The following is a 57218-nucleotide window of genomic DNA, read 5'->3' on the forward strand; positions in this document are numbered from 1 at the left end:
GATGGTACTGCAGGGGGGACCCTGTGGGAGAGTAGGACGCCGCCGAACAATCATTCAGAAAAGCCCCCGCCGGGTGAACCGGGCGGGGGCTTTTCTGTTGTAGGGTCAACGTGCATTGTCGTGACACAGGACAGGAGGCCTCGGGTGGAGGTCCAGGAGACGCGGGTCCAGACCGATCGCGTCCTCACCATCCCCAACCTGCTGAGCATGGGCCGGCTGGTCGGCGTTCCGGTTTTTCTCTGGCTCATTCTGTGGCCCGTCTTCGATGGGCCGAAGAACGACGGGTGGGCGCTGCTGATCCTGATGCTGAGCGGGATCAGTGACTACCTGGACGGAAAGCTCGCCAGGCGGTGGGGGCAGATCAGCCGGGTGGGGCAGTTGCTGGACCCGCTGGCCGACCGGCTCTATGTGCTGTCCACGCTCGTCGGATTGACCTGGCGTGAGTTCCTGCCGTGGTGGGTGACGGGGATTCTGCTGGCCCGCGAAGTCTTCATCGCCTCGCTGCTGCCCATTCTGAACCGGCACGGTTACGGGCCGCTCCAGACGAGTTTCCTCGGTAAGGCCGCGACCTTCAATCTGATGTACGCGTTTCCGCTTCTGCTGCTCGGCGGCATCGACAGCTGGATCGCGCGGCCGGCCGAGGTGGTGAGCTGGGCCTTCATCTGGTGGGGGACCACGTTGTACTGGTGGTCGGCGATTCTTTACGCGGTGCAGGTGCGGCAGATCATCAAGGCGGGCCCCGCGGGCTCGGCGTCCACAGCCTGAGACGTGATCTGAGAGAAGTCCCACGCCGCCCCGGTGCGTCGGACGATACCTTCCGGGTAGAGAACCCTCTGGAACGGTTTGATGGACCTGCAGGTCCACCACCGCGAAGGAGGACGCACCCGTAATGAAAGCCGTAGTAATGGCAGGGGGCGAGGGCACCCGACTCCGCCCGATGACCTCCAGCATGCCGAAGCCGCTGCTTCCGGTCGCGAATATGCCGATCATGGAGCACGTGCTTCGGCTGCTGAAGCGGCACGGCCTCTCCGACACCGTCGTCACCGTCCAGTTCCTGGCGTCACTCGTCAAGAACTACTTCGGTGACGGCGAGGAACTGGGCATGCACCTCACGTATGCCCATGAGGAGACGCCACTAGGCACTGCGGGGAGTGTCAAGAACGCCGAGGACGCGCTCAAGGACGACTCCTTTCTGGTGATCTCCGGTGACGCGCTGACCGACTTCAATCTCTCCGAATTGATCGACTTTCACCGCAGTAAGAACGCACTGGTCACGGTCTGTCTCACCAGGGTGCCGAATCCCCTGGAGTTCGGTATCACGATCACGGACGAGGACGGGCGGGTCGAGCGCTTCCTGGAGAAGCCGACCTGGGGCCAGGTCTTCTCCGACACGGTGAACACCGGTATCTACGTGATGGAGCCGGAGGTCTTCGACTACGTCGCGGCGGGTGAGTCCGTCGACTGGTCGAGTGACGTCTTCCCGCAGCTCCTGAAGGAGGGCAAGCGGGTCTACGGCTACGTCGCCGAGGGCTACTGGGAGGACGTGGGCACCCACGAGAGCTACGGCAAGGCCCAGGCGGACGTCCTGGAGGGCAAGGTCGAGGTCGAGCTCGACGGCTTCGAGATCTCGCCGGGCGTCTGGGTGGCCGAGGGGGCGGAGGTCGATCCGGAGGCGGTGCTGCGCGGGCCGCTGTACATCGGGGATTACGCCAAGGTCGAGGCCGGCGTGGAGATCCGCGAGCACACCGTGCTGGGCAGCAACGTGGTGGTCAAGCGCGGGGCCTTCCTGCACAAGGCGGTGGTGCACGACAACGTGTACATCGGGCCGCAGAGCAATCTGCGCGGCTGTGTGGTCGGCAAGAACACCGATGTGATGCGGGCCGCGCGGATCGAGGACGGCGCGGTGATCGGGGACGAGTGCCTGATCGGCGAGGAGTCGATCATCGGGGCCAATGTCCGGGTCTACCCGTTCAAGACCATCGAGGCTGGCGCCGTGGTCAACACCTCGGTGATCTGGGAGTCGCGCGGCCAGGAGCACCTGTTCGGCGTCCGCGGTGTGTCGGGCATCCTCAACGTCGAGATCACCCCGGAGCTCGCCGTGCGGCTGGCGGGTGCGTACGCCACGACACTGAAGAAGGGGGCCACCGTCACCATTGCGCGTGACCACTCGCGTGGTGCGCGTGCGCTCAAACGGGCGATGATTTCGGGGCTGCAGACCTCCGCGATCGACGTCCGCGACCTCGAGAACGTGCCGATGCCGGTGGCCCGGCAGCACACGGCGCGGGGGAGCGCGGGCGGGATCTTCCTGCGGACCACACCGGGGGTGCCGGACTCGCTGGACATCCTCTTCTTCGACGAGCGCGGGGCGGACCTCTCGCAGGCCGGGCAGCGCAAGCTCGACCGGGTCTACGCACGTCAGGAGTACCGGCGGGCGTTCCCGGGCGAGATCGGGGACCTGACCTTCCCGTCCAGCGTCTTCGACTCCTATGCGGGCAACCTGCTGCGGACGGTGGACACCACCGGGGTCCGGGAGGCCGGGCTGAAGGTGGTGGTGGACACCGCGCACGGCAGTGCGGGGCTCGTTCTGCCCAGCATCCTCGGCCGGCTCGGGGTGGAGGCGCTGACCGTCTCCAGCGGGCTGGACGAGGCGCGGCCGACCGAGGACGCGGAGACCCGGCGGACCGGGCTGGCCAGGCTCGGTGAGCTGGTGGCCTCCTCGCGGGCGGCCTTCGGCGTGCGGTTCGACCCGGTCGGCGAGCGGGTCGCGTTCGTGGACGAGCTCGGCCGGGTGATCGACGACGACCGGGCGCTGCTGGTGCTGCTGGACCTGGTCGCGGCGGAGCGGCGCAGCGGTCAGGTGGCGCTGCCGGTGACCACGACGCGGATCGCCGAGCAGGTCGCCGCGTACCACGGCACCCAGGTCATCTGGACCACGACCACGCCGGACGACCTGGCGAAGGCGGCCTCCGCCGAGGGCACGGTGTTCGGCGGGGACGGGCGCGGCGGCTTCGTGGTGCCCGAGTTCAGCGGGGTGCTGGACGGTGCCGCGGCCTTCGTCCGGCTGGTCGGCCTGGTGGCGCGGACCCAGCTCACGCTGAGCCAGATCGACGCGCGGATCCCGCAGGCGCACATCCGGCGCCGGGACATCGCGACGCCCTGGGCGGCGAAGGGCATGGTCATGCGCTCGGTGGTGGAGGCGGCCGGCAGCCGGCGGCTGGACACCACGGACGGGGTCCGGGTGGTCGAGGCGGACGGGCGCTGGACGCTGGTGCTGCCGGACCCGGCCGAGGCGGTCACCCACCTGTGGGCCGAGGGCCCGGACGACGAGGCCACCGACGCGCTGCTGGACGAGTGGGCGGCCGTGGTCGAGGGCGCGGGGCGGTGACGTCCTGAGCGGACTCGTCCTCTGATCGGATGAGGTCCTGAACGGCGGGGCGTGCGGTTCGATCCGCACGCCCCGTTGTCCGCTTTCACCTCATTCGGAATGGTCTGTCACTTTCCGTGGATGTGTGCGGCGTGTGTGCAGCTCAGGGGCCGTGCGCGGGGCCCTCCGCCGTCGTGGGACGATGGTCCGCATGCCAGCGACGCCGACGCCGAGTGCCCCGAACGGGCGGTACAACCGCCCGGACGCCTCGATGTCCCTGCTGACCAACGTGATGGACCACAGCCTGGACGAGGGGTACGCCGAGGCGGCCGCGGCCCGGGGCGGTGAGCACGACAGTCGGATACCCCGGACGATGCGGGGGCTGCTGACGCTGGGCATCGGACTGGCGCTGGTCGGAGCGGTGGTGACGGTCGGCGCGGTGAACGCGCACAAGGCGGAGCCGACGCTGGCCAAGGAGCGGGACGCGCTGATCCACCGGATCAACGACAGCAACGGCTCGGCGGACCACCTGCAGAAGGAGGTCCAGGACCTGCGGCGCAAGGTCGACGACACCCAGCAGCAGGCGCTGCCCTCGGGGGACGGCGGCGCGGCCGGTCTGACCGGCGAGGTCGGGCTGGGGGAGGTGACCGGACCGGGGGTGAAGCTGGTCCTGGAGGACGCCGCCGGCACGGGCGGCGGGGGCAACGTCGACCCGCGGGCCGGACAGGGCTTCTCCAACAGCGGCCGGCTGCGCGACCGGGACCTGCAACTGGTGGTGAACGGTCTGTGGGGATCCGGCGCGGAGGCCGTCTCGATCAACGGGCAGCGGCTGACCGCGCTGTCGGCGATCCGGGCCGCCGGTGAGGCGGTGCTGGTGGACAACCGGCCGCTCGTCCCGCCGTACAACATCCAGGCGATCGGCGACGGGCCCAAGCTCCTCACCGCCTTCGAGAAGGACATGGCCGGGCAGTACCTGCGGCTGCTGGAGGAGAAGTACGGCATCAAGTCGACGCTCTCCACGCAGAAGAGCCTGACGCTGTCGGCGGCGGTCGGCGTGTCGCTGCGGACCGCCCAGCCCGTCACGCCCGAGGCCTCGCCCACGGCGACCCCGTCGGCGACCGCGTCGAGTGGTCCGGGCGGGACTCCGTCGGGGAGTCCGGGAACCTCGGAGAGCCCGACCGCGTCCGTTTCACCGTCCGCGCCCGGCGCCGGGCCGACCGCGAAGCGGCGTCCGTCCGGCGGATCCACCAAGACCACCACAGGGACAGGAGCAGCTAGACCGTGATTGCCGTACTGGGTCTCGTGATCGGGGTGGTCGTCGGACTCTTCGTCCAACCCGAGGTGCCCGATGCCGTCGTGCCCTATCTGCCGATCGCGGTGGTGGCGGCGCTGGACGCGGTGTTCGGCGGCGTCCGGGCGATGCTGGACGGGATCTTCAACGACAAGGTCTTCATCGTCTCGTTCCTGTCGAACGTGGTGGTCGCCGCGCTGATCGTCTTCCTGGGTGACCAGTTGGGCGTCGGCTCGCAGCTGTCCACGGGCGTGGTCGTCGTCCTCGGCATCCGCATCTTCTCCAACGCGGCGGCGATCCGGCGCCATGTCTTCCGTGCCTGAGCCGGGCCGCGAGGCGGCGGCGAAGGAAGAGGAGAAGGCGGAGGCGCCGGCGGTCGGGGAGACCGCTGCGGAGCCGGTCGGGAAGGCGTCGGAGGAATCCGAGGAGTCGGCGGCGGAGGCCGTCGAGGGGGCCGGTGCCGAGGACAGGCGCGGCCCGGAGGAGTCCGCGGCGCCTGACGAGCCGGCTGAGGAGCCGGTTGAGGAGTCGGCCGGGGCGGCGGCTGGACCGGAGAAGTCTGACGCTGAGGCTGACCGTGAGACCGCGGTCGAGGAGCCGGCGCCGTCGGTGCGTCTGACGAAGCCGGTCGCGCCCGAGCCGGAGCCCGTACCCGCGCCCGCGCCCGTCGCGGCCGGTGCCGGTGGGCCGTCGGAACCCGAGGAGCCGGTGGCTGCCGAGGAACTGCCCGCCGAGGAGCCGCCCGTCGTGGACCGGAGCGCCGGTCGGCGGCGGTTGAAGGCGGCGGTCTGGCCGCCGCGGCTGTCGCGCGGGCAACTGGTGGTGGCGCTGCTGCTGTTCTCGCTCGGGCTCGGGCTGGCCATCCAGGTGCGTTCGACCAACGACCACCACAACCAGCTGCGCGGGGCCCGTCAGGAGGACCTGGTCCGGATCCTCGACGAACTGGACAGCCGTCAACAGCGTCTCCAGCAGGAGAAGGCCGAGCTCGAGCAGTCCCTGGGCAAGCTGGAGAACAGCTCCAACCAGGCCAAGGAAGCCCAGGAGCAGACCAGGAAGAAGATGACGGAACTGGGTGTGCTGGCCGGTACGGTCAAAGCCACAGGTCCGGGCATCGTCCTCACGGTCGATGACCCCCAAGGGCTGGTGAAGGCAGATATGCTGCTGGACACCCTGCAGGAACTTCGAGCGGCGGGGGCGGAGGCGATTCAGATCAACGATGTGCGCGTGGTGGTCAGCACCTACTTCACCGACCTGTCGGGCGGTGGGGTGCAGATCGACGGGAAGAAGGTCTCGCAGCCCTATCGGTTCACCGTCGTGGGGAACCCGCAGGACCTGACGCCCGCGCTGAACATTCCGGGAGGCGTCGTCCGCACCCTGGAGAGCCACCAGGCGCGCGCGACGATCACCCAGCAGCAGAAGGTGGTCGTCGACGCCCTCGTGGATCTGAAGACGCCGCAGTACGCCAAGCCGGCTTCGAAGTGACGGGGCGCTCGACGAACGGCCCGTCACGGGCGGGCGGCACCCGGTGCGGGGCGCCGCCGTCGCGTGGGAGAGACTGGTTCGCACCAGTACGCTCCGTAGCACCAACCGCAGCACCACACGTCGGAGTACCACTCCAGCAGGCCCGGGCCGCAACCGGGCCCGCAGCCTGTCCGAGGTTCTCACCCTGCCCCGCGGGCGGGTCTGTCACACGCAAGGGGATTCGCCCGTGAGTTTCTTCTCGAAGTTGTTCGGTCGTAACAAGGGCCGCGACGCGGCTGCCGTCGAGGCGCCCACCGCACGGCACCGCCGCTCGGAGGACGAGCCCGCGGTGCCGGGCATGCGCCCCGCCCCCGAGGCCGCGCCGTTCGCCGGACAGCAGCTGTACCAGGGCGGCGCCGCGCAGTACGCGGGGAATCCGGCGGGCTACGGCGCGTCGGTTGACCCCTCCGGCGACCCGCGCATAGGTTTCCCGTCAGGACCCTCAACCTCTGGTGGAGGGTTTGCTCCGGACCCGTACGCCGGGCACAACCCGTCGGGTGTGCCGCGCCAGGAGGCTGTGAACATGGCTGGCCCCACTCCGTGCCCCAGGTGCGGCAACCAGAACCCGGCCGCGGCCCGCTTCTGTTCCAACTGCGGTACGGCGCTGCGCGGCGGCCTGCTGCCGGAGGGGGCGGCGGAGACCACCTCGACGATCTCGATCTCGGGCCTGGAGTCCTACGACCCCTCCGCCACGACCGGCACCGGCACCACGCCGGCGCTGTCGGCCGAGGTGCTGTCGGCGATCGACGCGCTGCCGCCGGGCTCGGCGCTGCTGATCGTCCAGCGCGGTCCGAACTCGGGCAGCCGGTTCCTGCTGGACTCGGACGTCACCACGGCGGGTCGTCACCCGCAGGGTGACATCTTCCTGGACGACGTCACGGTCTCCCGGCGCCACGTGGAGTTCCGCCGCACCCCGGCCGGGTTCAGCGTCGCGGACGTGGGCAGCCTGAACGGCACCTACGTCAACCGGGAGCGGATCGACGAGGTGCCGCTGAACAACGGCGACGAGGTGCAGATCGGGAAGTACCGGCTGGTGTTCTTCGCCGGCCACAACCGGGGGTACTGAAAGCAACGTCGGTAGGAGCCCGAGTGAATACGAATACCCCTTCCTCTTCTCTCGGGGCGGCCAACCCCGCATCGTCGTCCGGTCCGCAGGCGGACCGCGGCGGTCGCGGGGTGGTCGCGGGCCCCAGGCAGCCGCTCCGCCCGGACCGGCCCGGCGGCCGGCGGCGCGGCGGTGACGAACTGCTGAGCATCGGCGCGGTGCTGGCCTACCTGCGCGACGACTTCCCCGAGGTGACCATCTCCAAGATCCGCTTCCTGGAGGCGGAGGGGCTGGTCGAGCCGCAGCGCACCCCCTCGGGGTACCGCAAGTTCAGTCCCGCCGACGTGGAGCGACTGGCCTACGTGCTGCGGATGCAGCGGGACCACTACCTGCCGCTGCGGGTGATCCGCGAGCACCTGGACGCGATCGAGCGCGGTGAGGCCCCGCCCGCGCTGCCGCCGGCCGCCGACGCCCGGCCCGGCCCGCTGGAGGAGGCCGACCGCGAGCTGGTGGCCTCCTCCGAGGTCCCGGCCGGGGTGCGGCTGGGGCGGGCCGAGCTGCTGGCCGCCGCCGAGGCGGGCGAGCCCGAGCTGGTCGAGTGGGAGGCGTACGGGCTGGTCGCGCCGGGCCCGGACGGCGGGTACGACGGCGAGGCGCTGCAGGTGGCCCGGCTGGTGGCCGAACTCGGCCGGTACGGGCTGGAGCCGCGGCACCTGAGGGCCATGAAGGCGGCGGCGGACCGCGAGATCGCTTTGGTGGAGCAGGTGGTGGCGCCGTTGCGGCGGCACCGGAACCCGCAGACCCGGGCGCACGCGGAGGCCACCGCGCGGGAGCTGGCGACGCTGTCGGTGCGGCTGCACGCGGCCATGGTCCAGGCCGGTCTGCGGGCCCGGGGGTAGTCCCCGAAGCGTCCTTCGCACGGCCGGTGCACCGCGCTGACCAGCGGCGTCGGCCCTGCGCTTTCATATCCGGGGTCGGAGCCATAGGGTTGCCTGTGTGAATGAGCTCGACGTCGTGGGTGTCCGAGTGGAGATGCCTTCCAACCAGCCGATCGTGCTGCTTCGGGAGGTCGGGGGAGATCGATACCTGCCGATCTGGATCGGCCCCGGCGAGGCGACCGCGATCGCCTTCGCCCAGCAGGGCATGACTCCGGTGCGCCCGCTGACGCACGACCTGTTCAAGGACGTCCTGGAAGCGCTCGGCCAGCAGCTCACCGAGGTCCGGATCACCGACCTGCGGGAGGGCGTGTTCTACGCCGAGCTGGTGTTCGCCGGCGGGGTCGAGGTGAGCGCCCGGCCGTCCGACGCGATAGCGCTGGCCCTGCGGACCGGTACGCCGATCTACGGGAGCGAGGAGGTGCTCGCGGAGGCGGGCATCGCGATCCCGGACGAGCAGGAGGACGAGGTCGAGAAGTTCCGCGAGTTCCTCGACCAGGTGTCGCCCGAGGACTTCGGCGGCAGCGGCCCGCAGTAGGGCGGACGGGGCTGGTCGGCCCTTTAGCGTGCCGTTTTGCCAAAAACCGTCCATCTACCCACACTAGGGGCACGAAAAACCACTCTCCTGAGTGATGTGGTTTGTCTGGCCCGGCGTGGCGATCGTTGACGGGTCATAGGGGACTGCCTACCGTCAGGAGTGGCTGTCCGGGTGACCGATGCCCGCAGTCGGTTGCCCGCAGCACGAGTGGACGGAGGTAGGCATGAGCAGCACCGGCGATGACGCGGCCGTGGGAGGCCTGTGCACCGTGCACGTGCCGCGCACCGCTCGCACCGTGTCGGACCGGCCCAGGACGGGCAGGTTCCCGGCCGTACAGCCGGGCCAGCCCGCGATCGAGCGGCTGGCCCCGACGTCCGAACTGGTCGGCTTCCGCGGTCCGACGGCCTGTGCGGCGGCCGGCATCACGTACCGCCAGTTGGACTACTGGGCCCGCACCGGACTGCTGGAGCCCAGCGTCCGCACCGCGTACCCGGCGACCAGTCAGCGGCTCTACAGCTTCCGCGACGTGCTGCTGCTCAAGATCGTGAAGCGGCTGCTCGACGCGGGCGTCTCGCTGCAGAACATCCGGGTGGCCGTCGCCCATCTGCAGGCGGCCGAGCAGGCCGACCTGGCCGGGCTGACGCTGATGTGTGACGGCGCGACGGTTTACGAGTGCACCACGCCGCAGCAGGTGGTCGATCTGCTGAAGAGCGGTCAGGGGGTGTTCGGCATCGCGGTGGGAGCGGTCTGGCAGGAGCTGGAGCTGACCCTCGGGCGGCTGCACGCGGAGCGGACCGACACCGGCGAGACGCTGGTCGGCGAGGATCCGGCGGACGAACTGGCGCAGCGGCGCAACCGGGCGGTCTGACCGGGAGCACTTCGACGGGGCCGTGGGCCGGGACGGGGAACCGTTCCGGGCCACGGCCTCGTCGTGTTGCCTGGACACGATCGAGGGAGGGGCACGTGGAGGTCGGCACCGGGATATCGGAGCTGCTGCGGCGTCGGGCCGGCGGGATGCGGGCGCGGCTGCGGGAGCGCCGGACGCAGCGCAGGGTCTTCCAGGTGGCGACGGTGCTGTGCTCGCTGGCGCTGGCGCCGAGCGCCTGGCTGTGGTTCGCGGCGGGGGACCGGGTGGGCACCGTGGAGAGCGCGCCCTCGGCGCCGGTGGCGGTGGTCTTCGGCGCCGGACTGGACCAGGGCAAGCCGTCGCCGTACCTGGAGCACCGGCTGGTGGCGGCGCTGGACCTGTACCGGACGGGCAAGGTGAAGGCCGTCCTGGTGACCGGGGACAACGGGCGGATCGAGTACGACGAGCCGGACGCGATGTACCGGTACCTGACCGAGCACGGGATCCCGGGGGACCGGGTGGTCCGGGACTACGCGGGCTTCGACACCTGGAACTCCTGCACCCGGGCGCACCGGATCTTCGGGGTGGACCGCGCGGTGCTGGTCAGCCAGGACTTCCACGTCCGCCGGGCGCTGGCGCTGTGCGAGGCGGCGGGGATCGACTCGTACGCGGTCGGCGTGCCGGAGCTGCACGACACCACCTGGCTGTACGGCGGGCTGCGGGAGGTCGCCGGGGCGGGCAAGGCGGCGGTCAACGCCTGGCTGCGGCCGGACCCGGTGTTCCTCGGGCCCAAGGAGGACGGCATCCCGAAGGCGCTGGCGGAGGCGGAGGAGCGGTAGCGGCGGGCCGGCGGGCGCGGGGCGTCGGCCGGGTTCGTACGCACTGTCGGACCCGTGCGCGATGATCGGCGGGTGCGATCTCTGCCGAGCATCATCCACCTCGACATGGACGCCTTCTTCGCGGCGGTGGAGCAGGCGTCCAAGCCGAGCCTGCGCGGGAAGCCGGTGATCGTCGGCGGGCTCGGCGGGCGCGGGGTGGTCTCCACGGCCTCGTACGAGGCGCGCCGGTTCGGGGTGCACTCGGCGATGCCGATGGCGCAGGCACGGCGGCTCTGCCCCAACGCGGCCTTCCTGTCCGGGCGTTTCGAGGCGTACCGGCAGAACAGCGAGATCGTGATGGGGCTGCTGCGCCAACTGTCGCCGCTGGTGCAGCCGCTGAGCCTGGACGAGGCCTTCGTCGACCTGGAGGCCGGTCCGTACGGCCCGGTGCTGTCGGAGGCGGACCACGAGACCGGGGAGCGGCTGGTGCTGGCCCTGGGGGAGGACCTGCGGGCGGACATCCAGCGGCTCACCGGGCTGACCGGCTCGGTGGGGGCGGCGGGTTCCAAGCTGATGGCGAAGATCGCCTCGGAGCAGGCCAAGCCGGACGGGCTGGTGCTGATCGAGCCGGGGCAGGAGCGGGCGGTGCTCGGCCCGATGCCGGTGCGGGCGCTGCCGGGGATCGGGCCGGCCACCGAGCAGGTGCTGCGGCGGGCCGGGCTGAGCACGGTGGCGGACCTCGCCGACGCGGGCGAGGCGGAGCTGGTCCAGCTGCTCGGGAGGGCGCACGGCGCCGGGGTCTTCCACATGTCGATAGGGCTGGACGAGCGGCCGGTGGTGGCCGATCAGGACGCCAAGTCGGTCTCGGTGGAGGACACCTACGAGGTGGACCTGGCCGACCGGGACCGGGTGCTGCGGGAGGTGGAGGCGCTGGCCGGGCGCTGCGTGCGGCGGCTGCGGGCGGCCGGGCGTTCGGGGCGGACGGTGGTGCTCAAGGTGCGGAGGTTCGACTTCTCGACGCTGACCCGCTCGGAGACCCTGGGCGGGCCCACCGACGACGAGGCGGTGATCACGGCGACGGCGCGGCGCCTCGCCGAGCAGGTGGACATCACCGGTGGGGTCCGGCTGCTCGGGGTGGGCGTGGCCCAACTGGCCGACTACACCCAGGAGGACCTGTTCGCGCAGGCGCTGCGGGAGGAGGCGGCCGAGCACGCCGAGGTGGTCGAGGCGGCGGTGGCCGAGGAGGAGCCGGAGGAGGTCGTGGTGCGGCGCTGGATGCCCGGACAGGACGTCCGGCACGCCGAGTTGGGGCCGGGCTGGGTGCAGGGCAGCGGGGTGGGGCGGGTGACCGTGCGGTTCGAGACGCCGTGGAGCGGGCCGGGGCGGGTGCGGACCTTCGCGGTGGACGATCCGGCGCTGGAGCCGGCCCGGCCGCTGCCGCTGCGCGAGCCCGAGCCCGACTCTGGGGACGGGGACCGGGACGGCGAAGGGGGCTGAGGCGGGCGGGGGGCCCGGGGCGGTGCCGGGAACGCGGAACGGCCCCACCCGGTAGGAAGTACCGGGTGGGGCCGCATACCGTGCCGGACCCCGGGCGGTCGTGATGCCCTCACGACCGAGCGGAGGCCGGGCCCGCGCGTCCTGTCCCTGAGCGCGCGGGCCGGACGCCTCGTCAGGCGTCGGTCTTGGCCAGCTGGGGGCTGGAGTCCTGCTGGGCCGCGCCGCCGGCGACCGTGGCGGTCGGCTTGGCGGTGCGGATCAGGAACGGGACGGCGCCGGCGATGATGCAGACGACGGCCGTGACCCAGAACGCGTGCTTGTAGGCGTCCAGGGTGGGCAGCAGGATCGGCATCTTGATCGGGAGCTTGATGGTGTCGCCGGTCAGGATGGCGGTCATCACGGCGGTGCCGATCGCGCCACCGACGGTGCGGAGCACGGAGTTCATGCCGTTGGCGATGCCGCTCTGCTCGACCGGGACGGCGCCGTTGATGAAGGCGGGCATCGCGGCGAAGGCGAGGCCGATGCCGAGGCCGAAGATCGCGGAGGCGGTGTAGATGTCGCCTTCGGCGCTGTGGCGCAGGGCCAGGTAGGCCATCGCGATCGCGCCGAGGACGCCACCGAGGACCAGCGGCAGGCGCGGGCCGCGGCGGGCGATCAGCAGGGCGCCGATCGGGGCGGCGACCATCGAGCCGATCGCGGACGGCAGCAGCATCACGCCGGCGTGCAGGACGCTCGCGGTGAAGCCGTAGTGGGCGAACTTCTCCGGGGTCTGGGCGAAGTTGCTGATGACCATGAACGAGCCGTACATGCCGAAGCCGATCAGCAGGCCGGCCAGGTTGGTGAAGGCGACGGCCGGGCGGCCCATCATCTTCAGGTCCACCAGCGGGTGGGCGACCTTGGTCTCGATGACGCCCCAGATCAGGGCGACCACCGCGGCGACGGCGAACAGGCCGAGGGTCTTGGTGGAGGTCCAGCCCCAGTGGTTGCCCTGGCTGACCGCGACCAGCAGGGCGGAGAGCCAGGCGGCCAGGGTGATCGCGCCGAGCGGGTCGGCGCCGCCCTCCTTGTCGGTCACCGGGTCGGTCGGGACCCGGAAGGCGACCAGGGCGACCGCGAGCAGGCCGAAGGCCAGGCCCATCCAGAAGATCGACTTGTAGTTCCAGTGCTCCAGCAGCAGGCCGGTCGCGACCAGGCCCAGGCCGGAGCCGACGCCCATCGAGGCGCTGATGGCGGCGACGCCGCCGGTCACCTTCTGCTTGGGCAGCTCGTCCCGGACGATGCTGATCGCCAGCGGCATCACGCCACCGCCGGCGCCCTGGAGGACGCGGGCGACGATCAGCCAGGTGAAGGAGTGGGTGCAGACCGCCAGCGCCGAACCGGCGACCAGGCCGGCCAGCGAGATCAGCAGCATGGGCTTGCGGCCCCGGAGGTCGCCGAAGCGGCCCAGCAGGGGAGTCAGCACGGCGGCGGACAGCAGGTTGGCGGTCATCAGCCAGGTGATGTTCGACCCGGAGACGTCCAGTTCCTTGGCCAGCGACGGCAGGATCGGGACGACCGCGGTCTGCACCACGCTGAAGGACAGCATCGCCAGGATGAGGGCCGGCAGGACCCGGGCGTTGCTCTGCTTCTCGGCCGCGGTGGTGGGCTGTGGTGCCTCACTCACGGTTGCTTCCTCCCGTACATAGTGAATGAACTCAAGTAACTGTGCGGGTGGATAGTTCATGATGTCAAATATCGAGTGGTTAAGGTTTGGCAAAGTGGGGAACTACGGCGCACGGCGAGGGCCCCGGACGTCGTGTCCGGGGCCCTCGCTTCGGGGCGGGCGGGGTGGGGTGGGGCGGTCAGACCAGCGGGCGCAGGGCGGCGGAGCGGGAGCCGTCGGCGACCTGGTTGAGCGGGGTGCCCGCCTCGACCGGGGAGCCGGGCGGGGTCTCGGCGGCGGCCGTGACGTCGTCGACCTCGACGTGCTCGCGGCGGAGCTCGTCCCGGACCACCTCCTCCTCCGTGTAGCGCTCGACCACCAGGCGGACCCGCTCGATCGGGGCGAGGTACTTGCGGACCACCGGCCGCTCCTCGCGGAGGGTGACCTCCTCGACCGCCTCGTCGATCTCCTTCTCGGTCAGCGAGGCCAGCTCGGCCTCGCTGACCGGCATCCGCTCCACCCGGACCCGCTCACGGACCACCGGGACGCGGCGCTCGACCTGCTCGCTGGTCACGTACTTGCGCAGCTTCGCGGTGCCCAGGACGTGCCACTCGGTGGTGATCTCCAGCCGCTCCTCGCGGCAGGTGATCTCGACCGGGCCGCTGGGGGCCGAGGAGGCGGCGGTGCCGTTCGGGGCCGGGGTGGTCGCGGCGGGCTGCGGCTTCGGCTCGACCGCGGGGGCGGCGAGCGGTGCGGTCGCGGTGCCGTTGGCGACCGGTGCGGGGGTGCTGAGGGTCCGCACGTGGGCCTCCGTGGCGGTGTCGGTGCTGGTGTGGGTGGCGGTCGTGGTGGTCATGGCGGTCGTCGTGGGGCCGGGGTCGGGGGAGTGGAAGGCGATCGGCTTGACGGTCCCGGCGCCCGCGGTGGTGCCGAAGTCGAGGTCGGGCCGGCCGTCCAGGGCGGGCTCCCCGGCGGCCGGACGGCCGTCCACGGGGGTGTCGAGGCCGTAGTAGCGGTAGAGCTGGAGCTCCTGGGCGGGCGACAGGTGTTGGCCCACGCCGAAGTCCGGCGAGTCCTTGACCAGCGACTTGTCGTAGGGCACCCGGAGCTCGTCGCCGGAGAACTCGCTCGTGGTGAGCGGGACGAAGGCGTCCCGGCCGAAGATGCCGGTCCGGACGGCCGCCCACTCCGGATGCCCGGTGGCGTCGTCCAGGTACACCTCGTCCACCGTGCCGATCTTGTCTCCGTTGCGGTCGACCGCCTTGTGGCCGATGAGGTCCCGGGGGTCGATGTCGGTCTGCACTCTTTCCTCCAAGCGCTGCGCCTGCGGAACTCCCGCAGGTGAGGCGGCCGGAGCACCCGTCCCGTCCGCCACTTCACACCAAAAGCCATGAATCGGACGGGCGCGACCGGGGTGCGCCGGACGGGCTCGGCACTGGGCCGTCCGGGGGACGCGCGTAGACCCCGGAGTGACCCGACGCACCCGTGATCGGAAGGCCTCCCGCTGGTACCCTGGGCCGCGACCGCCGAGCCCGCTCGGGAGAGTCCCCGACAGCGAAAACCGCTGGTCGGGGCGCCGAAGGAGCAACTCCTCCCCGGAATCTCTCAGGCATCCGTACCGTGCGGGATAGGTCACTCTGGAAAGCAGGGCAGGACCGCCGGCGCGGGAGCCGGCGATCACCACCCTCACCGACGGTGCAAGCCGACGAAGCGCCACAGCGCGACGTGCGGGCGAAGCTCTCAGGTCCCGATGACAGAGGGGGAGGCCTTTCGGGTCCGCCCGCCCAGACCGTCCGCTGTCCGCAGCGGCGCGGCCGACCGGCGTGCGCACCCCCGCCGGTCCGTGACCAGGAGGCCTCGACCACCATGAACGCCCAGCCGAACGCGGGACGCCCCACCAGCGCCTCGACCCTCACCGAGCTTGAGCTGGCCAGCCCCTTCGAGAACCGCCACATCGGCCCCGACGCCGCCGCGCAGGAGAAGATGCTGGCCTCCGTCGGCTACGGCTCGCTGGACGAGCTCGCCGCCACCGCCGTTCCCGAGGCGATCCGTTCCATCACCGCCCTGGACCTGCCCGGCGGCCGCAGCGAGGCCCAGGTCCTCGCCGAGCTGCGCGAGCTGGCCGGCCGCAACCAGGTGCTCCAGCCGATGATCGGCCTGGGCTACTACGGCACCTTCACCCCGCCGGTGATCCTGCGCAACGTCATGGAGAACCCGGCCTGGTACACCGCCTACACCCCGTACCAGCCGGAGATCTCGCAGGGCCGCCTGGAGGCGCTGCTCAACTTCCAGACCCTGGTCTCCGACCTGACCGGCCTGCCCACCTCCGGCTCCTCGCTGCTCGACGAGGGCACCGCGGCCGCCGAGGCGATGGCGCTGGCCCGCCGCGTCACCAAGGTCAAGGGCGGTGTCTTCCTGGTCGACGCCGAGACCCTGCCGCAGACCATCGCGGTGATCAACACCCGCGCGGTGCCGACCGGTGTCGAGGTCGTCGTCGCCGACCTGTCCGAGGGCATCCCCGCCGAGATCGCCGAGCGCGGCGTCTTCGGCGTGCTGCTCCAGTACCCGGGCGCCACCGGCGTGGTCCGCGACCTCACCCCGGTGATCGAGCAGGCGCACGGCCTGGGCGCGATCGTCGCCGTCGCCGCCGACCTGCTGGCGCTGACCCTGCTCAAGTCCCCCGGCTCGCTGGGCGCCGACATCGCCTGTGGCACCTCGCAGCGCTTCGGCGTCCCGATGGGCTTCGGCGGCCCGCACGCCGGCTACCTCTCGGTGCGCGCCGAGTACGCCCGCTCGCTGCCCGGCCGCCTGGTCGGCGTCTCCGTCGACGCCGACGGCAACCGCGCCTACCGCCTGGCCCTGCAGACCCGCGAGCAGCACATCCGCCGCGAGAAGGCCACCAGCAACATCTGCACCGCCCAGGTGCTGCTCGCCGTGATGGCCTCGATGTACGCCGTCTACCACGGCCCGGACGGCCTGGCCGACATCGCCCGCCGCACCCACCGCTACGCCGCCGCCCTCGCCGCGGGCCTGCGGGCCGGCGGCGTCGAGCTGCTGCACGGCGAGTTCTTCGACACCGTCACCGCCGTCGTCCCGGGCCGCGCCGCCGAGATCGCCGCCGCCGCCCGTGCCAACGGCATCAACGTGTTCCAGGACGGCGAGGACCGGATCTCGGTCTCCGCCGACGAGACCACCACCCGCGAGCACCTGGCCGGCGTCTGGGCCGCGTTCGGCGTCCCCGCGGTCGAGGTCGCCGAGGCCGCCGACGCGCTGCCCGCCGCGCTGCTGCGCGAGGACGAGTACCTGACCCACCCGGTCTTCCACAGCCACCGCTCGGAGACCGCCATGCTGCGCTACCTGCGCCGCCTGTCGGACCGGGACTACGCGCTGGACCGCGGCATGATCCCGCTGGGCTCCTGCACCATGAAGCTCAACGCCACCACCGAGATGGAGGCGGTGACCTGGCCCGAGTTCGGCCAGCTGCACCCCTTCGCGCCGGTCGACCAGGCCGCCGGCTACCTGACCCTGATCCGCCAGCTGGAGCAGCAGCTGGTCGAGGTCACCGGCTACGACGCCGTCTCGATCCAGCCGAACGCGGGCTCCCAGGGCGAGCTGGCCGGTCTGCTGGCCGTCCGCGCCTACCACCACGCCAACGGCGACACCCAGCGCGACGTCTGCCTGATCCCGTCCTCGGCGCACGGCACCAACGCCGCCTCCGCGGTGATGGCCGGCATGCGCGTGGTCGTGGTGAAGACCCTGGTCGACGGCGACGTGGACGTCGAGGACCTGAAGGCCAAGATCGAGCAGAACCGCGACAGCCTGTCGGTGCTGATGGTCACCTACCCGTCGACCCACGGCGTGTACGAGACCCAGATCACCGACATCTGTGCCCTGGTGCACGAGGCCGGCGGCCAGGTGTACGTCGACGGCGCCAACCTGAACGCCCTGGTCGGCCTGGCCAAGCCGGGCAAGTTCGGCGCGGACGTCTCGCACCTGAACCTGCACAAGACCTTCTGCATCCCGCACGGCGGCGGCGGCCCGGGCGTCGGCCCGGTCGCGGTGCGCGCCCACCTGGCGCCGTACCTGCCGAACCACCCGCTGCAGGAGGAGGCCGGCCCGGCCACCGGCGTCGGCCCGATCTCGGCCGCGCCGTGGGGCTCGGCGGCGATCCTGCCGATCTCCTGGGCGTACGTCCGGCTGATGGGCGGCGAGGGCCTCAAGCACGCGACCCAGGTCGCCGTGCTGAACGCCAACTACATCGCCAAGCGCCTGGCGCCGCACTTCCCGGTGCTCTACACCGGGCCGGGCGGGCTGGTCGCGCACGAGTGCATCATCGACCTGCGCCCGCTGACCAAGGAGACGGGCGTGACGGTGGACGACATCGCCAAGCGCCTGATCGACTACGGCTTCCACGCGCCGACGATGTCGTTCCCGGTGGCCGGCACGCTGATGATCGAGCCGACCGAGTCCGAGGACCTGCACGAGATCGACCGGTTCTGCGACGCGATGATCGAGATCCGGGGCGAGATCGACAAGGTCGGCTCGGGCGAGTGGGCGGCCGACGACAACCCGCTGCGCAACGCCCCGCACACCGCCGCCACGCTGGCCGGCGACTGGGCGCACGGCTACTCGCGGCAGGAGGCGGTCTTCCCGGCGGGCGTGAACCCGGCGGACAAGTACTGGCCGCCGGTGAGCCGGATCGACGGCGCGTACGGCGACCGCAACCTGGTCTGCTCCTGCCCGCCGCTGGACGAGTACGGGGTCTGATCGGCCGCGCAGGAATGAGGCAGGGCCCTGGCAGAACGATTCTGCTGGGGCCCTGCCCTTTGCGCTTTTGCGCTGACCGGTTGTCGGGTGGGCTGCCGGGTGGGCCCAGGCTGGGCGGGCTCGGACCGGGCGGGCTCAGGCCGCGTGGGCGACCGGGCGGTGCGGGGCGATCACCCGGCCGTCGGGCAGCAGCTCCCCGGTGTCCTCGAACATGACGACGCCGTTGCAGAGCAGGCTCCAGCCCTGCTCCGGGTGGCAGGCCACCGGCTCGGCGGCCTCGCGGTCCTCGGATTCGGCCGACGGGCACTCAGGACGGTGCTGGCACATACGTGTACCCTCGCTTCGCTCTGCGATCCTCCCCGTGGTGCGGTCACCGGAGGTCGAGCCGTCCCGGGACCGCCGTGGTGGTCGGATCCTGTCCGCGTGCCAGCCAAGTTTGACCGGCACTCAAGTGGGTAGGACAGGGGGTCCTTCCACGCTGGTTCCCAGTGTCGGCATCTGCGGACGTGCGCGCAGCCATTTGGTGACATGCGCCACAACTCCGGGGCAGAGATCACCCGTTCAGGTGGGGCCGGGGGAAAATCGCGCACCGGTGGGTCAGTCGCGGGATGGCCCGAAGGGGCCATGGTGGATGGCCCACCCGGGTGGTGGCCGTTCGGGTGAGGCCGACGGACGGGGCCGGGCACCACGAAGGGCCGCCGGGCGTGCTGCCCGGCGGCCGGTGCGGAGCGGTGTTCGCGCGGTGGCGGCGCGGCCTCAGGAGGAGCCGAGCAGCAGGGAGCCGGCCAGCGGCGCGCGGGCGAGCAGCGGGAGCAGCTCGGCGGCCGGGTAGGCGCGGTGCGCGGTGACGCCGAGCGGGGCCGGGGCCAGCGGGATCAGCAGGTCGGCGGACGGGCCGGCGTCGGGGCTGTGCAGCCAGAGCGCGGTGGCGTACTGGCCCGGGAAGGTGAGCAGCCGGGGCTGGCGGCGGGAGCGGGAGCTCTGGGCGAGCTGCCAGGCCTCGCGCAGCGCCCGGACGGTGGAGGAGAGGTACGGGCCGGCGGTGAAGTGGGAGAAGGTGTGGCCCTCCGGGCTCTGCACGACCTCGGCGGCGGCGGCGACTTCGGGGCCGTCCTTGATCAGGAAGCGCCAGCCGGTCCGCCGGGCGGCGGGCAGTTCGGGGCGCGGGCCGTCCAGGACGTGCACGGCGAGCGGGTGCGCGGGGAGCAGTGGACCGGTCGGGTGACGCAGCGCGGCGGCGGCGGGCTGGCGCAGCGCGGTCTCCGAGTCGAGCGCGCCCAGGACGGCGCGCAGGGCGCTCGGCGGGGGCTGGGGGGTCTGCAGGGTCATGGCGGGGTCCGCCTCTCCAAGCGAGATCGGCGTGCGAATGCGGCATACCGGCGCGGCTCGGTGCGTCCACGGTGACGGGGTCCGGCCTTGTCCGGTTGTGCAGGATCGCGTTGTGCAGGATCGCGGTGCCGGCGCGGTCGTCGCCGTCGACGAGGGCCTCGGAGCGGGATGGTCCGGCCGGAGCGCAGTGCGAACTCAGCGAATTCATCGAACAAATGCGCAGGGTGATCTGTTTATCACAGGCGGTGGTGCCGGGCAAGTCTGCAGATGGCCTGAATTCCCGTCAGATGCCTTGCAATGCAAGCCAGTACACGCATTCGGGTATCGATCTTCGAGGCGGGCATGATGCTGGCACGGTCGACCGGCCGGGTGTCTCAGGAGGAGGGGACCGTGGGCGAGAAGGTCGTGGCGACTCGGGCGGATCTGGCTGACCGGCAGCAGTACCGGCTCAAGCTCCAGGCCTGCCTCGACGCGCTCGGGCGGATGCTGCGCGAGGACCGCTTCGACCGCCCGCGGGCGGTCATGGGGCTGGAGATCGAGCTCAATCTGGCCGATGAACAGGGCCTGCCGGTCATGCGCAACGCCCAGGTGCTGAGCGCGATCGGCTCCAGCGACTTCCAGACCGAGCTGGGCCAGTTCAACATCGAGGTCAACATCGTGCCGCACCGGCTCTGCGGGCACGTCTTCGAGGAGCTGCGCGAGGAGATCGACACCGGACTGCGCTACGCCGACCGGCAGGCGGCCGAGGTGGGCGCCCGGATCGTCATGGTGGGCATCCTGCCGACCCTGGAGAACGACCACACCGGGCTGGACGCGATGAGCCACAACCAGCGCTACAGCCTGCTCAGCGACCAGATCCTGGCCGCCCGGGGGGAGGACATCGCGCTGGACATCGAGGGCGTCGAGCACCTCCAGCTGGAGTCGATCACCATGGTCGCCGAGGCCGCCGCGACCTCGCTGCAGCTGCACCTCCAGGTGACCCCGGAGCGGTTCTCCTCGGTCTGGAACGCCGCCCAGGCGATCTGCGGGCCGCAGCTCGCGCTCGGCGCCAACTCGCCCTTCCTGTTCGGGCGGGAGCTGTGGCGGGAGACCCGTCCGGTGCTCTTCCAGCAGGCCTGTGACACCCGTTCGGCGGAGCTCAAGGCCCAGGGCGTGCGCCCGATCACCTGGTTCGGCGAGCGCTGGGTGGACTCGGCGTACGACCTGTTCGAGGAGAACCTGCGCTACTTCCCGGCGCTGCTGCCGATCTGCGACGACGAGGACCCGGTCAAGGTGCTGGCCTCCGGCGGCGCGCCCCGGCTCGCCGAGATGAGGCTGCACAACGGCACCATCTACCGCTGGAACCGCCCGGTCTACGACGTCGCCGGCGGGGTCGCGCACCTGCGGGTGGAGAACCGGGCGCTGCCGGCCGGGCCGACGGTGGCCGACACACTGGCCAACGCCGCCTTCTACTACGGGCTGGTGCGGGTGCTCGCCGAGCAGCCCCGGCCGATCTGGACCCGGCTGCCGTTCGAGCGGGCGGACGAGAACTTCCAGCAGGGCGCCCGGTACGGCATCGACGCGGTGTTCCAGTGGCCGCGCCCGGGCCGGGCCGGCCGGGGCGGCGGGCTGCAGACGGTGTCGGCGGTCGACCTGGTCCTCAACGAGCTGCTGCCGATGGCCCATCAGGGACTGGACGAGTGGGGCGTGGAGCCCGCCGACCGGGACCGCTACCTGGGGATCATCGAGCAGCGCTGCCTGCGCCGCACCAACGGCGCCGCCTGGCAGAGCGCCACCTTCCACCGGCTGCGCGAGCAGTACGGGATGGACCGCCCGGCCGCGCTCGCCGCGATGACCAGGCGCTACGCCGAGCACATGCGCGGCGGCGAGCCGGTGCACACCTGGCCGGTCGGCTGAGGCGGGTGCCCCGGCCGCCCGCTGTGTCAGGATGATCGCTCCGGTCGTCGGCCGACGACCGGAGCGACCGTCCGTCCGCTGGAGCACCCGTGACGACCCGCCCGACCGCGCCGGAGACCGCGCAGCCCACCCGACGCCTGCTCGGTGCGGAACTGCTGGTCGTCCTCGGCCTCTCGCTCGGGGCCAGCGGGATCAGCGCGCTGATCAGCTTCGCGGGCTCGCTCACCGCACCGCTCCAGCTCGGCCAGCAGGTCGCCACCCTGAACGGCTCGCGCGCGCCCGGGCGGCCCTGGCTGGACCTGGTCTGGCAGCTGTACTACATCGGGCGCGGGCTGATGCCGGTGGTGCTGGTCGGCTACCTGCTGGTGCGCGAGGGCACCTCGCTGCGGGTGCTGGGCTTCGACCTGCGGGAGAAGCTGCGCGACCTGGGCCGGGGCGCGGCCGTCGCGGCCGCGATCGGCGGCTCCGGGCTGGCGCTGTACCTGCTCTCGCAGGCAGCCGGGTACAACCTGACGGTGGCGCCCTCCGGGCTGCCGGACGTGTGGTGGCGGGTGCCGGTGCTGGTGCTGTCGGCCTGGCAGAACGCGATCCTGGAAGAGGTCGTCGTCCTCGGCTACCTGCTGCGCCGGCTGGGGCAGCGGGGCTGGTCCTGGCCGGCGGCGCTGGCGGCCGGCTCGGTGCTGCGCGGCTCGTACCACCTGTACCAGGGGGTCGGCGGGCTGGTCGGCAACATGGTGATGGGGGCGGTGTTCTGCCTGCTGTACCGGCGCTGGGGGCGGGTGATGCCGCTGGTGGCGGCGCACGCGCTGATCGACACGGTGGCCTTCGTCGGGTACGCGCTGCTCGCCGGGCACGTCAGCTGGCTGCCGACCCCCTGACCGGTGACCCCGGCAGGGACTGGCTCCGTGGCGGGCGGGCGAGCAGCCGGTCGACGTGCCGGCGCTCCAGGCCCTGACCGGGGTCGATCGGCAGCAGCAGGCGGTCCCGGCGCCACAGCGAGCGGCGGACCAGCCGGGACGGTATGACGTCGTCCACCCAGGCGAACGGGCGGCCCTCGGCGTAGCGCAGCAGCGGGGCCCATTTGCGGGAGGAGAACAGCTGCATCAACGGGACGCGCGGGTCGCCGGGTTGGGGGACGTACCCGGTGAAGCGGACGAAGGGGAGCGGGTCCAGGCCGATCGCCGGGGAGATGTGGGTGTTGGCGTGCTCCTCCCAGGTGGTGGCCCAGACCAGCTCGTACGTCCCGGAGAGTTCGCGCAGCCAGGCGCCGTGCTTGGCGGCGAGCAGGACGGTGTAGCCGAGCAGGGTGTGGGAGTCGAATCCGGCGTCCGGATGCGGACAGACCGGGTTCAGCACCCCGTCGACGTCCAGGAACAGCAGTGGTTTCGGCACCGGTGGCCCCCCGAGTGGTTGGTGTCTCCTACCTGCTCGGACGAACCACCCGTACCGGTGGTTGCTTTCCGGCGGGCGCACGCGGGGCGCACAGGGCGCTCACGGCGCGGGTGCGGGCTCATTGGCGGGCACCGTTGCGTCCGGGGTGCTTCGCCGCGGGTCGCGCCGGGACAGCCGGCGGATCTGCGGGTCGATCAGGACCACGGCGCTCAGCAGCAGGCACAGCGCTGCGCAGGCCCAGAGCGCGCCGGACAGGCCGAGCGCGGCCGCCGCCGGGCCGGCCAGCGCGGTGCCGACCGGGGCCAGCGAGTAGGAGCCGAGCTCGTCGTAGGCGGCGACCCGGGAGAACATCTCCTCCGGGATCTCCTGCTGGAGCACGACCATCCAGTTGACGCCGAAGACCGTGACGCCGACGCCGGAGAGGAACATCGCGGCGATCAGCAGCGGCAGCGGCGCTCCGGCGGCCAGGGCCAGGGCGGGGGCGCCGAACAGGAACACGCCCCAGTTGCCGACCAGCAGGATCCGGCGGGGGCGCCAACGGGCCATCAGCAGGCCGGTGACGACCAGGCCGACGCCGTACGCGGACATCGCCCCGCCCCAGGCGCCCGCGCCGCCCAGGCGTTCGTCGGCCACCGTCGGCCCGTACACCGACTCGACCGTGTTGATGCAGGCGACCACCACGGCGAACTGCAGCACGATCACCCACAGCCAGCGGCGGGAGGCGAACTCCCGCCAGCCCTCGCGCAGATCGCGCAGCATGCCGCCGCCGGAGGGGGCGGGCGCGGCCTCGGCCTCCAGGAAGAAGCGCAGGGAGGCGGCGATCAGGAAGCAGAGGGCGTCCAGGGCGAGCACCCAGCCCGGGCCGACGGCGGCGGTGAGCGCCCCGCCGAGGGCGGCGCCGCCGATCTGGGAGGCGTTCTGGCCCATCCGGAAGACCGAGAAGGCGCGGGCGGCGTGCTCCTGGGGGACGGCCTGCATGATCATGCCGCCGGCCGCGGGGGAGTAGAGGGCGTAGCCGGCGCCGCCTGCGGCGGAGAGCAGCAGCAGCTGCCACAGCCGGACGTGCCCGGCCAGCACCAGGGCGGCCAGCACGGCCTGGGAGACGGCGCTGAACAGGTTGGCGGCGACCATCACGTGGTGGCGCGGCAGCCGGTCCGCGAGGGTGCCGCCGAGCAGCAGGAACAGGACGGTGGGCAGCAGCCGGGCGGCGGTGACGTACCCCACCTCGGTGGCTCCGCCGCCGTTGCCGAGGACGGCGAAGGCGGTCGCGATGGGGGCGCCGGCGTTGCCGAGGCCGCTGATCACGGTGGCGGCGGTCTGGATGCGGAAGTTGCGGCTCGCCCAGGCGAGGCGGCGGGGGAGTGGGGTGGGCACCCGGTGACTATGGCCGGAGTTCGTACAGGTGTCTATCCGGTTTTCGTACCTGTTCCGGTCGGTGGGGCGGAGCGTCAGCCGAGGTGGCCCCAGAGGAAGGTGAGGGTGCGGCGCCAGGCGATCCGGGCCTGGAGGGGGTCGTAGGTGCCGAGCAGGTTCTCGTCGTTCATGAAGGCGTGGCCGGCCGGGTAGAAGTGGATCTCGGGGCGGACGTCGGTGGCCTCGCCGATCCGGATCGCCGCCTCGTCCGCGGCGGCCATCGGGATCGAGCCGTCGAGTTCGCCGAAGTGGCCGAGGACGTGGGCGGTCAGGCCGCGGTAGTCGAAGTCCGGATCCGACGGGAGGCCGTAGAACGGGACCACGGCGGCCACCCCGTCGCCGGCCCGGGCCGCCAGCATCAGGGCGAAGCCGCCGCCCATGCAGAAGCCGACCGCGCCGACCGCGTCGCCGACCACGCCGTCCAGCGACAGCAGGAAGCCGACCGCGCCGGAGAGGTCCTCGACGGCCCGCTCGACCGGGAGTTCGCGCTTGAGCCGGGCCGCCTCGGCGCGGTCGTGGGTGGTGGCGCCGCCGAACAGGTCGGGCGCCAGGACGGTGAAGCCCTCGGCCGCGAAGCGGTCGGCCATGTCCGCGACGTGCGAGGTGAGCCCCCACCACTCCTGCACCACCACCAGGCCCGGGCCGATCCCCTGCGGGGGGCGGGCCAGGTACCCGTGCGCGGTGCGGCCGTTGCTCGGGAAGCTGACGTTCTGCCGGGAGCCGCCCTGGTCTGGCATGGCTTCCTCTCGGTGGGTCGGGCCGCGTGCGGCGGGGAGCGGGAGGGGGCCGGTCAGCCCATCTCCTCCAGGGCGCGGCCCTTGGTCTCCTTGATGCAGAAGGCCACGAACGGGATCGAGAGCAGCGCGAAGACCGCGTAGATGACGTACGTCGCGGAGAGGTTCCAGTCCGCGAGGTCCGGGAAGCTGACCGTGATCGCCCAGTTGGCGATCCACTGGGCCGAGGCCGCGACCGACAGGGCCAGCGCCCGGATCCGGTTGGGGAACATCTCGCCGAGCAGCACCCAGACCACCACGCCCCAGGAGAAGGCGAAGCAGAGCACGAACACGTGCGCGGCGACCAGGGCGACGGTGGCGTGGGTGTTGTCCAGGGTCGCGGTGTCGCCGGTGCCGTGCCGGTAGGAGAACGCCCAGGCGGCGGTGCCCAGTGCGGCGGCCATGCCGATCGAGCCGGCCAGGGCCAGCGGCTTGCGGCCGATCCGGTCCACCAGGGCCATCGCGATCACCGTGCCGATCACGTTGACGATCGAGGTGGAGAGGCTGATCAGCAGCGAGTTGGACTCGTTGATGCCGACCGACTGCCAGAGCAGGGAGGAGTAGTAGAAGATCACGTTGATGCCGACGAACTGCTGGAACACCGAGGCGCCGATGCCGATCCAGACGATCGGCAGCAGGCCGAAGCGGCCGCCGAGCAGGTCCTTGAGCCGGGGCTTGTGGGCGGATTCCAGCACCGCCCGGATCTCGGCGACCCGGGCGTCGAGGTCGACGTCCTCGCCCTCGACCTCGACCAGCACCTTGCGGGCCTGCGCCTCGCGGTGGTCGGCGATCAGGAAGCGCGGCGACTCCGGGATGGAGAGCGCCATCAGCCCGTACACCAGGGCCGGGATGGTCTCGACGCCGAGCATCCACTGCCAGGCCTGGATGCCGCCGAGGTGGCCGGTGGACTCGCCGCCGGCGGCCTGGTTGAGCGCGTAGTTGGCGAGCTGCGAGACGGTGATGCCGAGCACGATCGCCATCTGCTGGAAGGAGGCGAGCCGGCCGCGGTAGGCGGTCGGCGCGACCTCGGCGATGTAGGTGGGGGCGATCACCGAGGCGATGCCGATCGCGACGCCGCCGACCACGCGCCAGGTGGCGAGGGTCTCGATGTTCGGCGGGAACATCGAGCCGATGCCGCTGGCCGCGAACAGCACGGCGGCCAGCAGCATGGTGCGCACCCGGCCGAAGTGGTCGGCCAGCCGCCCGGCGACCACCGCGCCGCCGGCCGAGCCGAGCAGCGCGATGGCCACCACGAAGGCGGTGGTGCCGTGGCCGACCGCGAAGTGCTTCTGGATGCCCGTCACGGCGCCGTTGATCACGGCGCTGTCGTAGCCGAACAGGAAGCCGCCCATCGCGGCGGCCGCCGAAATGAAGATCACGTGCCCGAGGTGGGCCTCGCCGGAGGCCCGTTGGTGGTGGACTGTGGACACGTGCGCTCCCCGAGTGGACGGGCCCGCCCTGACGGCTGGGCAGGACTCGTCTCACATTCGAGCAGCGCGGCGGCCGACCTGCCCGAGTTGGGGACCGATCGGGTGAAACGGGGTCAGCCGGCGGCGCGCGCGGTGGCCGCGCGCCGCTGCTCGCGCCGTTCGTGGCGCCGCAGCAACTGGGTACGGGCGGCGGCGTCCTGGTCGCGGCGGAGCGCGGGGGCGTCCGCGCGGGCGGCGAGGCGCTCGGCGATCCCGTGCTGCGCCTCGGCCGGCTTCTTGTCGTCGTACTTGAACTTGGCGCGCACCTCCCGGACCGTCAGGCGGAGCCCGCGCAGGCCGGGCAGCAGCCGGCCGAACTCGTTGGCGCCGGGGACCACCCGGACCTCCGGGGTCTCCGGCTGGAAGTGCGCCAGCTGGCGGTTGAGGATCTCCGCCTTGCCCTCGGCGGACTCCACCACCTCGGCGGTGCAGTGGAAGTGGACCGAGGCGTAGTAGCTGGTGGGCGTGCCGGGCTCGCCGCGCCAGTGGCCGGGCGCGAAGGCGTAGCCGTCGGTGACCGCCAGGGTCACGTTCGGGTCGGTGCGGACGGCGGCCAGCAGCGGGTTGGGCGCGGCGAGGTGGAGCAGGATCTCGCCGCGCTCCGCGTCCAGCAGGAAGTGCGTCGGGACGAGCACCGGGCCCGCGTCGGGGCCGCCGTTGGCGGCGAGCAGGCCGAAGTCGCGGCCCTCGGCCAGCCAGGCGCGCCACTCCTCCTCGTCACCGCGGTCCCAGGACCGGATCAGCATCGGACGGCCCTCCTCAGCGGGGGTAGCGGCGCATGTGCGCGGGCAGCGGGACGGACGGGTCGTGCGGCTCGGGGGCGCCGTAGGTGGTGCTGACCGGGACGAGGCCGGACCAGTACGGCAGGTCGGCGTCGGCCGGGTCGTCGGCGGCGCCGTCCGAGCGGGACTTCGCCGAGACCTCGTCCAGCTCCAGCCGGACCACGGCGGTGGCGGCGAGCTCCTTGGGGTTGGCCGGGCGGATCTCGCCGGAGCGGCCGGGGACGACCTGGTCGACCAGGGCGGCCAGTGCGACGTCCAGCTCCTCGGGGTCGGTGACCTGGTACGCGGTGCCGTGGGCGACCACCGAGCGGAAGTTCACCGAGTGGTTGAACGCGGACTTGGTCAGCACCAGGGCGTCGACGTGGGTGACGGTGACGCAGACCTGCATGCCCTGCTCGTCGGCGGCGCCGCGCATCGGGCGGCTGCCGGTGGAGCCGTGGACGTAGAGCCGGCTGCCGACCCGGGCGAAGACCGTGGGCAGGACGACCGGGGCGCCGTCGACGACGAAGCCGAGGTGGCAGAGGTAGGCCTCGTCGAGGATGGCGTGGATCGCCTCCCGCTCCCAGGTGGCGCGGTCCTTGTAACGGGTGGGGGTGGTGCGGGGGGTGCGGGCGTAGACGGGGACCTCGGTGGTGGGGTCGGTCGCCTCGGCGGAGTCCGCAGCGGAGTCCGCAGCGGTTTCCGGGCGTGCTTCCGGACCGGCGCCCGGGTTCTCTTCCGGGTTCACTTCCGGCGTGGTCGACATGACAACCCCTATGTACTAGTGCATAATCTGGTTTGTGCTAGGAGACTATCCGCTCAAAGGGCGACGCGCCAGCGAAATCGCGGCCCACATCGAACAGGGCGTGAGCAGCGGCAAGCTCGCGCCCGGAACCGCGCTCCCCCCGCTGCGCGACCTCGCCGCCGAACTCGGCGTCAACCCCAACACCGTGGCCGCCGCCTACCGGCTGCTGCGCGACCGCGGCGTGATCGAGACGGCCGGCCGCAAGGGCAGCCGGATCCTGCCCCGGCCCGCGCTCACCACCCGCGACCAGATCCGCATCCCGGTCCCCGCCCGGGCCCGCGACCTGTCCACCGGCAACCCCGACCCGGAACTGCTGCCCGACCTCGCCCCGGCCCTCGCGGCCGCCGCCGAGGCCGCCCGGGCCGAGCCCGTGCTGTACGGGCACCCGCAGAACCACCCCGGCCTGCTCGAGCTCGCCCGCACCTCCTTCGAGGCCGACGGACTGCCCGGCGGCCCGATCGCGGTCGCCTCCGGCGCGCTGGACACCATCGAGCGCGCGCTCGGGGCCTGGCTGCGCCCCGGCGACGCGGTGGCGGTCGAGGACCCGGGCTGGGGCAGCCTGCTCGACCTGCTGCCCGCGATGGGGCTGCGGCCCGTGCCCGTCCGGCTGGACGACGAGGGGCTGCTGCCGGACGCGCTGGCCGCCGCGCTGGCCGACGGCGCCCGTGCGGTGGTGGTGACCAGCCGGGCGCAGAACCCGACCGGTGCGGCCGTCAGCGCGGCCCGGGCCGCGGCACTGCGGGCCGTCCTGGCCGAGCACCCCGGGGCGCTGCTGATCGAGGACGACCACGGGCACGGCATCGTCGACCAGCCGTACCACCCGCTGGTCGGCGCCGGGTCGCGGCACTGGGCGGTGGTGCGCTCGGCGGCCAAGGCGTACGGGCCGGACCTGCGGGTCTCGGTGATGGTCGGCGACGAGGAGACGGTCGGGCGGGTCGCCGGGCGGCTGCGGCTCGGCGCGGGCTGGGTCAGCCACCTGCTGCAGGGCACCGTCGCCGAGCTGTGGCGCGCCGACGCGGCGCCGGCCGCCGAGGTGGCCGCCGCCTACCGGGCGCGGCGCGACGCGCTGCTGGCGGAGCTGGCGGCGCGCGGCATCGAGGCGCACGGGGAGAGCGGGCTGAACGTCTGGGTGCCGGTGCCGGACGAGACCTCGGCGCTGGCGGCCCTGGTGCAGCGCGGCTGGGTGGCGGCGCCGGGGGCGCGGTACCGGATCCAGTCGCCGCCCGGGCTGCGGTTCACCGTCGCACGCCTCGACCGGGCGGGCGCAACGGGCCTGGCCAACGATCTGGCCGCGGTCCTGGGAACGGGCGGTGCCGGCACCAGGCTGGTCTGAACCCGTCGGTAACAAAGCGGGAAACCTGCTGCACGTACCTAGCGGTAACCGGCGCGGCCATGCCATCTTCCAAGCGCCACCGGCCGGCGGCCCACCCTCACGTACGCGTCTTCCCGTCCCCATACCGCGGGGAGACCGAGCCGCAGGAGTTTTCCGCCGTGCCCGAAAACAGTTCGAGCATCACCAGCAGCACCCCGCGACTCGCCAGACGGCTGCTCACCGCGGCCGCCGCCCTGCCGCTGACCCTGGCCGGCCTGGCCTTCGCCCCTCCCGCCTCGGCGGCGCCGGCCGTCCCGTCCGTCCCGGCCGCCGTGCCCAGCGGGCCGACCGCCAGCGTCACGCTCGGCGACAGCTACATCTCCGGCGAGGCCGGCCGCTGGAAGGGCAACTCGGCCGACTCCAGCGGGAACCGGACCGGCACCGACCGGGCCTGGACCGGCAGTTCGTACGACCCCTCGCTGGTCTACGGCCCGACGGCGGCGAGCGGCTGCGACCGCTCCGACGTCGCCGAGGTGCTCGGCGCCCAGGGCGTCGCGCAGCAGCAGATCAACCTGGCCTGCTCGGGCGCCGTCACCGGCAACATCTTCCGCGCCTCCAACGGCGGGCAGTCGCTGAAGGGCGAGGCCCCGCAGGCCGACCAACTCGCCACCGTGGCGGCCCGGAACAACGTCAAGCTGATCACGCTGTCGATCGGCGGCAACGACCTCGGCTTCTCCGGGATCATCTCCAACTGCGTGCAGGACTACCTGATCTGGAACTCGTACTGCCACGACTCGGCACAGTCCCAGATCGACTCCCAGCTGCCGACGGCGATGTCCGGGGTCGGCAAGGCGATCGACGAGATCCGCGCCGTCATGACCGGCGCCGGCTACGCGCAGTCCGACTACCGGCTGGTACTGCAGTCCTACCCCTCGCCGATCCCGCGCAGCGCCGAGATGCGCTACCCGGAGAGCGGCTGGAGCCGGTCCGACACCGGCGGCTGCCCGTTCTGGGACGGGGACGCCGACTGGGCGCGCGACTCGATGGTGCCGCAGATCTCCAAGGCGCTGGCGGGCGTCGCCGCCGCCAAGGGGGCGCAGTTCCTGGACCTCTCGAACATGCTCCAGGGCCATGAGGTGTGCTCCACCTCCGCGCAGCAGCCGACCGCGGGCTCCGGCCCGTCCGCGACCACAAGCGAGTGGGCGCGTTTCCTGGACGGCGGCTTCAACACCACCCAGGGCGTGCTGCAGGAGTCGATGCACCCCAACTACTACGGGCAGCAGGCGCTCGGCGCCTGCCTGAGCCGGCTGTGGGCCCGGCCGACCGGCAACTACGCGTGCAACAACACGGCCGGGCAGGACGCGAGCGGGATGTACCTGACGGCGGAGTGAGCCGGACGTGCCGCCGCCCCTCGCCCGCTGTTCGGTGGGCGAGGGGTGGCGGCACGAGGTCCGGGAGGCGACGACTTCGCGGGGTTCACGGCCAGGTCGGGGGCGGTCCGGGCCCCGGGGCGGACGGGCAGCGTCGCTACCGAGGAGTAATCGCCGCCGGGAGAGGTAAGTATCAACCTGATCAACTGAATTGACATGGCATTCGATCGAAGGGCTGTCCCGTTGGCGGGCGACGCATTGTCGGCCGCTGCCGCCATCGCCCGCCACCTTCGCGCCCAGGAGTGACCGCCATGCCCACTGCCCCGCAGCGCCCCGGCACCGACGGCGAGCGCCCCGTCGTGGTCCTCACCGACCACGGCTCCGACGAGGGCAGCAGCGCCGTTCTCGAAGCCGCGGTCGAACGGCTCACCGGCACGGCCCCGATGGCCGTCGACGCGCGCCGCTTCATGACCGGCGGCGCCGGCCGCGCCGAGATCCGCCACGGCCGCCTCACCCTGCGCCTCGCCGAGGACGGCCCCACCCTCACCCCCGAAGCGGTGATCGTCTACGAGATCCCGCCGGGCGACCGCCACCGCTTCGAGGACTTCCAACGCGTCCTCGCCCGCAGCGACACCGCCCGCCTGGGCGCCGCCGACAGCACCGCCTGGCGCAACGCCACCGACAAGAGCCGCACCGTCGAACGCTTCGCCCGGCACGGCATCCCGCACGCCCCGACCATCACCCTGCACGCGCCGGACCGGGCGGCGGCGCTCGACGCATTCCGCCGCCTGGGCGGCGACGTGTGGACCCGACCCGCCACCGGACTGGGCGGCAACGGCGTGTTCCACGCCACCACCACCGCCCAGCTCCTGGCCGCCCGCGAGCACTACGCCACCACCGGCCAGAAGTGGCAACTCTCCCGCGACGCACGCAACTTCGACGCCCGGGGCCGCCGCCACCAGCTGCGCGTCGTCGTGCTGGGCGAGCGCGTGCTGCGGGTCTGCGAGCACGTCCAGGAGGCGCTCGACGAGCCGTGCAACGAGGCGCGCGGCGCGCGCTCCACCGTGCTGCCGCCCGAGGAACTGCCGCGCGGGCTGGCAGAGTTGGCGGTGGGTGCGACCCGTGCGCTGGGACTGTCCTTCGGCGGCGTGGACCTCGCCGTCGAGGACGGCGGATGCGTCTTCGAGGTCAACGTCCACCCGGTGATCAGTGGGCCCGGGGCGCTGGAGGGCGTCGCCCTGCCCATGGTCCGGGCCCACCTGGCGGAGGGCTCGGCGCCCCGGCCGGACCACCGGGCGGCGCCGTAGCGGGGGTGCCGGTGTCGCCGGGGGGCGGTGGGGTTGTGGCTCAGCCCTTGGCGAGCAGGGACTGGGCGTGGGCCTGCACCTGATCCTTCGTCAGATAGGCGTCGGTGTACTCGAAGTCCTGCAGTCGGGCGGGCTGGCGGGCGAGGAAGCCGGTGCGGACGAAGTCGTCCCCGGCGGTCGCGTTGAGCAGCCAGTTCGCCCCCACCCGGAACTTGGCGGCATTGGTGCGCATCGCCATCAGGTGGTAGCCGCGGGCCACCAACTGGGCGGGAATGCCGCGCAGTTCGACACCCACCGGCTTGGACACCGCGTCCTTGCCGCCGAGGTCGACCACCAGGCCGAGGTCCTTGTGGTAGTACGGCTCCAGCGGCTGGCCGCGCAGCGAGGCGATCACGTTGTCGGCCACCGCGCGGCCCTGGCGGGCCGAGTGCTGGGCGGTCGGCGGGCAGACCGCGCCGTCGCCCTTGGCCAGGTCGGGGACGGCGGCCGCGTCGCCGAGTGCGAACACGCCCTCGAACTGCGGCACCCGCATCTCCGCCGTCACCGCCAGCCGGCCGCGGACCGTCTCCGCGTCCAGAGTGCCGATCAGCGGGCTGGCGGCCACCCCGGCGGTCCAGATCAGCGTCCGGCAGGGGATCACCCGGCCGTCGGTGAACTTGACCGTCTCGGCGCCCACTTCGGCCACCGAGACGCCCAGCGACACCTCGATGCCGCGGTCGCGCAGCACCTCCAGGGCCGCCGTGCCGAGGGCGTCGCCGAGTTCGGGCATCAGCTTGGGGGCGATGTCGATCAGGTGCCACTTGATCTGGCGGGCGTCCAGCCGCGGGTAGCGGCGGGCGGCGGCGGTGGTGAGGCGCTGCAGGCAGGCGGCCGTCTCGGTGCCCGCGTAGCCGCCGCCGACCACCACGAACTGCAGGCGGGACTCGCGCTCCCGCTGGTCCACGGTGGCCGAGGCGAGGTCGAGTTGGGCGATCACGTGGTCGCGGACGTAGGCCGCCTCGGCCAGCGTCTTCATGCCGCGGGCGTAGTCGGTCAGGCCGGGGATGTCGAAGGTGCGGGTGACGCTGCCGGGGGCGAGCACCAGGACGTCGTACTTCAGCGCGACCACCTCATCGGTGATCTTGCGGACCACGCACACCCGCGAGGCCGGGTCGACGCCGATGGCGCCGCCGGGGACGATGTGGGTGCGGCGCAGGCTCCGGCGCAGGGAGACCGCCACCGACTGGGGGGTGAGGACGCCGGCCGCGACGTGGGGGAGGAGGGGGAGGTAGAGCTGGTAGCTGAACGGTGTGACCAGCGTGATCTCGGCCTCCGACGGCGAGAGCTTGCGTTCGAGGCGGCGGGCGCACTCCAGGCCTGCGAAGCCGCCGCCCACGATCAGGATCCGAGGTCGTTCCATCGCTCATCCCTTTGCCGTACAAGTCGTACCGGAAGGCCCCCATTACTGTCCGCCACACTCGCACGGAGCAGCGGGGGCTGCCACCGGGGTGGGGCGGAGGGGGGAGGAGGGGAGAAAGGGAGGGGGGAGAAAAGCAGGGGGGAGAAAGGCAGGGGACAGGTCGGGGTGCGGGGGCCGGGCCGGTGGGGCACCGATAGGCTGTCGGGCGTGCTCCCCGAGGTGACGGCGGTCCGGTATGTGACGCCACTGCGAGAAGGCGGCTCGATGCCGGGCCTGGTCGAGGCCGACGACCGGCGGCTGTACGCGCTGAAATGGGTCGGTGCGGCGCAGGGCCGGAAGGCGCTGGTCGCGGAGGTGCTGGCCGGGGAGTTGGGGCGGCGGCTCGGGCTGCCGGTGCCGGAGCTGGTGACGATCGACCTGGACCCGGTGCTCGCGCGCAGCGAGCCGGACCACCAGGTCCAGGACCAGATGCGGGCCAGCGGCGGGACCAACCTCGGGATGGCCTTCGTCAGCGGCGCGCTGAACTTCGACCCGCTCTGCTTCGAGGTCGACCCCGAACTGGCCGGGCAGGTGCTCTGGTTCGACGCGCTGATCGGCAACGTCGACCGGTCCTGGCGCAACCCCAACCTGCTGGTGGCGACCGGCGGGCTGCGGCTGATCGACCACGGCGCGAGCCTGATCTTCCACCACAACTGGGCCGGCGCCGCCGGCTGGGTGCGTCGCCCGTACGACGCGTCCGACCACGCGCTGCTGCGCGCCCGGCCGGACGTGGCGGCGGCGGACAAGACGCTCGCGCCGCTCGCGGAGGCGGCGGTCGAGGCGGCGGTGGCGCAGATCCCCGAGGTGTGGCTGGTGGACGAGTTCGGCTTCGACTCGCCCGAGGACGTGCGCGCCGCGTACCGCGCCCAGCTGACCGAGCGACTGGCCGGTCCGCGGGACTGGCTGCCGGAGGTGTCCGCATGACCGAGCCGCTGTCGGCCGCACTGCCGGCCGTCGTGGAGCTCCACGACTACGAGTACGCCGTGATCCGGGCGGTGCCGCGGGTCGAGCGGGGTGAGTGCGTGAACGTCGGGGTGCTGCTGTACTGCCGGCAGAGTGCCCACCTGGCGGCGCGGACCCACCTGGACCAGGCCCGGCTGCTGGCGCTGGACCCGGTGGCGGACGTGCAGGGGGTGCGTCGGGCGCTGCAGGGGATCGAGGCGGTCTGCCTGGGCGGGCCGCAGGCCGGTCCGGCGGCCTCGGACAGCCCCGGGCAGCGGTTCCGGTGGCTGACGGCGCCGCGCAGCGCGGTCGTCCAGCCGGGGCCGGTGCACACCGGGCTGACCGCGGACCCGGAGGTCGAGCTGCGGCGGCTGTTCGACCAGCTGGTGCTCTGATCCTGCCGGGCCGGCCGTACTGTTCAGCGGGCCGTTCGGCGGTACTGTGAGGCGGCTCGCCGACGGTTGCCGTGGTCAAAGCTTGAGTTACTGAAGCACTCGGCCGTACGCTGACCCCATGGGTTCGACCTCGACGACGACCGTACCGACCAACGCCGAGCTGATGGAGGCGTTGGCCGCCGTCGGCGCCGCGTACTTCCAGGACTTCGCGGCGGCCGCGGCCCGGCACGGGCTGTCCTCCTCCCAGGCCAAGGCGCTGGGCTCGGTGCAGGAGCCGGTGCCGATGCGGGCGCTGGCCGGGCGGCTGGGCTGCGACGCGTCGAACGTGACCGGGATCGTGGACCGGCTGGAGTCCCTGGGCCTGGCCAACCGGGAGGCGGCGGCCGGTGACCGCCGGGTGAAGATCGTGGTGATCACGGCCGAGGGCCGGGAGATCCTGAACCGCATCCGCGGCGAGATGGCCCGCACCCACCAGGCCTTCTCGGCGATGACCGACGAGCAGCGGATCGCCCTGCACTCGATCTGCGGGCAGGTCCTGCCGGTGCTGGCCGGCCGGTCCGGCGGCTCGCTGCAGTAGCGCCTGCCCGGACCGGCCGTTCGCCGCTGTGCTCAGAGCGCCCCGGCGAGGTCCGGCGGCAGCGGCCGGTGGTGCAGCAGGGTGAGCGTGCGGGTGGCGCGGGTGAGCGCGACGTAGAGGTCCCGCGGGGCCAGTGCGGCCGGTTCGACCACTACGACGTGGTCGAACTCCAGGCCCTTGGCCGCCGTGACCGTCAGCGCGCCCAGCGCCTCGGCCGTCCGGTCCGCCGCGATCACGCCCGAGGTGCCGACGGCCGCGGGCAGGCGGGCGAGCGCGGCGGCGAAGTCGCCGTCCGGTACGGGAACGGCGCGGGGCGGTTCGCTGCCCGGGCGGACGGACTCCGGCGGCCGCTGTCCGGGGGCGGCGGTGCGCAGTACGGCGGCGGCGAGGGCCATGATCGGCGCGGGCGTGCGGTAGTTGACGGTGAGCTGCTCCTCGCGCCAGCGGCCGGGCACGAGCGGGTCGAGCACCTGGGCCCAACTGCGGGCGCCGGCCGCGGATCCGGTCTGGGCGAGGTCGCCGACGACGGTGAGCGAGTTGGTCGGGACGCGCCGCAGCACGGTGCGCCAGGCCATCGCGGAGAGCTCCTGCGCCTCGTCCACCACGACGTGGCCGTACGCCCAGGTGCGGTCGGCGCCGGCGCGTTCGGCGGTCGAGCGGTACGGGCCCTCGGTCCGGAACCGGTCGGCCAGTGCGGCGGCGTCCAGCAGGACGTCGTCGGTCTGCCCGGTGATGGTCAACACGACTTGGGCGAAGGCGAGTTCGTCCGGGTCCTCGGCCTCGTCGCGGTCGGTCGCGCGGAGGTCGCCGAGGAGTTCGGCGGCCTCGTCGAGCAGCGGGACGTCCTCGGCCGTCCAGGGCGAGCCGGGCGGGCGGAGCAGTGCGCGGGCGTGCTCGGGGGTGAGGGCGGGGGCGAGTCCGGCGAGCAACTCCCGGTCGGTGAAGAGCCGTTCGAGCAGCTGCTGGGGGGTGAGGGCGGGCCAGAGCGGGTCGAGCGCGGCGCGGACGTCCGCCCGGTCCCACAGCTCGCGCGGGGCGTAGTGCGCCTCCTCCTCGTCGTACGGGCGGCCGAGGGAGAGCGCCTGGGCGATGGCCAGGGCGTCCAGCAGGGTGCGCAGGTAGTGGGTGCGGGCCCGGTTGTGGGGTGCCCGCAGGCCGCGGGCGGCGTCCCGGGCCTGGGCGCAGGCGCGGGCGGAGACCCGCAGCCCGTCGCCCAGGTCGATGCCCTCGGCGGGGGCCGACTGGTGGGCGGCGACGGCGCGCCGGAGTACCTCGGCCATCCACGGGCCGCCCTTGGCGACGGCCGCGGCGGGGGTGTCGGTGCCGGTCGCGGTGACGCCGGGGAAGAGCTCGCCGACCGTGCGCAGTACCACCTCGGTCTCGCCGAGGGCGGGCAGCACCTCCTCGATGTAGCGCAGGAAGCCCGCGGTGGGGCCGACCACCAGCACGCCGCGGCGCTCCAGCGCGGCGCGGTGGGTGAACAGCAGGTAGGCGGCGCGGTGCAGGGCGGCGAGGGTCTTGCCCGTCCCGGGCCCGCCCTGGACGACCAGGGCGCCGGGCAGCGGGGAGCGGATCACCCGGTCCTGTTCGGCCTGGATGGTGGCGACGGCGGTGCCCATCCGGCCGGTGCGGTCGCGGGCGAGGGCGGCGAGCAGGGCGGCCTCGCCGACCAGGGCGCGGCGGCCGGACTCGTCGATCCGGGCGAGGTCGAGCGCCTCGTCGTCCAGGCCGGTGACGGTGCGGCCCTCGGTGTGCAGGTGGCGGCGGCGGACCACGGTGCCGGGGTGGGCGGGGGTCGCGGTGTAGAACGGGCGGGCGGCGGGGGTGCGCCAGTCGAGCAGCAGCGGTTCGTACGCCTCGTCGGTCAGTCCGGTGCGGCCGATGTAGTGGACGGTGCCGTCGCGTTCGTCGAGCCGGCCGAAGCAGAGGCCGCGCTCCACCGCGTCGAGCCGGGCGGCCGTCCGGGCGGCCTCGCGGGCGCGGACCTCGCGTTCCAGCCGGGCCTGGTGGGTGCCGCCGGCGGCCGCGCCGTCGTGGGCGTGGTCGCGGGTGTGGCGGGCGTGCTCCCGGGCGGTGTCCAGGTGCGCGTAGAGCCGGTCGAGACCGGCCTGTTCGCTGTGCAGGGCCTGGGCGAGGGCGGGGTCGGGGGCCCCGCTGGGTGCTGGTGTTCCGTTCATCGGTGTGGTATCCTTGCGGCGAGGAGTTTGTAGGGCTTCATCCGATGGTCGTTCAACCGGCCCAGCCTACCCCATCCGCCGACGTTCGGCGTGACCTCGGCTGTTAGGCTTGCGAAGCGTGAGCGCGAAGCCCCAGATCCCCAATGTCCTGGCCTCCCGGTACGCCTCGGCGACCCTGGCCCAGCTGTGGTCCCCCGAGCACAAGGTGGTCCTCGAGCGCCACCTGTGGCTCGCCGTCCTGAAGGCCCAGCAGGACCTCGGTGTCGAGGTGCCCGCGACCGCCGTCGCCGACTACGAGCGGGTGGTCGACCAGGTCGACCTCGGCTCGATCGCCGCCCGTGAGCGGATCACCCGCCACGACGTGAAGGCCCGGATCGAGGAGTTCAGCGAGCTCGCCGGCCACGAGCAGATCCACAAGGGAATGACCTCCCGGGACCTGACCGAGAACGTCGAGCAGCTGCAGATCCGCCAGTCCCTGGAGCACGTCCGGGACCGTACGGTCGCCGTGCTGGTCCGCCTGGCCGACCTGGCCGCCCAGCACTCCGAGCTGGTCATGGCCGGCCGCTCCCACAACGTGGCCGCGCAGGCCACCACCCTGGGCAAGCGCTTCGCGTCGATCGCCGACGAGCTGCTGGTCGCCTTCCGCCGCCTGGAGGAGCTGATCGCCCGCTACCCGCTGCGCGGGATCAAGGGCCCGGTCGGCACCGCCCAGGACATGCTGGACCTGCTCGGCGGCGACACCGAGAAGCTGGCCGAGCTGGAGCGCCGGGTCGCCGGCCACCTCGGCTTCGACAACGTGCTGACCAGCGTCGGCCAGGTCTACCCGCGCTCGCTGGACTTCGAGGTGCTCACCGCCCTCGTCCAGCTGGCCGCCGCGCCGTCCAGCCTGGCCAAGACCATCCGCCTGATGGCCGGCCACGAGCTGGTGACGGAGGGCTTCAAGGAGGGCCAGGTCGGCTCCTCCGCGATGCCGCACAAGATGAACACCCGCTCCTGCGAGCGCGTCAACGGCCTGGCCGTCATCCTGCGCGGCTACGCGTCGATGACCGGCGAGCTGGCCGGCGACCAGTGGAACGAGGGCGACGTCTCCTGCTCGGTGGTGCGCCGGGTCGCGCTGCCGGACGCCTTCTTCGCCTTCGACGGCCTGCTGGAGACCTTCCTCACCGTCCTGGACGAGTTCGGCGCCTTCCCGGCCGTGGTCGAGGCCGAGCTGGACCGCTACCTGCCGTTCCTGGCCACCACCAAGGTGCTGATGGGCGCGGTGCGCGCGGGCGTCGGCCGGGAGACCGGCCACGAGGTCATCAAGGAGCACGCCGTCGCCTCCGCGCTGGCGATGCGCGCCGGTGCCCGGGAGAACGAGCTGCTGGACCGGCTCGCCGCCGACGAGCGGATCCCGCTGGACCGGGCCGCGCTGGACGCGCTGCTGGCCGACCGGCTGTCCTTCACCGGTGCGGCCGGGGCGCAGGTCGCCGAGGTCGTCCGCCAGGTGGAGGCCGTCGCGGCGGCGTACCCGGCGGCGGCCAAGTACACCCCCGGCGACATCCTCTAAGAGAGCAGTATTCTCTGACGAGGAGTCAGTTGTCCGACGAGGGCCCTGCCGCCGTTCCGGTGGCGGGGCCCTCGTGCGTGCGGGGGCGGCCCGGGTCGAGCGGCGGGGTGGTGGTGGCGCAGGGCCAGTCGCAGTTCGGCTCGGCCACCGGGTGCTCCTCCTCGGGCGCGAGCACGTTGCCCCGGACGGTGGTGAAGGCGATCAGCCCGCCGGCGGTCAGCAGGCCGGCGCAGATCAGCATCGCGGTGTGGAAGGCGGAGTCCACCGCGGACGGCACCCGGTAGGCGTTGCCGCTCAGTCCGGCCAGCGCCGGCAGGGCGGCCACCGCGAGCAGGCCGGCCGCGCGGGCGGCGGCGTTGTTGACGCCGCTGGCGATGCCCGCGTGCCGCACCTCGACGGCGGCCAGCACGGTCGCGGTCAGCGGCGCGACCAGCAGGGTCATCCCGGAGCCCATCACGGCGACCGCGGGCAGCACGTCCGCCCAGTAGGAGGAGCCGGGGCCGGTGCGCAGCATCAGCAGCACCCCGGCGGCGCACAGCAGCGGGCCGACGGTCAGCGGCAGGCGCGGGCCGATCCGCTTGCCGAGGCGCCCGGCGCGCGCGGACAGGGTCAGCATCAGCACCGTGATCGGCACCAGTGCGAAGCCGGAGACCAGCGGGGAGAAGCCCGAGACGATCTGCAGCTGCACCACCAGCAGGAAGAACACCCCGCTGAACGCCGCGTAGACACAGAGGGTGACCAGGTTCACGGCGGTGAACAGCCGGGAGGAGAACAGTCCGAGCGGCAGCATCGGGTCGGGCGCGCGCCGCTCGACGGCCACGAAGGCGGCGGCCAGCAGCAGGCCGATCGCGCCGGTGACCCAGACGACGGGGGACAGCCCCTCCCCGGCGGCGGTGAGCGCGTAGGTGATCGCGCCGAGGGCGAGGGCGGCGAGCAGGGCGCCGGGCACGTCGAAGCGGCCGGTGGCGGACTCGTCCCGGCTCTCCGGGACGTAGCGGGAGGTCACCGCGATCACGGCGGCAGCCAGCGGCAGGTTCAGCAGGAAGATCCAGCGCCAGCCGGGGCCGTCCACCAGCCAGCCGCCGAGGAAGGGGCCGACGGCCGCCGACACCCCGCCCAGGCCGGACCAGAGGCCGACCGCCGCCGAGCGGTCGTCCGGGTGGAAGACCGCCTGGAGCATGGCGAGCGAGCCCGGGGTGAGCAGCGCCCCGCCGATGCCCTGGACGGCGCGGGCGGCGATCAGCACGTGGATGGTCGGGGCGGCGGCGCAGGCCGCGGAGGCGACGGCGAACCAGACCACGCCGATCAGGAAGACCCGGCGCCGTCCGTAGCGGTCGCCGAGGGCGCCGCCGAGCAGGATCAGGCCGGCCAGGGTGAGCAGATAGGCGTTCAGGGTCCATTGCAGGGAGGCGAGGGAGGCGCCGAGGTCGGCGCCGATCCGGGGCAGGGCGACGTTCACCACCGTGCCGTCGAGCATCGCCATGCTGGAGCCGAGCACCGTTGCGAGGAGTACCCAGCGACCCTGTGCGGTGCCGAGGCGCAGGGTGCCGGCTTGAGAGGTGGCCACGGGCCGAATCCTGCGCCCGCCGGGGTGTACGTGACAAGGGTCACCGGGTGGTGTGTCGGCCGGTGGCGGTGCGTGAGCGAAGGGTCGCGCAGGGGTGGCCCGGTCGGCGCAGCGTCGTGGATCAGTGGCTCCGGGTGAATGGATTGTGCACGTACGGTACAGCGGATCATTCGGAGGGTGACGGTGGCGGCGGGGTTGGTTGCGGATTCAAGAGATCGACATTGCTTCACCTGAACGGATGAGTTTTAGTTCAGCGACCGCCCGGCCAGCCCGGGCGGATCCACCGGGTGGAACGCCGAGTCCTGCCGCTGCCCGGTGGCTCGCACTGAACTCTGTACGGCAGGAGCGGGGGACCCACAGGTAAGTCGCCGGACCGGAGTTCGCGCCTTTTCAGGGCACGGACGACCAGGACCGGCTTGGGGTGAAGCCGCGCATGCGGCCGGGCAACTCCAGCCCGAACCCGACAGCTCACCTCGCAGGCGTCGGAGAGGAAAATTCCATGCCTGCACAGGCTCGTCGTATCGCCCTGCCCCGTGCCGCCCGCATCGGCATCGCCACCGCCGTCACCGGCGTCTCGTTCGTCCTGCCGCTCGTGACCGCGATGAGCGCCCAGGCGGACACCGCCCCGGCGGCCGCCGCCGCCCCGGCCGCCCCGGCCGCTTCGCAGGCCGCCGCTCCGGCCGCCGCCCAGGGGAGCTACCGCGTCGTCAGCGGTGACACCCTGTCGCAGATCGCCGACACCAAGCACGTCGAGGGCGGCTGGCACGCGCTGTACGAGCAGAACCGCTCGGTGGTCGGTGCCGACCCGAACCTGATCTTCCCCGGTCAGCAGCTGGCCCTCGCGGGCCACGCCGCTGACGCCGCGAAGCCCGCGGCCCCGGCCGCCGCCCCGGCCCCGGCGAAGCCGGCCAAGCCGGTCAAGCCCGCCGCCGCGGACTCCCAGGTGCAGGTCCAGACCGAGGCTGCCAAGCCGGGTGCTCAGCTGCAGACCCAGGTCCAGACCGCCGCCCCGGCCCAGGCCGTCACCGCCGCCCCGGTCGCCGCCACCTCCGGCTACCTCGCCCCGGTCGCCAACCCCGTGCTGGGCGAGGCCTACGGCGTGGCCGGCTCGATGTGGGCCTCCGGCCACCACACCGGCCAGGACTTCGTCGCCTCCACCGGCACCCCGCTGCGCGCCGTCGCCAACGGCGTGGTGGTGAAGGCCGGTTACGACGGCGCCTACGGCAACGAGGTCGAGATCCAGCTCGGCGACGGCAAGTACGCCCAGTACGCGCACCTGTCCTCGATCGGCGTGAGCGTTGGTCAGACCGTCACCGCCGGCCAGCAGCTCGGCCTCTCCGGTGCGACCGGCAACGTGACCGGCCCGCACCTGCACTTCGAGATCCGTACCGGTCCGGAGTACGGCTCGGACATCGACCCGGTCGCCTACCTGCGGGCGCACGGCGTCGCGCTCTGACCCACCCGGTCCTTCCGCAGGACCTTCTGAACCACCGCTGATGCGGGGCGAATCGACCGCCCGGGATGGTCATGTCGGGTGACCGCTCGACCGGGTGATCGCCGCACCAGTGGACCTGGGCGCGGGACACGCCCATGGCCGGCCCGGCCGTGCGAGACACCTCTCTCTCGCGCGGCCGGGCCGGCTGCTTCCGTTTCCCGGCCCGGGTGTTCCCGGCTCGGGGTGTTCTCGGCGTTCTTCGTGTTCTCGGTGTTCTCGGCGTTCGAGGTGTCGAACGCGGCGTCAACCCCGGGCGCGGACCGGCTGGTTGCGGCTGTTTGCGGGCCGTCCGCGATGTGCCGATCCTGGCGGCAGTCAGCGCCCGGCCGGTCCGGCGGGCGGGAGCGCCCGGGTGGACGAGGAGGCCGGATGGCCGTGCGGAGCGGGGACGTGGTCGGGGAACGGGCCCGGTCGGGCGGGGTCGACCGGCTGAAGCCGGACTCGGTCGGCCTGGTGGGCGTGGTGTTCATGGCGGTCGCCAGTGCCGCCCCGATCACCGCCATGACGGGGAACCTGCCGATCATCGTCGGGCAGGGCAACGGGGTCGGCGCGCCGGCCGCGTACGTCCTGGTGACCGTGGTGCTCACCGTGTTCTCGGTCGGGTACGTGGCGATGGCCCGGCACCTCACGGCGGCCGGGGCGTTCTACGGGTACATCTCGCACGGGCTGGGCCGGGTGGTCGGGATGGGCTCGGGGCTGCTCGCGGTGCTGGCGTACATCGTCTTCGAGGCCTCGGTCGTCGGCTTCTTCGCGTACTCGCTGCGGGGACTGGTCCGTTCGCAGCTGGGCGTGGACCTCGGCTGGGGCTGGTACGCGCTGGCCGGGGTGGCGGTGATCGGGGTGATGGCCTGGTTCGACCTGCACCTGACGACGAAGGTGCTCGGGGTGGCGCTGGTGCTGGAGGTCGGGGTGCTGGGCGCGGTCTCGCTGGCCGTGCTGGCCTCCGGCGGCGGTCCGGAGGGCATCGTCGGCGAGGCGGTGAACCCGCTGAACGCGCTGAACGGGGTGGGGGGTTCGGGCACGGCCGGGGCCGGGCTGGGACTGTTCTTCGCGTTCTGCTCCTGGGTGGGCTTCGAGTCGACCGCGATGTACGGGGAGGAGTCGCGCGATCCCAAGCGGGTGGTGCCGCGGGCGACCATGGTGTCGGTGATCGGGATCGGGCTGTTCTACGTCTTCGTGTCCTGGATGATCCTGTCCGGCAACGGCGTTGAGCACGCGATCGCGGTGGCGGGCGGGGCGGTGCCGGGCAAGGACGGGAACAGCCTGTTCTTCGACCCGCTGGGGGAGCACCTCGGCGCCTGGGCGGTGACGCTGTTCCAATGGCTGGTCGTCACCGGCTCGTTCGCCTGCGCGATGGCCTTCCACCAGTGCGCCGCACGGTACTTGTACGCGATCGGGCGGGAGGGGCTGCTGCACCCGGCGCTCGGGCGGACCCACCCGCGGCACGGTTCGCCGTACGTGGCCTCGGTCGTGCAGTCGGGGATCGCGGCCGGGCTGGTGCTGGCGTTCCTGGCGGCGGGGATGGACCCGTACGTCCATCTGTTCACGCTGCTGGCCCTGTTGGGGACGATGGCGATCCTGGTCGTGCAGACGCTCTGCTCCTTCGCGGTGGTGGGGTACTTCCATGTGCAGGGCCGGCACCCGGAGACCGCGCACTGGTGCCGGACGCTGGTCGCGCCGCTGGTCGGCGGGGTGGCGATGGGCGCGGTGGTGGCCCTGCTGGTGGCCAACCGGGGGACGGCCGCCGGGGCGGCGGCGGGCACCCTGCTGTTCGCGCTGATGCCGTACCTGGTGATCGGGGTGTTCCTGGGGGGCATCGGGACGGCCCTGGTACTGCGCCGGCGGCGGCCGGAGCTGTACGCGCGGATGGGGCGGATCGTGCTGGAGGAGGCGGCGGAGCGGTGAGCGGCCGGCCCTCTCTCGGGGGACAGCTCCGGTGGTCGGTTCCGGCGGTCAGTTCCGGTGGGCCGGGAGGCCGTGTTCGGCGGCGGTGAGCAGGTCGTGCATCCGGTGGCCGAAGTCCTCGGTGTCGCGGGCGGGTTCGGGGAAGACCAGGCGGACGTCGCGGTGGCCGTGGGAGTGGTCCAGGCGCAGCACCAGGCCGTGGCGGTCCAGGGCGAGCGGGCGGACGTCCGGGTGGTGGGCGAGCAGGACCGGGTCGAGCAGCCGGGTGAGCAGGCCGAGGGCGTCGGCGTGGTCGTCGGCCAGGTGGGTGAGCAGGGCGGCCTCGTGGCGGGCCAGCGGGTCGGGGGTGGCGAGGGCGAGGTCGGTGGCGGTGAGCGCGCCGGTGCTGTACGGGGTGGCGAGGACGGCGTGGGCGACGTCGACCCGCAGGTGGACGCTGAGGCCGTCGTCGGCGAGGTGGGCCAGGTGCAGCCGGCCGGCCAGGGTGAGCCGGGCGCGGACGCGGTCGCGGACCGCGACGGGGGAGACGTCGGTGACGTCGAGCACGACGGCCAGTCCGTCGGTGGCGCCGGCGGCGGCCGCGATGAGCGGGGCGTCCAGCGGGACGCGCAGGCGCAGCCGGGAGCCGTGGACGGAGACCGGGGTGTCCAGTTCGTGGTGCTCGCCGAGGGCGCGGACGGTGAGCGAGGAGGTCGCGCTGAGCAGGCTGTGGACCCGGTCGGCGGTGGTGGGCTCGGGCACCTCGGCGTCGCTCATGGACGGGCCTCCTTCTAGTTAGGTGAGCCTAACCTAATGTTCGTCGGGAGGCGTGGCAAGTGGGCGGCGGGCTGTGCCGAGGTGCGTCGAGGTGCGCCGAGGTGCGCCGAGGGCCCGGATGCGGGGTGGCGTCCGGGCCCTCGGGGTGCGGTGGGGCTGGGGTCAGGCGATGACGGCCTGGGCGTCGATCTCCACCAGCATCGGCTCCTGGGGCAGCTCGACGAAGATCGTGGTGCGGCAGGGCTTCACCCCGCCGGGCTTGATGTTCTCCTCGATGAACTCGGCGTAGACCTCGTTCATCAGCGGGAAGTCGGCCCGCTTGGTGAGGTAGACGCGGAACATCACCACGTCCTCGACGGTGGCGCCGCCGGCCTCGACGATGGCCTTGACGTTCTCCAGGGTGCGGCGGGTCTGGGCCTTCACGTCGCCGTGGTGGAGGTACTCGCCGGTCGCCGGGTCCTGCGGGCCCTGGCCGGAGACCTGGAGGATCGGGCCCTTGCGGACGCCCTGGGAGAACATCCAGGCGGGGGCGGGGGCGCCGTCGGTGCGGATCTCGGTCTTGTCGGAGGACATCGGGCTTCGGGCTCCTTGCATTCGGTGACGGTCAGTCAGTTGTGGTCGGGGCGGCCGCAGTCGGCCGAGACGGCGCGGGCGGTGGCGAGCAGCTGGGGGAGGAGGTCCAGCACCTGTTCGTACGGGAGGACGACGTCCGGGACGGAGATGGAGGCAGCGGCGACCACTCGGCCGCTGGCGTCCCGGATCGGGGCGGCGACGCAGTTGATGAAGGCCTCGTGCTCGGCGTGGTCCTGCGCCCAGCCCTGGGCCGCGACCTTCTCCAGCTCGGCGAGCAGCGCCTCGGGCGTGGTGAGGGTGCGTTCGGTGTGCGGGGTGAAGTCGATCCCGGCCACCACCCGGCGGCGCTCGGGCAGCGGGAGGTCGGCCAGCAGGACCTTGGAGACGGCCGCGCTGTGCAGGGCCGCGCGCAGGCCGATCCGGGAGTACATCCTGACCGGGTGGCGGGAGTCGAACTTGTCGATGTAGACCACCTCGCCGCCCTCGTAGGCCGCCAGGTGGACGGTCTGGCCGGTGGCGGCGTTCAGCTCGGCGAGGTGCGGGGCGGCGATCCGGCGCACCCCGCGCTGCTCCAGGGCGAGGCCGGAGAGGGCGAACAGGCCCGCCCCGAGGTGGTAGCGGTAGGCCGCGTCGCGGTAGACGAAGCGTTCCTCCTCCAGGCTCTGGAGCAGCCGGAGCACGGTGGTCTTGTGCACGCCGAGGACCTCGGCCAGCTGGTCCAGGGAGCGCTCGCCCTCGCCGAGCTGGGCGAGGATGCGCAGGGCGCGGGTGACGGTCTGGCTCATCGGGCTGGGACTCCGGTCGGGTGGCGGGGGTCGGTGCTCATCGTGCCCGGGCCCGATCGGGTCGGGTCCCGGCCTCCGCCGGTGCCTGGGCTCCGGTCCGCGTCCGGGTCCAGGGCCGGGCGGCGGGCAGGGCCGGGGAGGCGATGCCCCCGGCGGTGACCCGGGTGGCGGCCCAGTCGGCGGGGGAGGCGTCGAGCAGGGCGGTCAGCACCGGGGCGGGCGGCAGCTCGGCCTGGTCGCCGTGGGCGGTCAGCGCGCAGGCCGCGCTCAGGTGGCCGAGCCGCAGCCGGCGGCGCTGGTCCAGGGCGTGCAGGGTGCCGGCCAGGTAGCCGGCCGCGAAGGCGTCGCCCGCGCCGGTGGCCTCCACCACCTCGACGGTCAGGGCCGGTTCGGCGACGGCCGAGCCGTCCCGCTCCAGCGCGGTGACCACCCGGGCGGCGTCCTTGACCACCACGGTGGCGGGCGAGGGGAAGCGGCGGCGCAGTGCGGCGGGCTCGCCGGTGCCGAAGGCGGCCTGGGCCTCGTCGGCGCCGAGCAGCAGCAGGTCGGCGGCGTCCAGCAGCGGCGGCAGCACGGCCGGGTCGCGGTCCCGCCAGAGCGCGGGGCGCCAGTTGAGGTCGAAGCTGACCAGCCGCCCGGGGCGGCGGTCGGCGAGCAGGGCGCGCAGCAGGGCCAGGCAGTCGTCGGAGAGTGCCGCGGTGATGCCGGACAGGTGCAGCAGCCGGGCGCCGGCCAGCAGGCGGTCGGCGGTCGGGTCGGCGAGCAGGGCCGGGGAGAGCGCGGCGGCCGCGGAGCCGCGCCGGTGGTAGTGCAGCCGGCTGCGGCCCGGGCCGAGGTCGTGCCGGTGGCCGGTGGTGCCGCCGACCTCCTTGAGGTACAGGCCGGTCGGGCGGTGCGGGTCGACGGTGACGCCGGAGACGTCCACGCCGCGGGCGGCGACCTCGGCGAGCAGGCGGCGGCCGAAGCCGTCGTCGCCGACCCGGCTGATCCAGGCGGTCGGCACACCGAGCGCGGCCAGCGCCCCGGCCACGTTGGACTCGGCGCCGCCGACGGACAGCCGGAAGGTGTCCACGGCCTCCAGCGGGCCGGGGTGGTCGGGCAGCAGGACGGCCATCGACTCGCCCACGCACACGGCCGTCGGGGGCGGACCGGGGCGGTTCGGCCCCGGGGTGTCCTGTGGCGGCATCTGCTGGGCTCCTCGTCTGCGGCCGGTCCGTGGCGCGCGGGCCGACCGGGGGTGACCGGCAGTCGGTCGGGGTCGACCGGCGGCCGGTTCCGTTGACCGTGATCCGGCGCCGATGCTAGAACCGTGGTGCCAACATGTGCAACCCTCGTTGCACATGTTGCAACCTGATGGATGGAGGACATGGTGGAGCAGACGTTCGCGAGCAGTGCCGACGGACCCGGCATCGCCGAGGGAGCGGTGGCCGCGCTGGCCGACGAGGTCCTCGACTGGCGGTTCAAGGCCGCCCCGCCGGAGAGTTGGGGGCGCACCACCCGCGACTGGCTCGCCACCGGCCCGACCCTCTCCTCCCTCAGCACCCCGCTGCTCACCCTCGACGGCGCCGCGCTCGACCACAACGTCCGCACCATGGCCGACTGGTGCGCCAAGGCGGGCGTCGCGCTCGCCCCGCACGGCAAGACCACCATGGCGCCCGAGCTGTGGCAGGCCCAACTCGCCGCCGGCAGCCACGGGATCACCCTCGCGAACCTGCCCCAGGTGCGGGTCGCCCGCGCCTTCGGCGTCCAGCGGATCCTGCTCGCCAACACCCTGCTCGACCCGGCCGGACTGGCCTGGCTCGCCGCCGAGCTGACCGCCGACCCGGGCTTCGCCTTCCTCTGCTGGACCGACTCCACCGACGGCGTACGGCTGATGGACGAGGCGCTGCGCGCCGCCGGGGCCGAGCGGCCGGTCGAGGTGCTGGTCGAACTCGGCGGCCCGGGCGGACGCACCGGCGTCCGCGGCGTGGACGCCGCCGTCGAGGTCGCCGCCGCCGTGCTGCGCGCGCCCACCCTGCGGCTCGCCGGCGTCGGCGGGTACGAGGGCGCCCTCGCGCACGACGCCACCGCCGAGGGGCTGGCCACCGTCCGCGGCTACCTGGCGGCGCTCGGCGAGCTGCACGGCCGGCTCGCCGGGGCCTACCCGGACGGCGCGCCGCCGGTGGTCTCGGCCGGCGGCAGCGCCTACTTCGACCTGGTGGTCGAGGAGTTGGCCGCCCTGCCGGAGGCGCTGGTGGTGCTCCGCTCGGGCGCGTACATCGCCCACGACGACGGGTTCTACCGGGGCATCTCACCGCTCGCCCGCGGCGGCGGGGAGGCCCCGTTCCGCGGCGCGCTGCACGGCTGGGCCCGGGTCGCCTCCCGGCCCGAGCCGCAGCTGGCGCTGCTGGACGCGGGCAAGCGCGACCTGCCCTTCGACGAGGGCCTGCCCGAGCCGCAACTGGTGCGCGGCGGCGCCGCGTTGACCGGTACGACGGCCCGGATCACCGCGCTCAACGACCAGCACGCCTTCCTCCGCGACGCGGGCGACCTCGCGCCGATCGGCGCGGTGCTGCGGCTCGGCGTCTCGCACCCGTGCACGGCCTTCGACAAGTGGACGGCGCTCCCGGTGCTGGACTCCGCGGACGCGGCCGAGCCGAAGGTCACCGGGCTGGTCAGGACCTTCTTCTGATGACGGTGGGGGAGAGAGCGACCGCCTTCAAGGAGGCGACGGTCTTCAAGGAGGCGACCGTCTTCAAGGGGGCGACGGTCGTCGACGGGACGGGCGCCGACCGCTACCGGGCGGACGTGCGGATCGCCGACGGCCTGATCGCCGAGATCGGCGCGGGCCTCGGCGGGCCGTCCGAGGTGGACGCCGACGGACTGGTGCTCGCCCCCGGCTTCATCGACATGCACGCCCACTCCGACCTCGCCCTGCTGCTCGAACCCGAGCACCCGGCCAAGGTCACCCAGGGCGTCACCTGCGAGGTCCTCGGCCAGGACGGCCTGTCCTACGCCCCGGTGGACGACACCACCCTGCCCGAGCTGCGCCGCCAACTGGCGGGCTGGAACGGCGACCCGGCGGACTTCGACTGGGACTGGCGCGACGTCGCCGGCTACCTGGACCGGATCGACCGCACCCGCGTCGCCGTCAACGCCTGCTACCTGGTCCCGCACGGCTCGCTGCGGATGCTCGCCATGGGCTGGGACGACCGCCCGCCCACCCCGGCCGAACTCGACCGGATGCGACAGGTGTTGGCGCAGAGCCTGCTGCACGGGGCGGTCGGCATGTCGAGCGGCCTCAGCTACACCCCCGGGATGTACGCGGACACCGCCGAGCTGGTCGAGCTGTGCACCGTGGTCGCGGCCTACGGAGGCTTCCACGCGCCGCACCAACGCTCGTACGGGCGCGGCGCGTTGGAGGGCTACGCGGAGATGGTGGAGATCGCCCGGCGGTCCGGCTGCGCACTGCACCTGACCCACGCCACGATGAACTTCGACGTCAACCGGGGCCGGGCCGGCGAGTTCCTGGAGCTGGTCGACCGGGCGCTCGCGGACGGCGTCGACCTCACCCTGGACAGCTACCCCTACCTGCCCGGGTCCACCACCCTGGCCGCCCTGCTGCCGAGTTGGGCCACCGAGGGCGGACCGGACGCGACCCTGGCACGGCTCGCCGACCCGGGCGACCGCGAGCGGATCCGGCACGCGATGGAGGAGCAGGGCAGCGACGGCTGCCACGGCGTGGTCGCCGACTGGTCGACCGTCCAGGTCTCCGGCGTCCGCTCGGCGCAACTGGCGGGGGCGGTCGGCCGGACGGTCGCCGAACTCGCCGCCGAGCGGGGGACCGGCGGGACGGAGGTCTTCCTCGATCTGCTGCGCCGGGACGAGTTGGCCACCACCATCCTCCAGCACGTCGGGCACGAGGAGAACGTCCGGGCGGTGATGCGCCACCGCGCCCACACCGCGGGCAGCGACGGGCTGCTCGTCGGGGCCCGGCCGCACCCGCGGGCCTGGGGCACCTTCCCGCGCTACCTCGGCCACTACGGAAGGGAGTTGGGCGTGCTCACGCTGGAACAGGCGATCACCCGGATGACCGGTCGGCCGGCCGCGCGGCTCGGGCTGGACCGGCGCGGCCGGATCGCCCCCGGGTACCACGCCGACCTGGTGCTCCTCGACCCCGAGCGGGTCCGGGACGCCGCCACCTTCGAGCAACCCCGGCTGCCCGCCGAGGGGATCCAGTACGTGTACGTCAACGGCACCGCCGTCGTCCGGCAGGGTCGCACCACCGGCGCCCGCCCCGGGCGCGCCCTGCGCCGCACCGATCGAGGGACGCAGGCCCGATGAACGCAGGCGCGAGGAGCGCAGAGCTGATGAACGCTGTGAACGGACTCTCCGAGTTGCGGAACGACCCGGTGATCGCGGTGGTCCGCGCGCCCCGGATCCCGGACGCCGCCGCGCTGTGCGCCGCTCTCGCGGAGGGTGGCATCAACTTCACCGAATTCACCTACACCACACCGGATGTGACGGACCATCTGGAACGGGCCTCGGCGGCCGGGTGGCGGGTCGGGGTGGGGACGGTGCTGACCGCCGAGCAGGCCGGGCGCGGGATCGACGCGGGGGCGTCCTTCCTGGTCACCCCAGGCTGCCGGCCCGAGGTCGCGGAGGCCGGGCGGGCCCGCGGGGTGCCGGTGGTGCTGGGGGCGCTGACCCCGACCGAGGTGGCCCGGGCGGTCGACCTGGGCGCCGCCGCCGTGAAGATCTTCCCGGCCCGGTCGTTCGGCCCCGGTTACTTCAAGGACCTGCGCGGCCCGTACCCGGACGTGCCGCTGGTGGCCTCCGGCGGGGTGAACGCGGGCAACGCGGCCGAGTTCCTGGCGCAGGGGGCGCTCGCGGTGTGCGCGGGGACGGACGTCGTCCCGCCGGCGGCGGTGGAGGCGGGGGACTGGGCGGAGATCACCCGCCGGGCCCGGGCGTTCACCCGGGCCTGCGCGGCGGGGGCGTAGCGGCTTCTGCAGAGCGGGGTCCGCGCGGAGCGGCTCCGGCGCGGGTCCGGTGAAGGTGCGGGGCGGGCTGTCGGGACGGCCGGGATTGGACGAGAATCGGTGGCACCCGGCTCGCCCCCGGCCCCTCGGCTCTCGGGCCCACGCGGCCCCCGGACCCGGCAGGAGGACCCACCCCATGACCTCGACCCGCCCCGGCCCCGACTGGTTGGCCGACGCCGTCCTCTACCAGATCTACCCGCAGACCTTCGCGGACTCCGACGGCGACGGCATCGGCGACTTCGCCGGCATCACCGAGCACCTCGACCACCTCGCCTGGCTGGGCGTGGACACGGTCTGGCTCAACCCCTGCTTCGCCTCGCCGTTCCGCGACGCCGGGTACGACGTCACCGACTACCTCACCCCCGCCCCGCGTTACGGCCGCACCGAGGACCTGGTCGCGCTGGTCGAGGCCGCGCGCGGCAAGGGCATCCGGATCCTGCTGGACCTGGTCGCCGGGCACACCTCCGACCGCCACCCCTGGTTCCTGGCCTCCGCCGAGGACCCGTCCGACCAGCGCTACATCTGGTCGGACCGGCCGGTGGACGGCTTCGTCGCCTCGCCCGGGAGCCGCCCGGGCTGGTACCGGCCGAACTTCTTCGACTGTCAGCCCGCCCTCAACTTCGGCTACGCGCGCGGCATTTCGACGGAGCCCTGGCGCCAGCCGGTGGACGCCGAGGGCCCGCGCGCCAACCGGGCGGCGCTGCGCGAGATCATGGCGCACTGGCTGGGCCTCGGCGTGGCCGGCTTCCGGGTGGACATGGCGTACTCGCTGGTCAAGGACGACCCCGGCCGGGTCGAGACCGCCAAGCTCTGGACCGAACTGCGCGACTGGCTGGACCGCACCCACCCCGAGGCCGCGCTGTTCGCCGAGTGGGGCGAACCGGCCGCCGCCGTCGCGGCCGGGTTCCACGCGGACTTCTTCCTGCACTTCGGCGGGGACGACCACGGCCTGCCGCTGCGCTCCCTGTGGAACAACGGCGGCGGGACGGTCGAGGAGTTCTGGCAGCAGGGCCCGTGCTACTTCGAGGCCGAGGGGCGCGGCACCCCGCAGACCTTCCTGGACGCCTGGCGCTCCGCCGCCGAACTCACCGAGGGCAGCGGCCACATCGTGCTGCCCACCGCCAACCACGACTTCTCCCGGCTCGCCACCGCCCCGCGCTCCGGCGAGCAACTCGCCCCCGCCTTCGCCTTCCTGCTCACCTGGCCGACCCTGCCCGCGGTGTACTACGGCGACGAGATCGGCATGCGCTACCTGCCCGGACTGCCCGACGTCGAGGGCAGCGTGCTCGGCCCGCGCTACAACCGGGCGGGCTCGCGGACCCCGATGCAGTGGACGCCGGGCCCCTCGGCCGGGTTCTCGACGGCCGCCCCCGAGCGGTGGTACCTGCCGCCGGACCCGGACCCGCAGCGCCCGGACGTGCTCTCCCAGCGCGCCGATCCGACCTCGCTGCTGCACACCGTCCGGCGGCTGATCGCGCTGCGCCGCGCCCACCCGGGGCTGGCGGCGTCCGGCGGGGTGGAGGTGCGGCACGCCGGGTACCCGCTGGTGTACGTCCGGTCCGGGCGGTACCTGGTGGCGGTGAACCCGCGCCGGGAGCCGGGGGCGGTCCGGCTGGCGGGCGGCCCGGGCGGGGGTGCGGGTGTCGTGCGGCCGCTGGAGGTGCAGGGGGTGCGGGTCGTGGACGGTGAGCTGCGGGCCGAGGGCTTCTCGTACGGGGTGTTCGAGCTGGGCTGAGCCCGGGGGTGCCGGGGTGCCGGGTCGTTCCTCGGGCGGCCCGGCTTCCGGTCGGCTGCCGGGCGGCTTCCGAAAGGCGTCGGATAGTTGTAAGCTACATCCATAGATGGTTGCATTTACCACCTGCATTGGTTGTATTTGCCATCGTCATCGAAGAGAGATCGCCGGAGGACGGTACGAACGCCATGAGCACACCCCAGACCCCCGCCGCAGCGCCCACCCTGGGGCACTCGCTCAAACACCTCGCCGTCCACCTGCTCACCCCGCTGCTGATGTGCCTCGGCATGGCCCTCGCCTACCAGGGCGCCTTCCACCAGCCGGAGCCCCACCACCTCAAGGTCGCCGTCGTCGGCGCCGGGCCCCAGGCGCAGGGCCTGGCCCAGGCCATCCAGGGCAAGGCCGGTGCCGCGCTGGACGTCCGGACCGTCGCCGACCGCTCCGCCGCCGAGCAGCAGCTGCGCGACCGCGACCTGGTCGGCGCCTTCGTCCCGGACGCCAGGAGCCCGGAGCTGATCGTCGCCAAGGGCAACTCGGACACCTCGGTGGTGGCCGCCACGGCGGTGTTCACCAACGTCACGGACCGGCAGGGCGTCCCGCTGCACGTCACCGACCTCACCACCCCCGCCGCGGGCGACCCGACCGGCCAGGGCCTGTTCTTCCTGCTGGTCGCGCTGAGCATCGGCTCCTACGCCAGCGTCGCGGCGATCGGCGCCGCCGGCGCCGGGCTGAGCCTGCGGGTCCGGGCCGCGGTGGGCGTGGTCGTCTCGCTGGTGGTCAGCGTGATCGGGATCGCCACCGCCGGGCCGCTCTTCCACGTCGTCGACCACGACTACGCCGCGGTCTGGGCGCTCGGCTGGCTCTACTCCGCAGGCATCGTGCTGATCGGCATCGGCCTGCACAGCTTCCTGAAGAAGTGGACCACGCTCGCCCTGATGGTGCTGTTCGTGATGCTCAACTTCACCTCCTCCGGCGGCATCTACCGGCCCGAACTGCAGAACGGCTTCTTCGGGACCCTGCACGGCTTCTGGACCGGCGCCGGCTACCTGGAGGGTGCGCGAGACATCCTGTACTTCGACGGCGGCGCCGGCCTCGGCGGCCACGTGCTGACCCTGGTGGTCTGGCTGCTGCTGGGTGGGGCGGCCCTGGTCGCCGCGGCCGTGTACGAGGGCCGCGGGCGCCGCACGGTGGAGGCGCCGACCGAGGCCGAGGTCGACGCCGAGGAGGAGATGGAGGAGGCGGTCGCGGTCTGAGGACCGTACGCCCGAAGGGACTTCACCCGGTGCGAGGGCATCGGAACCGGGTGGGGATCGGCGGCCCGCGCCCCCGGCCTTGGACAAGCTGGGGGCGCGGGCCCGCGTGTACGGGGGGCTACCCGGCGCGCTTCGGCCGGGCCGGCGGCCGGGTGAAGCAGCAGTCCCCGCAGAGCCCGGCGCCCGGGCCGATCCGGTAGTAGAGGCAGCAGCTCGTCCGCCGGAACGCGGCCCCGCGCGGGCCGGTGTGCAGCGTGCCGGAGCCCGCCAACGGCGGACGGTCCAGCAGCTGCGTGACCAACTCCCCTGCCGGGAGCGACGCCTGGGCGCTCAGTACCCGTAGCGTCCCGGCCAGCGCGGAGGCCGCGTTGCCGCGCAGCAGGCGTGCCGAGAGCGGCACGGCGGCGCGCACTGCTGCGGCCAGTGGCTCCAACTGCCCGATCAGGACAGCGTGGTGGAGCTGATCGACGAGCTCCCCGGGCTCGGGGCGGACCGGCTCCGGCGGTGACCAGAGGTCGATCGGGCCCTGGTCCGGGATCCGCACCCAGGCGCGTTCCAGGGTCGGGACCGTCCCGAGCAGGACGGCCGAGCCGATGCCCACCGACCAGAAGCGGGCCGCCAGGCCGAGGTGCAGGATCGAGGCGGCGACCCGGAGTTCGGCCGTGCCCAGGCGCTGCGCCACCACCCGGATCCGGGCCGCGAGCGGCGAGTCCGGGCCGGTGCCGTACAGCTCCGGCAGTGGGCGGAAGCCGGGCGGAGGCGGGCCGGTGGGGGCGGTGTCGAGGGCGAAGTACGGTCCGAGGGCGGCGAGTCGGGCGTAGTCGGGTCCTGGCTGCAAGGGATGCGGCTGTTCGGGCGCGGGGTTCAACGGCCCTCCCCTGTGGGGTCGTTGAACCCCGCGCCGGCTTCGGTCGGCCCGGTTGGGGTCGGGCGGTCGGGGAGCATCGGGGCCTCCAGGGGGTCCGGGGATCGGGCGGGTGCTGACACCCCGGCCCGGTCGGACGCCGAAAGGCCCTGGTCGGGCGGTGGTCAGCCGCGCACGGTGAAGTCGCCACCGGTGGTGCGGATGAACGGTACCGTGCCCTGGCAGTCCGAGACCGGTGCGCCGAAGAAGCCCCAGACCCAGCCGATCCGGTCCCCGTGCCGGCCGTCGTCCTCCACCGAGAGCGCCACCTTCTGGCCGATCAGCGGCTTGCCGGGGAACCACGGCACCTCGCCCCCGGTCACCACACCGGTGGCGACGGCCTCCCGGCCGCCGACGGCCAGACAGGTGATGTCCCCCTCGAAGTCGGCGACCAGCCGGCCGTCGGTGTGCACGTGGCGGACGTGGAAGTGGCCGCGGGTGGTTTCCAGCGGCTTGAGGTCGTCGGCCCGGGCGTCGACGGTGAGCTGGACCGGGTCGCCCTCGAAGCCGGTGAACCTGGAGTCGAGGACGGTGCTGCCGCTCCCGTGCAGGCGCACCGAGGCGTGGTCGGCGGCGACCGGCGCCCCCGACGGGGTCGGGGCGGCGGCGGAGGCCGGGGCGGCGGTGGCGACCGTGGCCGCCAGGAGGCAGAGCGCGGTCGCGGCGACGGCGAGACGACGGTTCATGGTGGTGCGGCCTCCGATGCGGGTGGTTGTTCCGACGGCATCGAGTCTGGCCCGGGCGGGCCGTGCGGACCTCCCGCTGGGGAGGGGAGTTGCCTCCTTCGCGGGGAGGACCGGGGCTCCCCCCGGAGAGCTGCCCCTGGACGGGCCCTACGCTCGGCGGTGTGCGCACCGACCGTCAGTTCCGCCCCGTCCGGCGCCGTCGATGGCCCGCCGTCGCCGCCGTCCTCCTGCTGCTCGCACCCGTCGCGCTCGCCCATCCGGGGGAGCGCGGCGCGGCCCTGCTGCCCGCCCTGACGGCCGCGCTCGCCGCCGCGGTGGCGCTGCTGCCGTGGCCGCTCGGCGGGGTCACGCTCGGCGTCGCCGCCGGCGCGGCGGCCGGGGCCTCGCTGCTGCTCGACCTGGGCTACCCGGGGCCCTACCGGCTGCCCGCCTTCTGGCTGCCCCTCGAATGGCCGGCGCTGCTGGGGGTGTTGTTCCGGGCCGTCCGCCGACTGCCCGACCGCTGGGCCGGGCCGATCGGCGGGGCGGTCGCCCTCGCGGCCGTGCTGCTCCCACTGCGGTTCGCCCTCCGGGTGCCGCACGGTGGCGCGGCCGGGCCGGTGGTCGGGGTGCTGTTCTCCCTGCTGCCGGTGCTGGGGGTCGCCGGGGCGGGCCTCTACCTGCGGGTGCTGGAGGCCCGTCGGGAGCGGGCCGTCGACCGGGCGCGGCGCGAGCAGCGGCTCGAAGTCGCCCGCGGGCTGCACGACTTCGTCGCCCACGAGATCACCGGCATTGTGCTGGAGGCCCAGGCCGGCCAACTCCCGGACCAGGAGCCGGCGGAGACGGCCGCCCTGTTGCGGCGCCTGGAGGAGGCGGGGCTGCGGGCGCTCGACTCGATGGACGAGATGGTGGGGGCCCTGCGCGAGGATCCGGCGGCCGCCGGAACCACCCGCCACCTCGGCCTGGCCGACCTGCCCGAGCTGGTCGCCCGCTTCGGGACGACGGGCGGCCCGCGCGCCACCGTGGACCTCGCCCCGGAGGCCGTCGGGCTGCTCGCCGTCGAGGTCCAGGCCACCGCGTACGCCGTCGTCCTGGAGGCCCTCACCAACGTCCGCCGCCACGCCCCGCAGGCCACCGGGGTGGCGGTCCGGGTGGCTCCCGGGCCGGACGGCCGCACCGTCCGGGTGACCGTCGGGGACACCGGCGGGCCGGCCGCCCGCAGGCCCCGGCTGCGCCGCCGCCCCGGCTCCGGCGGCACCGGACTGGTCGGCCTTGCCGCCCGCGCCGCCGCCCACGGCGGCAGCCTGACCTCGGGCCCGCACGGGCCGTCCGGCTGGGAGGTGTGCTGCACCCTGCCGGGGCGGTAGCGACACGGACCCCCGGTCTTCTCGT

General features: G+C 73.4%; 48 protein-coding genes and 2 riboswitches. Of the genes, 29 read left to right on the forward strand and 19 right to left on the reverse strand.

The annotated features are described in order from the left end of the window. Positions 1-144 precede the first annotated feature (144 nt). The 11 genes from ACFVXG_RS41420 to ACFVXG_RS41470 all read left to right on the forward strand — a co-directional run bounded on the left by ACFVXG_RS41420 (position 145) and on the right by ACFVXG_RS41470 (position 11856). Positions 145-765: a CDP-alcohol phosphatidyltransferase family protein gene (locus tag ACFVXG_RS41420; protein ID WP_387935623.1), complete on the forward strand. Its 621-nt coding sequence runs from the start codon at positions 145-147 to the stop codon at positions 763-765. Between the two features lie 124 nt (positions 766-889). Beyond that, positions 890-3385, forward strand: a complete 2496-nt coding sequence (locus tag ACFVXG_RS41425; protein WP_387935624.1) for a sugar phosphate nucleotidyltransferase — start codon at positions 890-892, stop codon at positions 3383-3385. A 190-nt stretch (positions 3386-3575) separates the two neighbouring features. After that, positions 3576-4649: a DUF881 domain-containing protein gene (locus ACFVXG_RS41430; RefSeq protein ID WP_387935626.1), complete on the forward strand. Its 1074-nt coding sequence runs from the start codon at positions 3576-3578 to the stop codon at positions 4647-4649. Further along, on the forward strand, positions 4646-4978 hold the full coding sequence (locus ACFVXG_RS41435) for a small basic family protein (protein ID WP_030062488.1): 333 nt from the start codon (positions 4646-4648) through the stop codon (positions 4976-4978). The genes ACFVXG_RS41430 and ACFVXG_RS41435 overlap by 4 nt, the downstream gene beginning before the upstream one ends. Positions 4979-5264: 286 nt before the next feature. Then, positions 5265-6137, forward strand: a complete 873-nt coding sequence (locus tag ACFVXG_RS41440; RefSeq protein ID WP_387935702.1) for a DUF881 domain-containing protein — start codon at positions 5265-5267, stop codon at positions 6135-6137. A 562-nt stretch (positions 6138-6699) separates the two neighbouring features. After that, complete coding sequence (locus ACFVXG_RS41445) at positions 6700-7242, forward strand: FHA domain-containing protein (protein ID WP_360242294.1); 543 nt, start codon at positions 6700-6702, stop codon at positions 7240-7242. Positions 7243-7424: 182 nt separating this feature from the next. Continuing rightward, positions 7425-8120, forward strand: coding sequence for a MerR family transcriptional regulator (locus ACFVXG_RS41450; protein ID WP_387935703.1), 696 nt, complete (start codon positions 7425-7427; stop codon positions 8118-8120). A gap of 97 nt (positions 8121-8217) precedes the next feature. Beyond that, on the forward strand, positions 8218-8694 hold the full coding sequence (locus tag ACFVXG_RS41455; protein ID WP_030303568.1) for a bifunctional nuclease family protein: 477 nt from the start codon (positions 8218-8220) through the stop codon (positions 8692-8694). Positions 8695-8917: 223 nt separating this feature from the next. Then, positions 8918-9562: a MerR family transcriptional regulator gene (locus ACFVXG_RS41460; protein ID WP_387935628.1), complete on the forward strand. Its 645-nt coding sequence runs from the start codon at positions 8918-8920 to the stop codon at positions 9560-9562. A gap of 146 nt (positions 9563-9708) precedes the next feature. Then, entirely contained in the window at positions 9709-10380 is a 672-nt protein-coding gene (locus ACFVXG_RS41465; RefSeq protein ID WP_387935704.1) for a vancomycin high temperature exclusion protein, read from the forward strand. Positions 10381-10452: 72 nt separating this feature from the next. Further along, entirely contained in the window at positions 10453-11856 is a 1404-nt protein-coding gene (locus tag ACFVXG_RS41470; protein WP_387935629.1) for a DNA polymerase IV, read from the forward strand. A 172-nt stretch (positions 11857-12028) separates the two neighbouring features. Here the strand turns inward: ACFVXG_RS41470 and ACFVXG_RS41475 are convergent, their stop codons facing one another. Both ACFVXG_RS41475 and ACFVXG_RS41480 read right to left on the reverse strand, forming a co-directional pair. Then, on the reverse strand, positions 12029-13519 hold the full coding sequence (locus ACFVXG_RS41475) for an MFS transporter (RefSeq protein ID WP_387935631.1): 1491 nt from the start codon (positions 13517-13519) through the stop codon (positions 12029-12031). Between the two features lie 178 nt (positions 13520-13697). Then, positions 13698-14801, reverse strand: a complete 1104-nt coding sequence (locus ACFVXG_RS41480; RefSeq protein ID WP_387935632.1) for a PRC and DUF2382 domain-containing protein — start codon at positions 14799-14801, stop codon at positions 13698-13700. A 224-nt stretch (positions 14802-15025) separates the two neighbouring features. After that, positions 15026-15129: riboswitch (glycine riboswitch) on the forward strand. Between the two features lie 235 nt (positions 15130-15364). On the opposite strand from ACFVXG_RS41480, the gene gcvP reads away from it, so the two are divergent. Then, complete coding sequence (gcvP, locus tag ACFVXG_RS41485) at positions 15365-18265, forward strand: aminomethyl-transferring glycine dehydrogenase (protein WP_387935634.1); 2901 nt, start codon at positions 15365-15367, stop codon at positions 18263-18265. A gap of 135 nt (positions 18266-18400) precedes the next feature. Here gcvP and ACFVXG_RS41490 read toward each other — a convergent pair whose 3' ends face one another. Then, positions 18401-18592 (reverse strand): DUF5999 family protein, encoded by a 192-nt coding sequence (locus ACFVXG_RS41490; protein WP_350505310.1) that lies wholly within the window; start codon positions 18590-18592, stop codon positions 18401-18403. A gap of 429 nt (positions 18593-19021) precedes the next feature. Continuing rightward, positions 19022-19594 (reverse strand): hypothetical protein, encoded by a 573-nt coding sequence (locus tag ACFVXG_RS41495; RefSeq protein WP_387935636.1) that lies wholly within the window; start codon positions 19592-19594, stop codon positions 19022-19024. 390 nt (positions 19595-19984) lie between these two features. On the opposite strand from ACFVXG_RS41495, the gene ACFVXG_RS41500 reads away from it, so the two are divergent. Both ACFVXG_RS41500 and ACFVXG_RS41505 read left to right on the forward strand, forming a co-directional pair. Continuing rightward, positions 19985-21490: a glutamate--cysteine ligase gene (locus ACFVXG_RS41500; RefSeq protein WP_387935638.1), complete on the forward strand. Its 1506-nt coding sequence runs from the start codon at positions 19985-19987 to the stop codon at positions 21488-21490. 89 nt (positions 21491-21579) lie between these two features. Then, entirely contained in the window at positions 21580-22368 is a 789-nt protein-coding gene (locus ACFVXG_RS41505) for a CPBP family intramembrane glutamic endopeptidase (protein ID WP_387935640.1), read from the forward strand. Here the strand turns inward: ACFVXG_RS41505 and ACFVXG_RS41510 are convergent. The 6 genes from ACFVXG_RS41510 to ACFVXG_RS41535 form a co-directional block, all read right to left on the reverse strand. Continuing rightward, on the reverse strand, positions 22346-22882 hold the full coding sequence (locus ACFVXG_RS41510) for an HAD domain-containing protein (protein WP_387935642.1): 537 nt from the start codon (positions 22880-22882) through the stop codon (positions 22346-22348). The genes ACFVXG_RS41505 and ACFVXG_RS41510 overlap by 23 nt on opposite strands. A gap of 99 nt (positions 22883-22981) precedes the next feature. Continuing rightward, entirely contained in the window at positions 22982-24256 is a 1275-nt protein-coding gene (locus tag ACFVXG_RS41515; protein WP_387935644.1) for an MFS transporter, read from the reverse strand. Positions 24257-24330: 74 nt separating this feature from the next. Beyond that, positions 24331-25032, reverse strand: coding sequence for a dienelactone hydrolase family protein (locus ACFVXG_RS41520; RefSeq protein WP_387935646.1), 702 nt, complete (start codon positions 25030-25032; stop codon positions 24331-24333). Between the two features lie 53 nt (positions 25033-25085). Beyond that, positions 25086-26420 (reverse strand): sugar porter family MFS transporter, encoded by a 1335-nt coding sequence (locus tag ACFVXG_RS41525; protein ID WP_387935705.1) that lies wholly within the window; start codon positions 26418-26420, stop codon positions 25086-25088. A gap of 191 nt (positions 26421-26611) precedes the next feature. Then, complete coding sequence (locus tag ACFVXG_RS41530) at positions 26612-27283, reverse strand: FMN-binding negative transcriptional regulator (RefSeq protein ID WP_387935648.1); 672 nt, start codon at positions 27281-27283, stop codon at positions 26612-26614. 13 nt (positions 27284-27296) lie between these two features. Next, positions 27297-28064 carry a pyridoxamine 5'-phosphate oxidase family protein gene (locus ACFVXG_RS41535; protein ID WP_387935650.1) on the reverse strand — a complete coding sequence of 256 codons (768 nt, stop codon included), beginning with the start codon at positions 28062-28064 and terminating at the stop codon, positions 27297-27299. A 34-nt stretch (positions 28065-28098) separates the two neighbouring features. Here ACFVXG_RS41535 and ACFVXG_RS41540 point away from each other — a divergent pair, with 34 nt between their 5' ends. The 3 genes from ACFVXG_RS41540 (at position 28099) to ACFVXG_RS41550 (ending at position 32092) form a co-directional block, all read left to right on the forward strand. Next, positions 28099-29436 carry an aminotransferase class I/II-fold pyridoxal phosphate-dependent enzyme gene (locus tag ACFVXG_RS41540; protein ID WP_387935652.1) on the forward strand — a complete coding sequence of 446 codons (1338 nt, stop codon included), beginning with the start codon at positions 28099-28101 and terminating at the stop codon, positions 29434-29436. A 158-nt stretch (positions 29437-29594) separates the two neighbouring features. Then, positions 29595-30806: a GDSL-type esterase/lipase family protein gene (locus ACFVXG_RS41545; RefSeq protein WP_387935654.1), complete on the forward strand. Its 1212-nt coding sequence runs from the start codon at positions 29595-29597 to the stop codon at positions 30804-30806. Between the two features lie 290 nt (positions 30807-31096). Further along, complete coding sequence (locus ACFVXG_RS41550) at positions 31097-32092, forward strand: RimK family alpha-L-glutamate ligase (protein WP_387935655.1); 996 nt, start codon at positions 31097-31099, stop codon at positions 32090-32092. Positions 32093-32132: 40 nt separating this feature from the next. Here ACFVXG_RS41550 and ACFVXG_RS41555 read toward each other — a convergent pair whose 3' ends face one another. Beyond that, entirely contained in the window at positions 32133-33491 is a 1359-nt protein-coding gene (locus ACFVXG_RS41555; RefSeq protein ID WP_387935657.1) for an NAD(P)/FAD-dependent oxidoreductase, read from the reverse strand. Between the two features lie 207 nt (positions 33492-33698). Here ACFVXG_RS41555 and ACFVXG_RS41560 point away from each other — a divergent pair, with 207 nt between their 5' ends. The 3 genes from ACFVXG_RS41560 (at position 33699) to ACFVXG_RS41570 (ending at position 35444) form a co-directional block, all read left to right on the forward strand. Beyond that, entirely contained in the window at positions 33699-34454 is a 756-nt protein-coding gene (locus ACFVXG_RS41560) for a HipA family kinase (protein ID WP_387935659.1), read from the forward strand. Next, entirely contained in the window at positions 34451-34867 is a 417-nt protein-coding gene (locus tag ACFVXG_RS41565) for a DUF3037 domain-containing protein (RefSeq protein ID WP_350505295.1), read from the forward strand. The genes ACFVXG_RS41560 and ACFVXG_RS41565 overlap by 4 nt, the downstream gene beginning before the upstream one ends. A 118-nt stretch (positions 34868-34985) precedes the next feature. Beyond that, complete coding sequence (locus ACFVXG_RS41570; protein ID WP_387935661.1) at positions 34986-35444, forward strand: MarR family winged helix-turn-helix transcriptional regulator; 459 nt, start codon at positions 34986-34988, stop codon at positions 35442-35444. Between the two features lie 32 nt (positions 35445-35476). On the opposite strand, the gene ACFVXG_RS41575 is transcribed toward ACFVXG_RS41570, so the two are convergent. Continuing rightward, entirely contained in the window at positions 35477-37621 is a 2145-nt protein-coding gene (locus ACFVXG_RS41575) for a HelD family protein (RefSeq protein WP_387935663.1), read from the reverse strand. A 109-nt stretch (positions 37622-37730) separates the two neighbouring features. On the opposite strand from ACFVXG_RS41575, the gene purB reads away from it, so the two are divergent. Then, positions 37731-39170 carry an adenylosuccinate lyase gene (gene purB / locus ACFVXG_RS41580; protein ID WP_387935665.1) on the forward strand — a complete coding sequence of 480 codons (1440 nt, stop codon included), beginning with the start codon at positions 37731-37733 and terminating at the stop codon, positions 39168-39170. 25 nt (positions 39171-39195) lie between these two features. On the opposite strand, the gene ACFVXG_RS41585 is transcribed toward purB, so the two are convergent. Next, entirely contained in the window at positions 39196-40653 is a 1458-nt protein-coding gene (locus ACFVXG_RS41585; RefSeq protein WP_387935706.1) for an MFS transporter, read from the reverse strand. 397 nt (positions 40654-41050) lie between these two features. Continuing rightward, a riboswitch (cyclic di-AMP (ydaO/yuaA leader) is annotated at positions 41051-41234 on the forward strand. A gap of 2 nt (positions 41235-41236) precedes the next feature. Here ACFVXG_RS41585 and ACFVXG_RS41590 point away from each other — a divergent pair. Both ACFVXG_RS41590 and ACFVXG_RS41595 read left to right on the forward strand, forming a co-directional pair. Next, the gene (locus ACFVXG_RS41590) at positions 41237-42193 is read left to right on the forward strand and encodes a peptidoglycan DD-metalloendopeptidase family protein (RefSeq protein WP_387935667.1); all 957 of its coding nucleotides are present in this window, start codon (positions 41237-41239) and stop codon (positions 42191-42193) included. Between the two features lie 408 nt (positions 42194-42601). Then, positions 42602-44137, forward strand: a complete 1536-nt coding sequence (locus ACFVXG_RS41595) for an APC family permease (protein ID WP_387935669.1) — start codon at positions 42602-42604, stop codon at positions 44135-44137. A gap of 48 nt (positions 44138-44185) precedes the next feature. Here ACFVXG_RS41595 and ACFVXG_RS41600 read toward each other — a convergent pair whose 3' ends face one another. The 4 genes from ACFVXG_RS41600 to ACFVXG_RS41615 all read right to left on the reverse strand — a co-directional run bounded on the left by ACFVXG_RS41600 (position 44186) and on the right by ACFVXG_RS41615 (position 47437). Continuing rightward, positions 44186-44893: a DUF2470 domain-containing protein gene (locus tag ACFVXG_RS41600; protein ID WP_387935670.1), complete on the reverse strand. Its 708-nt coding sequence runs from the start codon at positions 44891-44893 to the stop codon at positions 44186-44188. A gap of 162 nt (positions 44894-45055) precedes the next feature. Continuing rightward, positions 45056-45466 (reverse strand): RidA family protein, encoded by a 411-nt coding sequence (locus ACFVXG_RS41605; RefSeq protein ID WP_387935672.1) that lies wholly within the window; start codon positions 45464-45466, stop codon positions 45056-45058. Positions 45467-45501: 35 nt separating this feature from the next. Beyond that, positions 45502-46251: an IclR family transcriptional regulator gene (locus ACFVXG_RS41610; RefSeq protein WP_387935674.1), complete on the reverse strand. Its 750-nt coding sequence runs from the start codon at positions 46249-46251 to the stop codon at positions 45502-45504. Positions 46252-46288: 37 nt separating this feature from the next. After that, positions 46289-47437 carry a sugar kinase gene (locus ACFVXG_RS41615; protein ID WP_387935676.1) on the reverse strand — a complete coding sequence of 383 codons (1149 nt, stop codon included), beginning with the start codon at positions 47435-47437 and terminating at the stop codon, positions 46289-46291. A 180-nt stretch (positions 47438-47617) separates the two neighbouring features. On the opposite strand from ACFVXG_RS41615, the gene ACFVXG_RS41620 reads away from it, so the two are divergent. The 5 genes from ACFVXG_RS41620 (at position 47618) to ACFVXG_RS41640 (ending at position 54257) form a co-directional block, all read left to right on the forward strand. After that, positions 47618-48922 carry an amino acid deaminase gene (locus ACFVXG_RS41620; RefSeq protein ID WP_387935678.1) on the forward strand — a complete coding sequence of 435 codons (1305 nt, stop codon included), beginning with the start codon at positions 47618-47620 and terminating at the stop codon, positions 48920-48922. Then, complete coding sequence (locus tag ACFVXG_RS41625) at positions 48922-50574, forward strand: amidohydrolase family protein (protein WP_387935680.1); 1653 nt, start codon at positions 48922-48924, stop codon at positions 50572-50574. Before ACFVXG_RS41620 ends, ACFVXG_RS41625 begins: the two co-directional genes overlap by 1 nt. Before the next feature lie 26 nt (positions 50575-50600). Further along, positions 50601-51233 (forward strand): bifunctional 4-hydroxy-2-oxoglutarate aldolase/2-dehydro-3-deoxy-phosphogluconate aldolase, encoded by a 633-nt coding sequence (locus tag ACFVXG_RS41630; RefSeq protein WP_387935681.1) that lies wholly within the window; start codon positions 50601-50603, stop codon positions 51231-51233. A gap of 175 nt (positions 51234-51408) precedes the next feature. Beyond that, the gene (locus ACFVXG_RS41635; protein WP_387935683.1) at positions 51409-53007 is read left to right on the forward strand and encodes an alpha-amylase family glycosyl hydrolase; all 1599 of its coding nucleotides are present in this window, start codon (positions 51409-51411) and stop codon (positions 53005-53007) included. A 185-nt stretch (positions 53008-53192) separates the two neighbouring features. Beyond that, a complete protein-coding gene (locus tag ACFVXG_RS41640; protein ID WP_387935685.1) occupies positions 53193-54257 on the forward strand; it encodes a hypothetical protein in 1065 nt (354 codons plus the stop codon). A gap of 118 nt (positions 54258-54375) precedes the next feature. Here ACFVXG_RS41640 and ACFVXG_RS41645 read toward each other — a convergent pair whose 3' ends face one another. After that, a complete protein-coding gene (locus ACFVXG_RS41645) occupies positions 54376-55095 on the reverse strand; it encodes a (2Fe-2S)-binding protein (RefSeq protein WP_387935686.1) in 720 nt (239 codons plus the stop codon). 191 nt (positions 55096-55286) lie between these two features. Next, entirely contained in the window at positions 55287-55847 is a 561-nt protein-coding gene (locus tag ACFVXG_RS41650; RefSeq protein WP_387935688.1) for a hypothetical protein, read from the reverse strand. A gap of 161 nt (positions 55848-56008) precedes the next feature. On the opposite strand from ACFVXG_RS41650, the gene ACFVXG_RS41655 reads away from it, so the two are divergent. Then, positions 56009-57193 carry a sensor histidine kinase gene (locus tag ACFVXG_RS41655; protein ID WP_387935690.1) on the forward strand — a complete coding sequence of 395 codons (1185 nt, stop codon included), beginning with the start codon at positions 56009-56011 and terminating at the stop codon, positions 57191-57193. Positions 57194-57218: the final 25 nt, after the last annotated feature.

The organism is Kitasatospora sp. NPDC058162 (assembly GCF_042884005.1).
Classification (GTDB): Bacteria; Actinomycetota; Actinomycetes; order Streptomycetales; family Streptomycetaceae; genus Kitasatospora.

Coding starts and splice junctions, on each gene's coding strand:
- ACFVXG_RS41425 (WP_387935624.1), top strand. CDS start 890: ATGAAAGCCGTAGTAATGGCAGGGGGCGAGGGCACCCGACTCCGCCCG.
- ACFVXG_RS41430 (WP_387935626.1), top strand. CDS start 3,576: ATGCCAGCGACGCCGACGCCGAGTGCCCCGAACGGGCGGTACAACCGC.
- ACFVXG_RS41445 (WP_360242294.1), top strand. CDS start 6,700: ATGGCTGGCCCCACTCCGTGCCCCAGGTGCGGCAACCAGAACCCGGCC.
- ACFVXG_RS41460 (WP_387935628.1), top strand. CDS start 8,918: ATGAGCAGCACCGGCGATGACGCGGCCGTGGGAGGCCTGTGCACCGTG.
- ACFVXG_RS41465 (WP_387935704.1), top strand. CDS start 9,709: ATGCGGGCGCGGCTGCGGGAGCGCCGGACGCAGCGCAGGGTCTTCCAG.
- gcvP (WP_387935634.1), top strand. CDS start 15,365: ATGAACGCCCAGCCGAACGCGGGACGCCCCACCAGCGCCTCGACCCTC.
- ACFVXG_RS41490 (WP_350505310.1), bottom strand. CDS start 18,592: ATGTGCCAGCACCGTCCTGAGTGCCCGTCGGCCGAATCCGAGGACCGC.
- ACFVXG_RS41495 (WP_387935636.1), bottom strand. CDS start 19,594: ATGACCCTGCAGACCCCCCAGCCCCCGCCGAGCGCCCTGCGCGCCGTC.
- ACFVXG_RS41520 (WP_387935646.1), bottom strand. CDS start 25,032: ATGCCAGACCAGGGCGGCTCCCGGCAGAACGTCAGCTTCCCGAGCAAC.
- ACFVXG_RS41525 (WP_387935705.1), bottom strand. CDS start 26,420: ATGGGCGGCTTCCTGTTCGGCTACGACAGCGCCGTGATCAACGGCGCC.
- ACFVXG_RS41530 (WP_387935648.1), bottom strand. CDS start 27,283: ATGCTGATCCGGTCCTGGGACCGCGGTGACGAGGAGGAGTGGCGCGCC.
- ACFVXG_RS41535 (WP_387935650.1), bottom strand. CDS start 28,064: ATGTCGACCACGCCGGAAGTGAACCCGGAAGAGAACCCGGGCGCCGGT.
- ACFVXG_RS41550 (WP_387935655.1), top strand. CDS start 31,097: ATGCCCACTGCCCCGCAGCGCCCCGGCACCGACGGCGAGCGCCCCGTC.
- ACFVXG_RS41555 (WP_387935657.1), bottom strand. CDS start 33,491: ATGGAACGACCTCGGATCCTGATCGTGGGCGGCGGCTTCGCAGGCCTG.
- ACFVXG_RS41565 (WP_350505295.1), top strand. CDS start 34,451: ATGACCGAGCCGCTGTCGGCCGCACTGCCGGCCGTCGTGGAGCTCCAC.
- ACFVXG_RS41570 (WP_387935661.1), top strand. CDS start 34,986: ATGGGTTCGACCTCGACGACGACCGTACCGACCAACGCCGAGCTGATG.
- ACFVXG_RS41575 (WP_387935663.1), bottom strand. CDS start 37,621: ATGAACGGAACACCAGCACCCAGCGGGGCCCCCGACCCCGCCCTCGCC.
- ACFVXG_RS41585 (WP_387935706.1), bottom strand. CDS start 40,653: ATGGCGATGCTCGACGGCACGGTGGTGAACGTCGCCCTGCCCCGGATC.
- ACFVXG_RS41590 (WP_387935667.1), top strand. CDS start 41,237: ATGCCTGCACAGGCTCGTCGTATCGCCCTGCCCCGTGCCGCCCGCATC.
- ACFVXG_RS41595 (WP_387935669.1), top strand. CDS start 42,602: ATGGCCGTGCGGAGCGGGGACGTGGTCGGGGAACGGGCCCGGTCGGGC.
- ACFVXG_RS41600 (WP_387935670.1), bottom strand. CDS start 44,893: ATGAGCGACGCCGAGGTGCCCGAGCCCACCACCGCCGACCGGGTCCAC.
- ACFVXG_RS41605 (WP_387935672.1), bottom strand. CDS start 45,466: ATGTCCTCCGACAAGACCGAGATCCGCACCGACGGCGCCCCCGCCCCC.
- ACFVXG_RS41610 (WP_387935674.1), bottom strand. CDS start 46,251: ATGAGCCAGACCGTCACCCGCGCCCTGCGCATCCTCGCCCAGCTCGGC.
- ACFVXG_RS41615 (WP_387935676.1), bottom strand. CDS start 47,437: ATGCCGCCACAGGACACCCCGGGGCCGAACCGCCCCGGTCCGCCCCCG.
- ACFVXG_RS41620 (WP_387935678.1), top strand. CDS start 47,618: ATGGTGGAGCAGACGTTCGCGAGCAGTGCCGACGGACCCGGCATCGCC.
- ACFVXG_RS41625 (WP_387935680.1), top strand. CDS start 48,922: ATGACGGTGGGGGAGAGAGCGACCGCCTTCAAGGAGGCGACGGTCTTC.
- ACFVXG_RS41630 (WP_387935681.1), top strand. CDS start 50,601: ATGAACGCTGTGAACGGACTCTCCGAGTTGCGGAACGACCCGGTGATC.
- ACFVXG_RS41635 (WP_387935683.1), top strand. CDS start 51,409: ATGACCTCGACCCGCCCCGGCCCCGACTGGTTGGCCGACGCCGTCCTC.
- ACFVXG_RS41640 (WP_387935685.1), top strand. CDS start 53,193: ATGAGCACACCCCAGACCCCCGCCGCAGCGCCCACCCTGGGGCACTCG.
- ACFVXG_RS41650 (WP_387935688.1), bottom strand. CDS start 55,847: ATGAACCGTCGTCTCGCCGTCGCCGCGACCGCGCTCTGCCTCCTGGCG.